The 57,671-nt window shown below is 47.0% G+C and carries 45 protein-coding genes and 1 tRNA gene (2 of these 46 cut by a window edge); 19 read left to right on the forward strand and 27 right to left on the reverse strand.

Features of this window, described 5'->3' with window-relative positions:
* From KOD92_RS00435 to KOD92_RS00445, 3 genes are all read right to left on the reverse strand, one after another.
* Positions 1-605, reverse strand: the start of a protein-coding gene (locus KOD92_RS00435; RefSeq protein WP_215231555.1) for a DUF1553 domain-containing protein. It extends 2,674 nt beyond the left edge of the window; 605 of the gene's 3,279 nt are visible here — the first part of the coding sequence; it begins with the start codon at positions 603-605; its stop codon lies off the left edge, out of view.
* Between the two features lie 130 nt (positions 606-735).
* The gene (locus KOD92_RS00440; protein ID WP_215231556.1) at positions 736-1,419 is read right to left on the reverse strand and encodes a GNAT family N-acetyltransferase; all 684 of its coding nucleotides are present in this window, start codon (positions 1,417-1,419) and stop codon (positions 736-738) included.
* A 108-nt stretch (positions 1,420-1,527) separates the two neighbouring features.
* Positions 1,528-2,385, reverse strand: a complete 858-nt coding sequence (locus tag KOD92_RS00445) for a sugar phosphate isomerase/epimerase family protein (protein WP_215231557.1) — start codon at positions 2,383-2,385, stop codon at positions 1,528-1,530.
* Between the two features lie 129 nt (positions 2,386-2,514).
* Between KOD92_RS00445 and KOD92_RS00450 the strand changes: the two genes are divergently transcribed.
* The 7 genes from KOD92_RS00450 to KOD92_RS00480 all read left to right on the forward strand — a co-directional run bounded on the left by KOD92_RS00450 (position 2,515) and on the right by KOD92_RS00480 (position 11,000).
* The gene (locus KOD92_RS00450; RefSeq protein ID WP_215232597.1) at positions 2,515-3,240 is read left to right on the forward strand and encodes an NUDIX hydrolase; all 726 of its coding nucleotides are present in this window, start codon (positions 2,515-2,517) and stop codon (positions 3,238-3,240) included.
* A 505-nt stretch (positions 3,241-3,745) separates the two neighbouring features.
* Complete coding sequence (locus KOD92_RS00455) at positions 3,746-4,057, forward strand: type II toxin-antitoxin system RelE/ParE family toxin (protein ID WP_255567378.1); 312 nt, start codon at positions 3,746-3,748, stop codon at positions 4,055-4,057.
* On the forward strand, positions 4,054-4,368 hold the full coding sequence (locus KOD92_RS00460; RefSeq protein ID WP_215231558.1) for a helix-turn-helix transcriptional regulator: 315 nt from the start codon (positions 4,054-4,056) through the stop codon (positions 4,366-4,368). The genes KOD92_RS00455 and KOD92_RS00460 overlap by 4 nt, the downstream gene beginning before the upstream one ends.
* A gap of 72 nt (positions 4,369-4,440) precedes the next feature.
* Positions 4,441-5,040: a TetR/AcrR family transcriptional regulator gene (locus tag KOD92_RS00465; RefSeq protein WP_215231559.1), complete on the forward strand. Its 600-nt coding sequence runs from the start codon at positions 4,441-4,443 to the stop codon at positions 5,038-5,040.
* Between the two features lie 91 nt (positions 5,041-5,131).
* A complete protein-coding gene (locus KOD92_RS00470; RefSeq protein ID WP_215231560.1) occupies positions 5,132-6,313 on the forward strand; it encodes an efflux RND transporter periplasmic adaptor subunit in 1,182 nt (393 codons plus the stop codon).
* A gap of 66 nt (positions 6,314-6,379) precedes the next feature.
* Complete coding sequence (locus KOD92_RS00475; protein WP_215231561.1) at positions 6,380-9,535, forward strand: efflux RND transporter permease subunit; 3,156 nt, start codon at positions 6,380-6,382, stop codon at positions 9,533-9,535.
* 43 nt (positions 9,536-9,578) lie between these two features.
* Positions 9,579-11,000 carry an efflux transporter outer membrane subunit gene (locus KOD92_RS00480; RefSeq protein ID WP_215231562.1) on the forward strand — a complete coding sequence of 474 codons (1,422 nt, stop codon included), beginning with the start codon at positions 9,579-9,581 and terminating at the stop codon, positions 10,998-11,000.
* Between the two features lie 77 nt (positions 11,001-11,077).
* Here KOD92_RS00480 and KOD92_RS00485 read toward each other — a convergent pair whose 3' ends face one another.
* From KOD92_RS00485 to KOD92_RS00505, 5 genes are all read right to left on the reverse strand, one after another.
* Positions 11,078-11,770 carry a DUF3823 domain-containing protein gene (locus tag KOD92_RS00485; RefSeq protein ID WP_215231563.1) on the reverse strand — a complete coding sequence of 231 codons (693 nt, stop codon included), beginning with the start codon at positions 11,768-11,770 and terminating at the stop codon, positions 11,078-11,080.
* A gap of 8 nt (positions 11,771-11,778) precedes the next feature.
* A complete protein-coding gene (locus tag KOD92_RS00490) occupies positions 11,779-13,626 on the reverse strand; it encodes a RagB/SusD family nutrient uptake outer membrane protein (RefSeq protein ID WP_215231564.1) in 1,848 nt (615 codons plus the stop codon).
* Positions 13,627-13,638: 12 nt separating this feature from the next.
* On the reverse strand, positions 13,639-16,842 hold the full coding sequence (locus KOD92_RS00495) for a SusC/RagA family TonB-linked outer membrane protein (RefSeq protein ID WP_229254465.1): 3,204 nt from the start codon (positions 16,840-16,842) through the stop codon (positions 13,639-13,641).
* A gap of 500 nt (positions 16,843-17,342) precedes the next feature.
* Positions 17,343-18,026 carry a hypothetical protein gene (locus KOD92_RS00500; protein WP_215231565.1) on the reverse strand — a complete coding sequence of 228 codons (684 nt, stop codon included), beginning with the start codon at positions 18,024-18,026 and terminating at the stop codon, positions 17,343-17,345.
* Positions 18,027-18,178: 152 nt separating this feature from the next.
* Positions 18,179-19,417 (reverse strand): PQQ-dependent sugar dehydrogenase, encoded by a 1,239-nt coding sequence (locus KOD92_RS00505; protein ID WP_229254466.1) that lies wholly within the window; start codon positions 19,415-19,417, stop codon positions 18,179-18,181.
* A gap of 161 nt (positions 19,418-19,578) precedes the next feature.
* On the opposite strand from KOD92_RS00505, the gene KOD92_RS00510 reads away from it, so the two are divergent.
* Positions 19,579-20,856 (forward strand): sensor histidine kinase, encoded by a 1,278-nt coding sequence (locus tag KOD92_RS00510; RefSeq protein WP_215231566.1) that lies wholly within the window; start codon positions 19,579-19,581, stop codon positions 20,854-20,856.
* Positions 20,857-20,876: 20 nt separating this feature from the next.
* Here KOD92_RS00510 and KOD92_RS00515 read toward each other — a convergent pair whose 3' ends face one another.
* The 5 genes from KOD92_RS00515 to budA form a co-directional block, all read right to left on the reverse strand.
* A complete protein-coding gene (locus tag KOD92_RS00515; RefSeq protein ID WP_215231567.1) occupies positions 20,877-21,062 on the reverse strand; it encodes a hypothetical protein in 186 nt (61 codons plus the stop codon).
* A 27-nt stretch (positions 21,063-21,089) separates the two neighbouring features.
* Positions 21,090-22,577 carry an alpha-amylase gene (locus tag KOD92_RS00520; RefSeq protein ID WP_215231568.1) on the reverse strand — a complete coding sequence of 496 codons (1,488 nt, stop codon included), beginning with the start codon at positions 22,575-22,577 and terminating at the stop codon, positions 21,090-21,092.
* Positions 22,578-22,680: 103 nt separating this feature from the next.
* Positions 22,681-23,694, reverse strand: coding sequence for an alpha/beta hydrolase (locus KOD92_RS00525; protein WP_215231569.1), 1,014 nt, complete (start codon positions 23,692-23,694; stop codon positions 22,681-22,683).
* A 41-nt stretch (positions 23,695-23,735) separates the two neighbouring features.
* Positions 23,736-24,692, reverse strand: a complete 957-nt coding sequence (locus tag KOD92_RS00530) for a carboxypeptidase-like regulatory domain-containing protein (RefSeq protein WP_215231570.1) — start codon at positions 24,690-24,692, stop codon at positions 23,736-23,738.
* 245 nt (positions 24,693-24,937) lie between these two features.
* The gene (gene budA / locus KOD92_RS00535) at positions 24,938-25,762 is read right to left on the reverse strand and encodes an acetolactate decarboxylase (RefSeq protein WP_215231571.1); all 825 of its coding nucleotides are present in this window, start codon (positions 25,760-25,762) and stop codon (positions 24,938-24,940) included.
* 164 nt (positions 25,763-25,926) lie between these two features.
* Between budA and KOD92_RS00540 the strand changes: the two genes are divergently transcribed.
* The 5 genes from KOD92_RS00540 to KOD92_RS00560 all read left to right on the forward strand — a co-directional run bounded on the left by KOD92_RS00540 (position 25,927) and on the right by KOD92_RS00560 (position 30,899).
* Positions 25,927-27,135, forward strand: a complete 1,209-nt coding sequence (locus KOD92_RS00540; RefSeq protein ID WP_215231572.1) for a dipeptidase — start codon at positions 25,927-25,929, stop codon at positions 27,133-27,135.
* A 124-nt stretch (positions 27,136-27,259) separates the two neighbouring features.
* Positions 27,260-29,266 carry a 1,4-alpha-glucan branching protein GlgB gene (gene glgB, locus KOD92_RS00545; protein WP_215231573.1) on the forward strand — a complete coding sequence of 669 codons (2,007 nt, stop codon included), beginning with the start codon at positions 27,260-27,262 and terminating at the stop codon, positions 29,264-29,266.
* Positions 29,267-29,377: 111 nt separating this feature from the next.
* The gene (locus tag KOD92_RS00550; RefSeq protein WP_215231574.1) at positions 29,378-30,061 is read left to right on the forward strand and encodes a hypothetical protein; all 684 of its coding nucleotides are present in this window, start codon (positions 29,378-29,380) and stop codon (positions 30,059-30,061) included.
* A 12-nt stretch (positions 30,062-30,073) separates the two neighbouring features.
* Positions 30,074-30,745 (forward strand): NUDIX hydrolase, encoded by a 672-nt coding sequence (locus KOD92_RS00555; protein ID WP_215231575.1) that lies wholly within the window; start codon positions 30,074-30,076, stop codon positions 30,743-30,745.
* Positions 30,746-30,827: 82 nt separating this feature from the next.
* Positions 30,828-30,899 (forward strand) — tRNA-Arg (locus KOD92_RS00560).
* Positions 30,900-31,041: 142 nt separating this feature from the next.
* On the opposite strand, the gene KOD92_RS00565 is transcribed toward KOD92_RS00560, so the two are convergent.
* The 9 genes from KOD92_RS00565 to KOD92_RS00605 form a co-directional block, all read right to left on the reverse strand.
* On the reverse strand, positions 31,042-31,575 hold the full coding sequence (locus KOD92_RS00565) for an adenylate/guanylate cyclase domain-containing protein (protein WP_215231576.1): 534 nt from the start codon (positions 31,573-31,575) through the stop codon (positions 31,042-31,044).
* On the reverse strand, positions 31,572-31,814 hold the full coding sequence (locus tag KOD92_RS00570; protein WP_215231577.1) for a hypothetical protein: 243 nt from the start codon (positions 31,812-31,814) through the stop codon (positions 31,572-31,574). Before KOD92_RS00570 ends, KOD92_RS00565 begins: the two co-directional genes overlap by 4 nt.
* Before the next feature lie 52 nt (positions 31,815-31,866).
* A complete protein-coding gene (locus KOD92_RS00575; RefSeq protein WP_229254467.1) occupies positions 31,867-32,475 on the reverse strand; it encodes an ankyrin repeat domain-containing protein in 609 nt (202 codons plus the stop codon).
* Between the two features lie 157 nt (positions 32,476-32,632).
* Complete coding sequence (locus tag KOD92_RS00580) at positions 32,633-33,583, reverse strand: DUF4249 domain-containing protein (RefSeq protein ID WP_215231579.1); 951 nt, start codon at positions 33,581-33,583, stop codon at positions 32,633-32,635.
* A gap of 24 nt (positions 33,584-33,607) precedes the next feature.
* A complete protein-coding gene (locus tag KOD92_RS00585; protein ID WP_215231580.1) occupies positions 33,608-35,998 on the reverse strand; it encodes a TonB-dependent receptor in 2,391 nt (796 codons plus the stop codon).
* A gap of 142 nt (positions 35,999-36,140) precedes the next feature.
* A complete protein-coding gene (locus tag KOD92_RS00590) occupies positions 36,141-38,567 on the reverse strand; it encodes an outer membrane beta-barrel family protein (protein WP_215231581.1) in 2,427 nt (808 codons plus the stop codon).
* A 146-nt stretch (positions 38,568-38,713) separates the two neighbouring features.
* Positions 38,714-39,844: a M56 family metallopeptidase gene (locus KOD92_RS00595; protein WP_215231582.1), complete on the reverse strand. Its 1,131-nt coding sequence runs from the start codon at positions 39,842-39,844 to the stop codon at positions 38,714-38,716.
* Positions 39,841-40,224 carry a BlaI/MecI/CopY family transcriptional regulator gene (locus KOD92_RS00600; protein WP_215231583.1) on the reverse strand — a complete coding sequence of 128 codons (384 nt, stop codon included), beginning with the start codon at positions 40,222-40,224 and terminating at the stop codon, positions 39,841-39,843. The genes KOD92_RS00595 and KOD92_RS00600 overlap by 4 nt, the downstream gene beginning before the upstream one ends.
* Positions 40,225-40,311: 87 nt before the next feature.
* A complete protein-coding gene (locus KOD92_RS00605; RefSeq protein WP_215231584.1) occupies positions 40,312-40,458 on the reverse strand; it encodes a hypothetical protein in 147 nt (48 codons plus the stop codon).
* Positions 40,459-40,500: 42 nt separating this feature from the next.
* Here KOD92_RS00605 and KOD92_RS00610 point away from each other — a divergent pair, with 42 nt between their 5' ends.
* The 4 genes from KOD92_RS00610 (at position 40,501) to KOD92_RS00625 (ending at position 43,220) form a co-directional block, all read left to right on the forward strand.
* Positions 40,501-41,604, forward strand: coding sequence for a WD40/YVTN/BNR-like repeat-containing protein (locus KOD92_RS00610; protein ID WP_215231585.1), 1,104 nt, complete (start codon positions 40,501-40,503; stop codon positions 41,602-41,604).
* A 14-nt stretch (positions 41,605-41,618) separates the two neighbouring features.
* The gene (locus tag KOD92_RS00615; RefSeq protein WP_215231586.1) at positions 41,619-42,248 is read left to right on the forward strand and encodes an FISUMP domain-containing protein; all 630 of its coding nucleotides are present in this window, start codon (positions 41,619-41,621) and stop codon (positions 42,246-42,248) included.
* 133 nt (positions 42,249-42,381) lie between these two features.
* On the forward strand, positions 42,382-42,813 hold the full coding sequence (locus KOD92_RS00620; RefSeq protein WP_215231587.1) for a helix-turn-helix domain-containing protein: 432 nt from the start codon (positions 42,382-42,384) through the stop codon (positions 42,811-42,813).
* Between the two features lie 110 nt (positions 42,814-42,923).
* On the forward strand, positions 42,924-43,220 hold the full coding sequence (locus KOD92_RS00625; protein WP_215232600.1) for a TIGR03643 family protein: 297 nt from the start codon (positions 42,924-42,926) through the stop codon (positions 43,218-43,220).
* Here the strand turns inward: KOD92_RS00625 and KOD92_RS00630 are convergent.
* From KOD92_RS00630 to KOD92_RS00650, 5 genes are all read right to left on the reverse strand, one after another.
* Positions 43,209-44,126, reverse strand: a complete 918-nt coding sequence (locus KOD92_RS00630) for a helix-turn-helix domain-containing protein (protein ID WP_215231588.1) — start codon at positions 44,124-44,126, stop codon at positions 43,209-43,211. The two genes, KOD92_RS00625 and KOD92_RS00630, sit on opposite strands and share 12 nt — an antisense overlap.
* 12 nt (positions 44,127-44,138) lie before the next feature.
* Positions 44,139-45,038, reverse strand: coding sequence for an NAD(P)H-binding protein (locus KOD92_RS00635; protein ID WP_215231589.1), 900 nt, complete (start codon positions 45,036-45,038; stop codon positions 44,139-44,141).
* A gap of 106 nt (positions 45,039-45,144) precedes the next feature.
* Positions 45,145-45,609, reverse strand: coding sequence for a hypothetical protein (locus KOD92_RS00640; RefSeq protein ID WP_215231590.1), 465 nt, complete (start codon positions 45,607-45,609; stop codon positions 45,145-45,147).
* Positions 45,610-45,692: 83 nt separating this feature from the next.
* Positions 45,693-48,851, reverse strand: a complete 3,159-nt coding sequence (locus tag KOD92_RS00645) for a choice-of-anchor Q domain-containing protein (RefSeq protein ID WP_215231591.1) — start codon at positions 48,849-48,851, stop codon at positions 45,693-45,695.
* Positions 48,852-49,022: 171 nt separating this feature from the next.
* A complete protein-coding gene (locus tag KOD92_RS00650; RefSeq protein ID WP_229254468.1) occupies positions 49,023-52,991 on the reverse strand; it encodes a hybrid sensor histidine kinase/response regulator transcription factor in 3,969 nt (1,322 codons plus the stop codon).
* 249 nt (positions 52,992-53,240) lie between these two features.
* Between KOD92_RS00650 and KOD92_RS00655 the strand changes: the two genes are divergently transcribed.
* On the forward strand, positions 53,241-56,255 hold the full coding sequence (locus KOD92_RS00655; protein ID WP_229254469.1) for a SusC/RagA family TonB-linked outer membrane protein: 3,015 nt from the start codon (positions 53,241-53,243) through the stop codon (positions 56,253-56,255).
* An 18-nt stretch (positions 56,256-56,273) separates the two neighbouring features.
* Positions 56,274-57,671 carry the 5' portion of a RagB/SusD family nutrient uptake outer membrane protein gene (locus tag KOD92_RS00660; protein WP_215231592.1) on the forward strand. It continues 330 nt past the right edge of the window, so only the first 1,398 of its 1,728 coding nucleotides appear in the window; the start codon lies at positions 56,274-56,276; its stop codon lies off the right edge, out of view.

Here is a 57,671-nt window from a genome sequence, read left to right on the forward strand (position 1 = left end):
CGGATCAGATCTTCCTTACTCGCCTCCGCCGAAGGTTCCAGTCCTTCTTTTTCCAGCCTCTCCACCACAAAAAGATCGATCGGAGATTTGGCCCAGGCAGTTAATGCTGGTTTCGGTAATGCTGGTTTTTCAGGTTTGATCAGCGACCAGTGCGGCTTGTACTTTGCGCCCTGCTCGATCCACCGCGTCAAAATGGCGACTTCCTTTACCGAAAGTTTCAGGTTAGATTCCGGTGGGGGCATTCTGAGCTCGGGGTCGGTCGAGATCAGCCTCGCATACACGGAACTTTCGCCCAGGTCGCCCGGCACGATCGCGTGGCGACCTTCGGATTTTTTCAATGCAGCAAGAGCGCCTTCCTCCGTATCGAGCCGCAAACCACCTTTGCGGTTTTTCTGATCGGGCCCGTGGCAGGCGAAGCATTTGTCGGAAAGGATGGGTTTGACGTCATAATTGAAGTCCAGCTCACCGTGCAACTCCTCCATAGCGAGCTCCAATTCGGCAGGTTTTTCAACGCCGCAAGAAGCCAGCATTCCCACGGTAAGCCCCGTGAAAATACTTTGGAAAAGTGTTTTTGAAAGTAGCTTTATTTTAAAAAATGCTATCATTTGATCAGGACCCGAGCGTATTACTTATTAAGGTGCTGATCAATTGTATATAATGGTCACATTGGCGAATTAGCAAGAAAAAGTTTGCAAAAGCCCTAATTTTTTGGATTTAACCGGGAAGCAAAAACTTCTATGCCTTTTTGGTCAGTGCGTAAAAGAAGATATTGGTGCGGGTTTTAAAACCCAGGGATTCGTAAACTTTGATCGCTCTTTGGTTCGTAGCCTTTACGTGCAGAAACGGCGTTTCCGACGCACTCAAAATTCGACGGACCTGACGCAGAACAAGTTGGCGCGCGTAGCCTTTTCCCAAATGTCCGGGGTCGGTACAAACTGCGCTGATCTCCGCAAAACCGGGCACATGCAGCCGTTGCCCCGCCATTGAAATCAGCTCGTTATCGTTGAAAATACCTTCATAATGCCCGAAATCGATGGTTCTCGGCAGGAACGGACCGGGGTTGGTCAGCTTAGTGAGGGCGAGCATTTGCGGAATATGCTGGTCTTCCAAGACAACAGGTTTTTCACTCTCGATCTCAGGTGGCACTTCTCCGTGGTATAGCATCTGGTACCCGGGAATACTGATAATATCAGCCCAGGGCGTCGTAATATCCAGTTTTGTATCGGTAACAAATATCACCGTATCGTCGAAAGGCACCGTGAGGTACAGGTCGAGCAGGTTTTCCTGGGTCGGCTCCACCAATGCGACGAAAGGCGAAACGGCAGGTGAAAAACAGGCTGCCGGGCCTGAAATATGTCCCAGATCTGCATTTTCGGTATTCAGCGCGTGCCAGACCGGATTGTCCAGAATGTGTTTCATGGTGGTGTCAGCTATGTTTCAAATGTCGCTAAAACAAACGAATTCGCATTAAATAACAAAAAAAGGCCCAGCCAAAACTGACCGGGCCTGACTCCATTACTGAGCAAATTAGTATGTCAGACTTTTCAGATACGCGATCGTTTGCGGTACTTGTGTGGCATAGCTCGGACTTTCATCTTCAATATAATAATGCTCGATCGCCGACTTTTTGGCTGCTTTCAATATCTCCGGAATATTGAGTTGTCCGGTACCCAGCGCCACATCGTTCGTCACCGGCGTACCGCCCGACAAATTGCCCTCGACACCTTTGCGCAGGTCTTTCATGTGCATCAGTTTGAAACGGGTGGGATATTTTCGCAGTAATTTGGCCGGATCGCCGCCCGGAAAAAACGCCCACAGCAAGTCGAGCTCGAAGTTGACATATTTAGGATCTGATTTCTTGATAATATAGTCCATTAAAGTACCCCTTTTATATTTTTCGAACTCGTAGCCGTGGTTATGATAACAGAACGAAACTCCAAATTCGTCTTTCAAAGTGGCCCCGATCGTATTGAAATCTGCAATTGTTTTATCGGCTAGTTCGAGTGTAAACGGACCATCGTGAGGAATCCAGGCTACACGTACAAACTTGGCACCCAGCGTTTTGGCATTCTCCCCTACCTGCATAGTTTTGTTAAGTGCTTCGTCATAACTCACTCCAAAAGAGGAACACTGCATATCCCGCTCGTCGAGCAGCTTCCTGAGCTCAGCGGCAGTTTTCCCAAAAAGATTGGAAAATTCCATGTCTTTGATGCCGAGTTTTTGCAGCGTATCCAGCGTTGCAGCAACGTCTTTTGCAAAACTGGCGCGGTAAGTATACGACACCATTCCAGGCATTTCGGGAAACAGCGGCTTTCCGTTTTGCGCGAAGAGCGGGCTGGCGGCGACGACGGTGAGGGCGATTAGTAAAAGGTTTCTGAGCTTCATATTCGGTTCGGTTAAGTTTTCCCTGATCAATTTCTGATACGTAACATCTGCATTTTTACCTACATTATCTAAAATTCAGACATTAAATATTCTCTATATTAGCATCCTACTAAACCTATACCCTGCATGATGGATTTCCCCAGTGAACAGAATTATATTGAGCAGCTTTCCATTGATTGTGTCATTTTTGGATACCATCAAAAACAACTCAAAGTACTTGTCCCCAAGCTGAATTTCAACGGTGACTTTTATGCATTGCCGAGCGGATTTGTGATCCAGGATGAAGATATTGACGCCGCTGCGGACAGGATATTGCGGGGGAGAACCGGAATCCAGGACACTTATATCGATCAATTCCACGTATTTGGAAAAGCCGGAAGAAGCAATGAAACGTTTCTCGACAAGCTTCTCGAACTCAATAAAGATACATTGGGAGAGAAAGGGATGAATAAAAAACAATACGACTGGATCACGAAACGGTTCGTTTCAATCGGCTACTACGCGCTGGTTGACATTAATAAGGTGATCCCAAAAAAGATCGCAATCGATGCGTCGATAGACTGGTACGACGTCCGCGAACTTCCGCCGATGATCATGGACCACAATGAGATAGTCGCCAAGGCCCTTGATCACCTCAGAATAAATATAGACGACAAGTTGATCGCTTTCAAGCTCCTTTCGGAAACTTTCACGATGAAAGAAATCCAGGAATTATACGAAACGGTTTTCAACAAACCCTTCGCCCGCAACAACTTTCAAAAGAAAATCCTGGACCTGAACGTGCTCGACCGGCTGGAAAAGAAATTTACCGGCGCAGCGAATAAAGCGCCGTTTTTGTATCGGTTGAGGGGGTGACCCGGCCCTCAGCCCGACCCCCTAACCCCCTGGGAGGGGGCTTTTGTTGTTGTTGCAAGGTTCTACCCCCAACCCCCTGGGAGGGGGCTTTTCGTTGTTCTTGTTGTTGTTGTTGTTGGAATTATGACCGGCGTAAAAGTCCCTTTAGGGATTTAGGGTATTTGCACGCTTTTACCCCAACCCCCTGGGAGGGGGCTTGTTGTTGTTGTTGTTGGGATTATGAATGATGTAAAAGTCCCTTTAGGGATTTAGGGTATTTGCAAGCCCCGACCCCCAACCCCTGGGAGGGGGCTTTTCGTTGTTGTTGTTGTTGTTGTTGTTGTTGTTGTTGTTGTTGTTGGGATTATCACCGGCGTAAAGTCCCTTCAGGGATTTAGGGTATTTCCCACCTCCCACCGTTACCAAACAAAACTTCCCGCGTCTAAAGGAAAATGTCTAATTACCATTGTTTCCCAATAAGGAAACTAATACCTTTGAGATGGAGAAGAAATTTGATGTATAGTTACTGCCGGAAGCAGTAGAATTTTTAAATGGAATGGACGATAAGGCGCGGGAAAAAGTCTATTACAATATCCGAAAATCGCAATTCGTCGCGGATGCTGCTGTGTTTAAAAAATTGAACAGGCACATTTGGGAATTCAGGACGATTTACCAGGGACTAGCATACAGGCTATTTGCATTCTGGGATCGCACTGCCGCCCGGAATACAATGGTTATTGCCACTCACGGGATTTTGAAGAAATCAAACAAAACTCCCGCAAAAGAAATTGAGAAAGCAGAAAATATCAGGAAACACTATCTAACACAAAGACAATGAAAACATCAGACAAACTGCTTGAAACAGTGCCTTTAGAAATTTTGATCGACAAACATATCGGTAAGGTAGGCACTGAGCGGCGGGATGCATTTGAGAATGAATTGCGGATTGAGCTGCTGGGTAATGCGATCAAAACTGCGCGAATAGATCGTCAGCTTACCCAAGAGCAGCTTGGCGAGTTGGTTGGCGTTCAGAAAGCACAGATTTCTAAACTCGAAAACAGCGTTACCAATGCGCGATTCGAGACGATTTTGAAGGTTTTTGCCGCACTTGGAGCGCGGGTTACGTTTTCGGTGGAAATGATAAAATGATTTTGAAACAAAATTCTTGACATTTAATACAAACGCTCCTACCTTTGCTAACATCGTTAGGTATTTTGATTGATGGGCATCACGGAAAGAAAGATCAGGCAGAAGGAGCATATGCGGACCAATATCCTGGCAGTTGCGTTGCGGCTGGTAAAGGATGAGGGCTGGCAGTCTCTGTCTATCAGGAAGATAGCAGATGCAATTGAATACAGCGTTCCGGTTATTTATGACCATTTTGCCAATAAGGAAGATATCCTCTACGAACTCTCCCTCGACGGTTTCCGTCTCCTAGAACGGACACTTGAAAAGAACAAACGTAATATTCGCGACCCAAGGGAGCTCCTGAAAGCGCACGCAGAATCCTACTGGAACTTCGCTTTTAAAAACCCGGAATATTACCAATTGATGTACGGTCTCGGAATGCCTTGTTCCGGATCCGGGAAGGTAAAACCTGAACTGAATGTGTTCCGAAACCACATTGGAGAAGCGATTGAAAAAATAGTAACTGATAAAAAATCGACAGATGATGAAACTTGCTTCAAAATTCATGCGTTCTGGTCGGTACTACACGGTTTGATCTCTATTATGATGATGCGCTGCTCCGATATTGACGATTCCACGATGAACAAAAAAGTAATGGATGATACCGTGGAAGCATTCATCAAAAATCTCTAAAATTTTTTTTCTCTTTCAGCTAACACTGTTAGTAATAATAACTCCACTACCCGTTTATAGTCAAACTTTTATCACCACAATCTTCATATCCATGAAAAAAAATCAAGCAAACTTCATGCAACAAGCAATAGTCGGCCTCGTGCTCACTTTTGCGACCGGAGCACTTTACAGTTGCGGCTCTACAACCGCCAATGCGCCTGCAACTCAGCCACCTGCGCAATCTCTACCAGTTTTGACAGTAAGCGATCACCAGGTGACGGCTTACCGTGAATTTACCGCCTCGATCGAAGGCAGCCGGGATATTGAGATCAGACCACAGGTGGAAGGGTACCTCGACCGCATTTCAGTTGACGAAGGTGCGTACGTAAGAAAAGGTCAGACTTTGTTCCACATCGACGCCAGGCCTTACCAGGAACAACTGAATACGGCAAACGCGAGCCTGCAATCGGCAAAGGCGGCGTTGGAAAGTGCGGCGATCAATGTTGAAAAACTCACGCCGCTGGTGGCCAATAATGTAGTTTCCGATGTGCAGCTCAAATCGGCAAAAGCCGCTCAGGATGCTGCCAGGGCCAATGTATCGCATGCACAGGCTGCTGTGGATGCGGCGAAGATCAATGTAGGGTATACTTCGGTGAAGGCGCCGGCTGACGGATATATTGGTACAATACCTTTCAAAACGGGTAGTTTGGTGGGGAAAGGTACTATCGAAGCGTTGACCGTTTTGTCTGAAACCAAGGATATTCACGTATACTTTTCAATGAGCGAACTGGATTTTCTTGAATTCAAACAACAATTCCCGGGCAATACAATTGAGCAGAAAATCAAGCATATTCCTGCTGTGGAGCTGCTGCTGGCCGATAATAGTGTGTATCCACAAAAAGGCAAGGTCGAAATCGTGGAAGGACAGTTTGACAAAACAATGGGCGCGATCAATTTCCGTGCGACCTTCCCGAATGTGAACGGACTGTTGCGTTCAGGGAATACCGGTAGGATCAAAATCCCGCGAGAACTGACAAGATCGGTGCTTATCCCGCAGGAAGCAACCTTTGAATTACAGGATAAAGTGTTCGTTTACACGGTACTCGACAGCAATAAAGTAGAAGGCAGACCAGTTACAGTTTCCGACAGAAGCGGCCATTATTATCTGATTTCCAAGGGATTAAAGCCAGGCGAGAAAATCGTTTACAACGGACTGGACAGGCTCCGCGACGGAATGGCCATCGCGCCGCAGAAAATGTCAATGGACAGCCTGCTGCTTGCCAATCCAATCTGATCCGGGAATATTCCTGACAAAAACATTAACACCATACTCCTCTCAACGGAGTAAAACAACACTTTCATGTTTCAGAAATTTATAGAAAGGCCCGTCCTTTCGACAGTGATCTCTGTGCTTATATTACTGCTCGGGATCATTTCACTCACCACATTACCGATTACCAAATTTCCCGATATTGCGCCTCCGACCGTCCAGGTAACCGCCGTATATCCCGGTGCGAACGCTGAGGTAGTGGCGCGCGCCGTGGCTACCCCGATCGAGGAAGCTGTGAATGGGGTTGAAAATATGACCTACATGACGTCGTCTTCCAATAATGACGGAACGATGGCGCTCAATGTGTATTTCAGCCAGGGTACCGACCCGGATATTGCCGCTGTAAACGTGCAGAACCGCGTTTCGAAGGCGATCAGCCAGATTCCGCAGGAAGTTGTGCAGGCTGGTATTTCGACCCAAAAACAACAGAACAGTATCATCATGTTCGTCGCGCTTTCGAGTGAGGACAGTACTTATGATGAGACGTTTCTGCTGAATTATATTAAGATCAACCTGGTCCCTCAGCTGCAACGTATACCCGGGGTCGGTCAGGCGCAGCCGTTTGGTACGCGCGACTATTCCATGCGGATCTGGCTGAAACCGGATCGTCTCGCTGCATACGGTTTGTCGCCTCAGGAAGTAACTGCGGCGATTCGTGAGCAAAGTCTTGAAGCGGCTCCCGGGCGGCTTGGCGAGAGCAGTTCGCAGGTTTTTGAATATGTATTGAAATACAAGGGAAAGCTGACGCAAAATTCAGAATATGAGGATATTATCATCAAAGCGAATAGCGATGGTTCGGTGATACGGCTGAAAGATCTGGCGCGGGTGGAGTTTGGTTCCTATACCTATTCTTCCAATGGAAAACTGAATGGAGATGCGTCTTCGGGTGTGGCTGTTTTCCAGACTGCCGGTACCAATGCGAACGAGATCCTGATCCAGGCGGAGGCGCTGCTGGCCGATTTCGAAAAAACCCTTCCGAAGGGTATGAAAACGACCATTATGTACAATTCCAAAGACTTTCTGGACGAATCCATCGGGCAGGTAACTACTACATTATTCGAAGCATTTATACTCGTTTTTATTGTTGTATTCATCTTTTTGCAGGATTTCCGTTCCACGCTGATCCCCGCGATCGCGGTGCCGGTGGCGATTGTCGGTACGTTTTTCTTCATGCAGCTTTTTGGTTTTACGATCAATTTCCTTACCCTTTTTGCATTGGTACTGGCGATCGGGATTGTGGTCGATGATGCGATTGTGGTCGTCGAGGCGGTGCATTCGAAGATGGAACTGACGGGCTTACCGGCCAAAAAGGCTACTACGGAATCGATGCACGAGATATCGGGCGCGATCATTTCTATCACGCTGGTGATGGCAGCGGTGTTTGTTCCGGTAGGATTTATGCAGGGTCCGGCGGGGGTATTTTACAGGCAGTTTGCATTTACATTAGCCATCGCAATTCTGATTTCAGCGCTCAATGCCTTGACGCTGAGCCCCGCCCTCTGCGCTTTATTCCTGAAAAACCCGCATGCAGATCCGCACGATCCGAACCATAAAAAGGGATTTTCAGCGAGGTTCTTCGCGGCGTTCAATACAGGTTTTCAAACGATGACCGGGCGCTATGTTAAAAGTCTGCAATTTCTGATCCGCCAGAAATGGATAACGATCGCCGGACTGGTAATTATCACAGGCTCAACACTTTGGCTTACCCAAAAAACACCTACCGGATTTATACCAACCGAAGACCAGGGTTTCTTGCTTTATGCATTGAATACCCCTCCGGGCAGCTCCCTCGACCGCACGCACAAGGCAATGGCGCAGGTGGATAGTATCGTAAAACAGTCGCCTATCGCCGATCAGCGGTATATTGTGGAGGGTATGAATATCATTTCAAACTCCAATGCGTCGCCTTACGGGGTAGGTTTTATCCGGATGAAACCAAAATCGGAGCGCGGCGAGGTGCAGGATTTCGACCAGATCGTGGCGATGATGTCGCAGAAAGTGAGGGCTGTAAACGATGCGAATGCGTTCTTTTTCACCTTCCCTACCGTCGATGGTTTTGGTAATGTGAGTGGTTTTGAATTCATGTTACAGGATCGTGGAAACGGTTCTCTGGAAAAATTGGGCGCGACAACTAACCAGTTTCTGGCTGCCTTGATGAAGAAAAAAGAGATCGCTTACGCATTTACCACCTTCGCAACAGCGAATCCCCAATACATGCTGGAAGTGGACAATGCCAAAGCAAAACAACTGAATGTACCTGTGAATGAGCTGCTTCAAACTTTACAGATCTACTACGGCAGCAGTTTCGTCTCCGATTTCAACCGGTTTGGCAAGTATTACAGGGTGATGGCGCAGGCCGACGCTTCCTACCGCGCGGATCCTTCTTCTCTCAATAATATTTACGTAAAAAATACACAGGGCGAAATGGTACCGGCCAACCAGCTGGTGAAGCTGAAACGCGTTTTCGGCCCTGAAACTGTGACGCGGAATAACCTGTACAATGCAGTGGCGATCAACGGAACACCGAAGCCGGGTTACAGTACCGGTGACGCGATCCGGGCGGTGAAAGAAACGGCCGACGAGGTACTTCCCAATAATTACAGAACAGAATGGACGGGTATGACGCGGGAGGAAATCAATGCGGGTTCGCAGATCCTGATCGTTTTCGTACTGAGTCTGGTGTTCGTGTATTTCCTGCTGGCTGCGCAATATGAAAGCTACATTCTTCCTTTCGCTGTGATCCTGACGATCCCGCTGGGGGTATTCGGAGTAATGCTGTTTATCAATCTGTTTGGTATTGAAAACAACATTTACGTACAGGTTGGGCTGATCATGCTGATCGGATTGCTGGCCAAGAACGCGATCCTGATCATGGAATATGCGGTACAACGCCGACGTGCCGGAATGACCATTATCGAGTCTGCACTGGAAGCTTCGAAGCTGCGTTTGAGACCGATTTTGATGACTTCATTTGCATTCATTGTGGGGTTAATCCCATTAATGCGCGCAACCGGCGGCTCGGCTTTGGGTAACCGTTCGATCGGTACCGGCGCAGTGGGCGGGATGTTGACGGGCGTTATTTTCGGGATTTTCGTGATCCCCGTGCTGTACGTGATCTTCCAGTATTTGCAGGAAAAAGTTGTTCCGATGAAGAAAGAAGAGGAAGTGGCAGCATTGCAGGATTAACAGAACGCCACCTTAAAACACCACGATTTCAACACAAAAGAGCATGAAATATATATTGAGTTTTAAAAAATACGCAGTTTTCCTGTTGCTGGCGGCGGTGATCGCTTCCTGCAAAATATCGAAGGATTACCAGCGGCCCGAACTTGCATTGTCTGAACAATACCGGGACGTGACCTTCGCGGACACAGCTACCATCGCCGACCTTAACTGGAAGGAATTTTTTCCCGACACCACATTGCAGCGGCTGATTGAGCAGGGTATTAATTATAATGTAGACTTGCAGCTGGCCGTCAAACGCATTGAAATTGCGCAAAGTCAGATGAAGCAGGCGCGTTTGCTGCAATTGCCCCGCGTCGATCTGCGTGTGACCGGCCAGTACAACCGCCCCTCCGCCAATAGTTTGAACGGGCTCAGTGCGACTAACTTTTTAAAGTCGAATCACATTGAAAACTACATTGCGAGCGTCGACCTGAGCTGGGAAGCGGATATCTGGGGAAGGATCAGAAGACAGCAGGAAGCAACGCTGGGCGCATATTTGCAGACTTATGAAGCCAGAAAAGCGGTACAGACCCGGCTGGTTTCCGACGTTGCAAAAGGCTTTTTGAATTTGTTGATGCTTGATAAACAGCTGGAAATCGCTAAGAACAATCTTGCGCTAAGCGATAATACATTAAAGCTGACCACATTACTTAAGAATGCCGGCGAAGTCACATCACTTTCTGTTCAGCAGGCCGAGGCGCAGCGCGAGTCGATTGCATTGCTGATCCCGCAGCTGGAACAGGATATTACGATCCAGGAAAATTCCCTGCAGGTATTGACCGGACAAATGCCGGCAGCCATCGCGAGGAATGTGAAATTATCGGAAATCAAGATTTACGAAAACCTCGCTACCGGCGTACCCGCAGCATTATTAAGCCGCAGGCCCGATGTAAGGAGCGCAGAAATGTCGGTTTTGATCGCGAATGCGCAGCTGGGTGTGGCGCAGGCCAATATGTACCCCACGCTGGCGATCACGGCGAGCGGCGGGATCGAATCCTTCAAATCGAGCAACTGGTTCAATATTCCCGGGTCGTTATTTGGCATCGCGGCTGGTACGATTGCGCGGCCGATTTTTGCCAGAAGACAATTGAAAACCGCCGTGGAAGTAGCCAAAACGCAGCGGGAACAATCCGTGATCGAGTTCAGACAGTCGATATTGAATGCGGTGGGAGAAGTTTCAAACTCACTCGTGCAAACAGTCAAACTGACCGAGCAGGATTCGATCGCGAACCGACAGGTTGCCATTTTGCAGCAGGCGATCACGAATGCGCAGCTGCTTTATAAAAGTGATATGGCCAATTATCTGGAAGTGATCACGGCGCAGGGCAATGCATTGCAGGCTGAACTGAACCTCGCATTTATCCGCAGCCAGTCGATGGTAGCGCGGGTAGAGTTGTACAGGAGCTTGGGCGGCGGCTGGCAATAATATTTCATCAGCAAATGAAAATCCCGGACGCAGCATTTAGCGTCCGGGATTTTTTTATACAAATACAAAAACCGTGGCTATTTCAGCATGATCTTCTGCGGCTTGCCAAAGAGCATTTCCCCTACCCCGGAAGTTTTCACGCCGATCCGTGCGTACACATAATCGCGGCCGGCCAGAGCAGCAGACAAAGTTGCAGTCAATGTGATCGGTTTCGTCAGGTCGGTAATATTCGCCGCCACTTCCTGCGCATTGCCCGCATTGTTATTCGGATCGACGATCGTGGTGGTACCAATGTACAGGTTCACCCTTTCGAGGTTGCGGGAAGTGTTTATTTGTTTGAGGTTAAAAGTCGCATTCACTTTTCCTTCGCCTTTGGAATAGGTCTCATTTTCAAACACAAAAAAGGGCTGCACCGGTACATCCAGCTCCTGGGTACCGCTAAGCTGCACGTCGATCGTGTCGGTATTATCTACCCACGGACCGTTTCCGCGGAGTCGCACCAGTTTGTAGTTTCCGTCAAAAAGCGAGGCAGAGAATGTACCGTCCTGATTTACATAAACCGGGATTTTGGTAAACAGCTGATACCCCCGCTGCCAGATTTCTAGCTGCACCCCATTCGAGCGCACACCCACCGGCTCGCCATTGAAAACCACGCGGCCCTTCAATACCGACTTCGGTTCAGCACGGTTATCCTTTTCGCAGGCGCTGAGCACAGTCGCCAGTGCGAGGAGGCCAAGTATCTGATTTACAAATCTATTTTTCGTTTTCATAGTGAATATCAGTGAAATGGGTTCCGGACGATTTTGGGATTATTGTCGATGATAGCCTGGTCGATGGACGAATAATAGTTGCCCATCTGGAAAAAGCGCGGCGCACGGAAACGGGGCGCAACCAGCTTGTCGAACACGTATTTGTTGTGGGTCGGGTGGCCGGGCCGAACTACGCGATAGGGATACAGCGCATAGATCACCGCATCGGGATTGGAAGCATTTCCGTTCCAAACCTCGTGCGCAGTCCGCCAGCGGATCAGGTCCCAAACGCGGTGATCTTCAAAAGCCAGCTCTACGCGCCGCTCGTTTTGCAGCCGCTCGATCGTCAGCGTTTTCAGACTGTTAGCTCCGAAGCCCGCCCGCTCACGGACTACGTTTACGTACTTTAATGCATTGGCCGTTTTACCCGTTTCCAATGCGGCTTCGGCTGCATTCAGGTAAATTTCGCCTAACCGGAAACGTACCCACCACATATCACTGCGGATTCCGCGCGTGCTCGACATAGCCGTCTGGTCCACATATTTTCTCAGGTAAAAACCCGAATTGGTAACCTCCGTCTGCGACCGCTGCGGACCTGATGAGCCCGTAAGCAAGCCGCCGTCATCGTAGGTTGCCCCCAGCGTATTCGACTCTACATTCTGAAAACTTCCGGAAGCATTGTTCCATACTTTCACACCTGCCTGGATCTGCACGGGCGTGCCACGGAACGAGGTACCCGGATAGATAACAGTACCATAGAGGCGCGCATCTTTATTGGCAAAAACATCCTCCATTTTATCGTAGTACACATAATCCGTGTTTGCCGCATTCCTGGTTTTGAGCGTGCCGGGCGTGCCGTCGAGGTATTCGTAATCCTCCACCAGGTTCAGCGAAGGCGTGATCGATGAAGATGAAAGGTTGTCTTCCCGCACATTTCTCGCAATGTTATCGTAGGTAAACCCGTGCCTTTTATCCTTACTTACCAGATAATCCTGCGCAAGTATCACCTCTGCATTTGCTGACTTTTTAGTGATCGCATCGTAGAAATTCTCGCCCAGGTTCGGGTTGGTTTTGTAGAGCGAATATTTGCCGCTATTGATGATCTCTTCCGAAGCCGCCAGCGATTTCGCGTAATAATCTGCCGCCCGCGACGCCGGAATACCTACCTCGCCGCCCGGTGTCGAGATCGGCGACGCCATCAGGTTATTGTATTTGGCAATAGAGCCTGCGTATAACATAGCGCGACTTTTCAGCGCCATCGCCGTAAACTTGTTGGCGCGGGTATTGCTCCCGTCGTTGCCCAGCTGCTCTTTGATCGCATCGAGCTCGGAGGCGATGAAATCGTACACTTCTTCCTCCTTGTTCCGCGGCTGCTGTAAATAGGAAGGATCGCCATTGAAGTCGTAGATCAACTGCTTCGTTACCAGCGGCACGCCGCCCATTCTTTTAACCAGCTCAAAATAGACAAATGCCCGCAGGAACCGGAATTCGGCAGAAAATTGGGCTTTTTGTCCTGCCGAAAGCGAGGTACCGAATGTTTCGATATTCTCGATTGCGAGGTTTATGTCCCGGATCAGGCCGTAATCCCAAAGCCGCCAGCGGTCGAAAGGATAGGAAACGATATTGTTTCGCCCATCATCGTTGTTGGACCACATTGCTTCGTCGTAAGCCGCAAATTCCGCCCAACCAGTGGTGAGTGAAGTGTGCGCGGGCAGGCGATCGTAATAGTTGGCGAGCAGGCCGGTGATCATTTTGGTATCGTTCCAAACCTGTTCTTCGAGGATTATATTCTGCGGCTTCCTGTCGAGCCACTGCTCTGCGCAACCCGAAAGGATCAGGATGAGACAGGCCAGGATATATTTGGTAAATCGTTGCATAAGGAAATCAGATTAAAAATTGATGGTGAAACCGGCATTGAACAGGCGCTGCTGCGGGTACACGAGCGCATTCCCCGACGATATTTCAGGATCGATCTCGTATTTCTTCACATTGTCGATCGAGAACAGATTGCTCGCATTGACATAAACCCGGAAACCGTTACTGCCCAGTTTCTTGAATATTTTCTGGTCAAAACTGTAACCCAGCTCGATATTCCGCAAACGGATGTAGCGCACATTCGTGATCCAGAAATCGCTTTTACGGAAATTCACGTGACTCGAATTGTCTTTACGGATTGCTGGATAAGTACCTGGTATCCATTCACTTGTTGCATCAAACGGATCGGCGCGGTGCCAGCGGTCTTCGAGCATGAAGTGCGGCGAGGTACCATTGTTCTGATACGGTATTTTCAATTCCCAGGCGCGCTGAAAGCTTTGCAGCGACGCGCCTGCAAAATCGAAAAACAGTGAAAATCCTTTGTAAGCCACACTTCCGTTCAATGCAAAACTCACATACGGATTCGCTCCCTCGGCATACCCGATCGGACGCTCGTCGAGGGTATTGATAATTCCGTCCCCGTTGATGTCTTTGTAAATAAAATCACCCGGAAGCTGCGTGCGGTTACCTTGTTCGTCATTGTTAATAGGGTGACTTTCAATCTGTTCCTGAGACTGGAACTGACCCTCTACCTGGTAACCCCAGTTGATATTACCCCAGCGGTCTACGTACGAATCGCGGTATTCATTGTAGGAATTACCAAAACGCGGCTTGTAGAAATCGAGGTCGCGGCGGCGTGATAATGTCGCGTTTGCACTCAAAGTATAATCCACTTGCCCTACCGAACTTTTGTAGGTCAATACCCCTTCCATTCCGCGGTGCGTATCGCTGTTCAGGTTTTCGTTGGGCAGGGTGTAACCTACTTCCGAAGGCAGCAAAACGTCGTAGCGCGCGGCTGGCAAACCTTCTCTTTTCCGCTCAAAAATATCAAACTGCCCGCTCAGCTTTCCGCCCAGCAAACCGAAATCAATACCAATATTTGAAGAAATATTCGTGATCCAGGAAAGTGTGGTAATAGGAAGTCCGCGAGGTCTTACACCTATGTTATATTGTCCGTTAAAAATGGCGCTTCCCTGCAAAAAGTTGTAGCCGGGCAAGTAGCTGAAAGGTGCTACAATGAAAGGCTCATTAGCCACAGTCGCATTCCTGTCACTACCGGTGCGGCCATAAGAAGCCCTGATTTTGAGGCTGCTGAATACATTTTCAAGCTTTCCTTTAAAAAACTCCTCTTCCGAAATCCGCCAGCCCGCCGAAACGCCTGGGAAAAAACCGAAACGTTTGCCCGGCGCGTACAGAAACGATCCGTCATAACGCCCGACAGCTTCTACAAGGTATTTTTGTTTATAGTTGTAGTTGATCCGGCCAATGTAACCCGCCCGTGCTTCCGTGCTCCATTCATCGATCAGCAGATCCTGATTCGCAAACGACATGAGCGGAATGTAATTATTTGGAGGCACGGTGTGCACGACCAGGTAAGTATTCACATTATCCGACTGCTCGTAAGCCGCAACCGCCGACAGTTCATGGTCACCGAAAGTTTTGTTATAATTCAGCTGAAACTGTGCAAAACGGTCGATGATATTCCGTTTACGGCGCTCACGCCAGGGATTCTGGTTACCACCGCCGGCTACTACATTGTAGGTATCTGTTGCCGTATCATAGTTGTAGGCGTCATAAGTGTATTCAAAACCGTCAAAATCGAAGTTGTGGTACTGATAGGAATAGGTACCTTTTGCTTTCAGGCCAAATGCAAAATCGTATTCGGCATAAAAGTTACCTTTCACAACCCGCGTCAGCTCGTCGACATAACCTGTTATTTCTTTCTTATAGGTAGCAGGATTTACGTTTACATTGTGCGTCTGATTGATGTATTTCGGGTTATCGTTTGCATAGGGGCGCTCGGTCGGCCACATCGTGAAAATGCTGAGGAACGGGTTGAAATAATCGTCCAGTCCAGGGACTCCCGCCTGAGAACGGTTCTCAATGCGGCCACTGATCTGCGCGCCTACTTTCAGTTTTTTGGTCACATAAGATTCTACGTTGGCCTGCACATTGGTACGCTTGAAATTGAAGTCGCGGATCAATGCATCCTGGTTCAGGTGACCTACGGAAAGGAAATAGCTGACCTTTTCAGTGCCGCCGGAAACGTTCGCATTCAGCGAGTACTGGGGCACGTTCGGCCGCATTACCATTTTATAATAATCGAAACTCTGGAATCCCTTTTCGGTCCCTACGCGCCATTTTTCCAGTTCCTCACGGGTAATGGAAGGCGTACGCCCCTGATTTACATCGGATTCTACGAGTCCGCGCATGTGCTGGTAGGCGCTCGCGGGTTTTGGGTAGCGGGTAAAATTCTGCAAACCATAATAGGCATTGATGTTGATCTTTGCCGGTCCGTCGCCCGCCTTGCCCCTCTTGGTGGTGACCAGCACAACGCCATTTGCAGCTCTTAAACCATAAATAGCAGCGGAGGCATCTTTCAGAATGGAGACACTTTCAATGTCATTCTGGCCGAGGTTATTGAAGTTGGCAGCGTCGGAAGGTACGCCATCGATCACATACAATGGAGCGCCCAGGTTACGGATCTGGATCGTAGTGGCCGCACCGGGACGCGCGTCGGCTTTCCGTGCGGTGATCCCCTGCACCCGGCCCACGAGCGCATCGGAAGTACCGATCGAAGGCGTGCGTATCAGATCGCGTGCCTGGATATTGCTTACCGCACCCGTTACCGCAGCCGAAGACTGCGTACCATAACCCACCACAACCACTTCTGTAAGCTCCTCACTACTAGGCAGCAATGTGATCGTAAATGCAGATTGGTTACCAATTGCCACGTCCTGGGAAGTGTAGCCAATGAAGGAGAAGGTGAGCGTTTGCGCCGCGTCCTCCACCGATAAACTAAACTGGCCGTCGGTACCTGTGGTGGTTCCTTTACTAGTTCCTTTTACGACCACGCTCACGCCGGGCAGCGGGCCGTTCTTTTCGTCTACTACCTTGCCCGTGAGGGTTTTGTCAAAACGCTGGTGCACATGCGCAGCTCGTGCGGCGGACGCCGGAACTGTCCCTGCAAAACCCTGAAATTGCAGCATTCCGGTCACCGACAAGGCACAAAGGATTCTGCAAAATCCCGGGCGGGAATTTCGTCTGATTAGGTTCATAAATTTTAGTTTTTGATTACAGGTGAGAAATAAAGATTTGCATACTGAATTGTTTATTTATATAATTTATTGATAAAATACCAATGAAAATCAGACATAAGTGTATCGTTCGGCAGATTACGGTCACCTGCCGACCCTATTGAAAAAGCACCTGATTCTGCTGCCGGATCGCGGAATTCATTCAGCACACATCCTAACCCACAGCACTAAACGCAAGATCAAATCCGTCGCAACCGTATTTAATGTACAGCTGCGACTCAAACTTATTCGATTTTCACAATACAATTTTAAAGCAAAATAATGCTAAAAACATTTCTTGTTTTGATTAGTACTGACTGTATTTTGATCCATTTTTACATACAATGCATAAAATTGCTGAAAAATACGGCTAGAACCCTTCATTGACGCTTGATATGAAAATCAACACCATACACAAAAAAACGGGCACGAAGCTAAGCTTCACACCCGTTTCAGACTATTGCAATAGAGGCTGGCTACATTTAATCTTTATACCGCGAAATGATCAGGTATTTAACTTTTCCTTTTTCCAGATTGATCTGAACATCTTCCGAAATGCCGGATTCGGGCTGGTAGCGGAAATACCACTGAGGCGAAGCGGCCATTATCGGATCAAAACCTGTCGCGAGGTCTTTTGTCAATAGGCTGATCCGCTCAAATTTGTTGGCGTAAGACTTATCGCCGCTGATCTTTATGAGCTTCTGGTAAACCACGTCGGCATTGTCGCCCAGCCGGACTGACGAAGATGCGTTCTTTTTCAATGGCCACTGGTCAAGATACCTTCCGCTATTCAGGTAAATGCTGCTTACTGATCCTGATTTTAACGTGATTTGCACACCCGTTTCGGTGCCGATCTGCTCGTCAAGCAATAAGTACGTGTACAGTTTTAGCCGGCCGTTAAGTTGACTCAGGTTTGAGGATATATTTCCTACAATGTTGGCGTATTCGATTCCTTTTGGCCTCAGCTGCTGCAACTTGGTGTAGGCGCTTGCCGCTTCCTCATTGATCGATAGGCCAAGATGTCCGCCCGAGGAAATACTGTCGCGGCTGATCAGGACAGGCCATTTCGGCTCGACAATCGGCTTAGGCTCAACATTTTCGGTATTCATACAACCACCTAGCAGCAACGCAAAGGCGAAAAACGAGGGTAGCAGGAATTTTTTCATCAGTAAGAGTTTCGGTAAATCAATACTCAACAGACGCACCGCCCTCCTTTTTGGTTGTAACCGTAAAGCGACTTTTATTAAACCGCCTGCATTGCCGATGAACCGAAATTATTTCAGTCGGCCAATCTTTACTGACTGGCCGGCTGCCTTATTTATTGACGCGAAACCCTGTAAATAACACCGTTGGTATCGTCGGAAAAGAGTAGCGACCCGTCTGTGTGCACTGTCACGCCCACCAGCCTGCCGAAATGCGCGCGGTTGTTGCCGACAATGAATCCGGTTACGAAATCCTCAAACCGAACCGGCTTTCCATTCTCGAAATGCATGCGCACGATCTTGTAACCCACGGGGGTACTTCTGTTCCAGGAGCCGCGCATAGCTACGAAAGCATCATTTTTATACTCAGCCGGGAACATTGCGCCATTATAAAACGCCATTCCCATCGGGGCTGAGTGTGCCTGGTAAGTGAGCGTCGGCAGCGTGGTTTTTTGGAGATACTGACTGTAAGTAGTGTCGCCCTTCGGCCTGTCACCGGGGTTATATTTCCCCTCTCCGTAAATGTACGGCCAGCCGTAATCTGCGCCTTGCTTGATCATATTTACCTCTTCCTTTTGCTCATCGTCTCCAAGCCAGTCTATCCCGTGGTCCATTCCCCAGAGTTCATTCGTTTCAGGATGCCAGCCGAAGCCGATCGTATTCCGCAAACCTTTTGCAAAGATCTTTCTGTTCGACCCGTCTTCTTCTGCACGCAGGATCGTCGCATTTTCGGGATTTGGCTCGGGGCAGGAGTTACAGGTACTGCCCACCGTGAGGTACATTTTACCATCGGGACCGAATGCAATTGTCCGGTTGGGGTGCTGGCCGCCGTCGGGCAGGTCATTGATCAGCATGCGCGGCTGCCCGAGCGTGCCGTCGGCATTCATGTCGGCTACGTACACTTCATTCACAGCAACCATGTACATTTTGTTGTTATGAATGGTCAGGCCGTGTACCTGCTTGATATTTGCGACGGTTTTGATCACCTCGCCCACGCCATCGTTATTCATATCCTGGACCATTAACACAATACCGGCTTCCCGGTCGGAAGCGTAGATCTGCCCGCCCGGGCCGGTTACCAGGATCCTGGGCTTACCAAGCTTATCGGCAAATTTAGTTACCCTAAAACCAGCCGGCACGCGCAGCTGAGCGATATTTTCATCTGTTGCAGGTTGTACTGCGGGATAAAATACATACCCTTTTATCTCGCTTGAAGTAGGTTCCTTATCAGTTTCGGGAATGATCGATTCCCACAGATCGCTGGCTTCTTTACAGCCGGTAAGGCCGGCGGACATTAACACTGCTGCCACGAATGTAAGCCGCAGGCATGATTTCAAAGGATAGTTCAGTTTCATTTTGGTTTTGTTTTGTTGATGAGCGTTTGTCAAATACAGGTCATTTTCTTTGGAAAACTTAGCGCCTTTTAAAAAAGGTATACCAACCTATTTTTGGCCAAACTCATTTATGCAATGCATTGGAATGATTTTTTGCCGGACAATGCAATCCCCTTTAAAAAATGGCAGCAAAAAAAACAGCAGATAAAATGCAGGTTGCAGTATGTAGCAAGTTTCTGCTCATCCGCAGAGAAGCTATGCTTAACAGATGGCGCGAGCGATGTGCCCAGGATCAGCATCTAACCAGTAAGAGTACATTTTCGAGAGAAGAATTCAACGACCAGATGCCGGTGCTGCTCGACATTCTTCACCAGAGACTGAATGACGAAACGCCCACATACGATCCGCTGCTGGCCGCCAATGAGCATGGCCTGCACCGGTGGCAGTCGGGTTATGAACTGCCTGATCTGATCCTTGAGCTGGAACATTTGTTCGCTATCCTGCATGAAGAAGTCCTTACTTTTCAACAATCGCAGGAAAATATCAGCCCACAGGCGCTCACCAAAATATATCGCGAAATCTATCAGATCTATTCTGAGTCCTGCCGGGGAAGCATTGTTTACTACCACGAGCTCAGGCAGACTACTGCTGCTGAACAGGCAGCCCGCTTACAGCAGGCTTTGGACCAACTTCAGGAACTCGCAAAAATGCGGAGTGAGCATTTGCGCCACAGCTCGCACGACTTGCGGTCAAGTTTCAGCGTGCTGATGATGTCCTCCCACCTGTGGCAACTGGACGCGGCGGATCTCGACAAGACGGAGATTATGGGTATGCTGAACAGAAACCTGAATTCCATACGGGATATGTTGCTGCAATTGACGGATTTCGCCCGGATCGAGGCTGGTCAGGAGACACTTGTGATTAAAAAATTTGATGTTGCTGCGATGATCCGGGATACGACCGATCTGATCAGGCCGGCGGCAGAAGCCAAAAACTTGATATTTATAGCAGAAGGACCGGAAAAGCTGATGATCGAGAGCGACCGCGTACAGATTCAGCGTGTACTCCAGAACCTGCTTTACAATGCGATTAAATACACACAAACCGGAAGCATTAATGTTACCTGGTCACCGGAGAGTGAAGCGAGGTGGATTATGAGTGTTCAGGACTCGGGTCCCGGATTTGCAGAAAATTCTCCCGTAAGCTTACTCGCCGATCAACTGAGACCGCCGGTGCATTCACCAGCTATTTATCAGGAAATGCTGCAAAAGCCCGCTCCAACATTGGCCAGAATGAAAGAAAAGATTGATTTGAAAGAGAGTGAAGGTCTTGGACTCTTTATCGTCAAGAAAATCTGCGAATTGATGAAGGCGAGTATGGATATTGAAAGCAAGCCCGGAGCAGGTACGCTGGTCAGGATTAAGTTTCAATGTAATCAGGAGCAAAACAAACAGGCGTAGCATTGCTACGCCTGCGTTTTCTAATTTTCGATATTCAACTGCTCACGAATACCCGCCCGGGTACCCTGAATGAAAAGTTTTTCCTCGTTTTTAAGTATTACCAGGCAGAATCGCATATCAGCGTCAGGAATAATTTCCACTACTTCCGAGGGAGAAATCAATACTTCGCTGCCGTCTTCCTTGGCTTTGAATTTCACAGGTTCCATATATTGAGGTTAGTCTGATTTGATCCGTTACTGCTGCACCGCCCACACACTGACCGAGCGACCGTTCACGCTGAACTCTGCATTTCCATCTTCCCCGATCACCACGGCCTCACCGATATTTCCCATATAATCCACAAAAGTTTTACCCGCATGCTGCTGGCCTACGTACATCTTTTTCGATGCATTTTCATGGTTCGATATCATCACCGCACAGCCTGAAATGTCGCGGCTTTCGTCGCCTTCGCGCGTCCATCCGATACAATTGATCTCGTCAAAATATTCATGTTGTGGCCCGTAGGCAATGTTTTTCCTTACGTATAGCAGGGTTTCGAGCCGATCTAGCTTTTCGAGCGTGATATCGTGCTCCTGCTCATCATTTCCAACATCCGTATATTTAGATCCGTAAAGATCCGTGTAGAAAATGCAGGGATATCCCGCTTCTCGCAGCAAAATGATAGCGTAAGCGATCGGTCTGAACCAGCCTTCCACGGTTTGTTCGAGCGATTGCAGCGGCTGCGTATCGTGATTTTCAACCAATGTAACCGCCAGCTCAGGCATAGTCTGCACGAGCGTATCGTCCAGAATGGTCCGGAGATCATAGTGTTCATTTTCCTTCGAAGCCCGGAAAAAATTAGCCTGTAAAGGCGCGTCGAAAAGCGAAACGCGTTTTTCGGTCGCTTCAATATAAGCCAACATAGAACCGAGATCGTACGGCGCCCAGTACTCTCCTACTGTGTAAAATTCTTTTTGAAACTTGCCACGCAAATGGTCCAGCCACTCGTTGAAGAACGCGGGGTCCATGTGCTTGATCGCGTCCAGCCTGAAACCGTCGCAATTCACGGTTTCTACAAACCATTCTCCCCAGTTTCTCAGCTCCTGGCGCACGTGCGGGTTACGGAACTCAATATCCGACAACATCAGATAGTCATAGTTGCCATTTTCCAGATCGAGCACATCCTGCCAGCCGTCGCCGTACTGATTTTGAATACTGTAAATTGCATTTTGCTCACTTGAAGCATTATAATCCACACCCGAAAAGCACTGAAAATCCCATACAAACTGGGAATATTTGCCGCCTCTGCCGGGGAAAGTGAACTTAGTATACGCTTCAATTTCAAAGGTATCACTCACGAATTCGTTCCGGTTTTCCGGCGTAACTTCTTTCACCGGCACCATTTCGGTTTCATCTGCGCCGCCCATGTGGTTGAGTACTACGTCGCAGTAAACCTGCAAACCGGCCTCTTTCGCGGTTGCAATTGCGTCGATCAGCTCTTGTTTGGTACCGTATTTGGTTCTGACCGAGCCTTTCTGATCGAATTCGCCCAGATCGTAAAGATCGTAGGAATCATAGCCGGAAGAATCGGCGCCTTCCATGCCTTTGTGTGCGGGCGGTATCCAAACCGAGTCGATACCGATACTTTTAAGTCGCTGAGATTCGTTTTTGAAGTGTTGCCAAAGACTGCCATCGGCCGGATAGTACCATTCGAAGAATTGCAGCATTGTAAAATTTTCCATAAAAATGATAAAGGGCTGCGGGGTTGAATGCAGCAGAATAACTACATTAAATAACCATACCGACCGAAAATCCGGGCTGCAAGTCAGTTGTGTATCCGACCTTTTATTTAATCGCGCGTTTTGCCCAGTTGAAGATCGTGGAATACACTTCTTCCCGCACCGGCTTTCTGGATAGTACCAGATCGTGCATCCCGCCGGGAACCGACTGAATGCTGTATTGACCCACGATATTCTGTGCCTGCCGCGCTACTTCACTCACATTCAGGATTGCATCGCCACTAAACATCGCATCGCTCCATTTCTTTTCGTCAATAGATTTGGCCGCGTGCAGGACCAGAACAGGTTTATTGATCTGCAAACCCTGGGCGAGCTTTTCCTGCCCGATATTCACAGCACGGAGCCAGCCGAAGTTGACAGGAGGCGCGATAAGTGGCTTGAAACCAAGACTGTAAGACCACTCCCCATGAAAATCTTTATGCAAACTTTCGCCGTAAAGCGGGTTCAAACCAAGATCAATAAGCGTTTCCGGGTGTTTTTCCGCGCGTTTGATCATCAAAGGCAATGCCGTTTTTTTGAGGCCGGACTTGAATTCGAGCGCGAACATCGGACTGTTCAGCAACACTGCGTCAAAACGCTCCTTTCCACTATTTGCATCCGCATACATGGAAACGACCAGCCCACCGAGCGAGTGCCCCATCAGCAGCACCTTCGTATTTCCCTCGTTGTGAATGATACTTAATGTGGTATCGATGTCAGCGAAATATTCGGAAAGGTCGCGTACGTTGTTGAATTTCTGATGAGCCAGCCACGAGCGTCCATATTTGCGCAGGTCGACGGCGTAGAAGTTATACCCTTCCTTCAAAAACCGCTCGGCCATTTCTTCCTGAAAAAAGTAATCGTTGAAGCCGTGCACATACAGTACCGCTTTCGTGCTTTTTTCGGGTGTTGTTTTCCTGATAATCGTACAGGTAACACTACCCTCATAATCCCCGGGCTGCACAATAGTAGCTTGTTTGAACTCCTTACCAAGAATATCGGTGAAGTAAGTGGCCTGGGCAAAGGCGGAATGCGTTAGTGCAACTATCGTCAGGAAAAATAAAGAATAAAAAAATTTCATGTTCATGGTTCTGCTGCCTTAAAGATAGCAGTTGTGCAAGATTAGTAGTAATCCTGATCTTCCAAAATTTCAATACCGAACGAGAAGGTGCTAAAATCGTTGAACCCTTGGTGAAGACGCCATCTTCCATTCCATCCCGAGGTTGCACTCTGAGTATCTTTTAATTTCGTCATTGGGATCATCGGGGTAATCGGTGAAAAGTTTTGCAACACCATTTTTCGCTGGTTTTTTAAAGAAAATTTACCGAATTCCCCGGTTCTGATTTCGTGGTAAATCGAGTCCTGGGTAGTATAGCCGACGGTTTCTAATCCAACCCAAACGCCCGACTTGGGAAATGGAATCTCAATCTCGTCCAGTGTATAAAAAATCTGCTTTTGATCGTCAGAGACATCTACGATCGCCGGTTTCAAAAGAAGATCTTGACCGGGGAGCCCTGAAACTGTATTGGAAAACAGCCACATCCTTACCCGATAAGAGCGCGGCAGGATTGCCTTTTTATTGCTATGCTCAGCGAGGACGTAAGTCAACGACCTTATTATGCCTTTTGAACCTTTTGAATTTTCGATATAACTGGCCATGATTACGCCTGCATTCATGCTGATGCTACTTCCTGCAAGCCGCTTCTTTACAGCGTGGTCGGCAAAGCCTAAGGCTCTTATTTTCGGCTTGCGCGAAGACTTTATTGTGACCTCTTCTAAAAGATGTACCGAAGGATGTAGGCGGATTGAATCAAGCTGCATAAACTCATGTGCGGCCAGTGTTAAGGACTTATACCCTACACAAGAAACAGTGATGGTATCTATTTCCGATAAAGTTGATATGCAAAACTTTCCGTCCTCGGCGCTGTAAGAACCTGCACCAGATTTATTAAAATACAGAGTTCCGTAGCTGATACCGTTTCCTGTATCCGCATCAACTAAAATGCCACATTTTTCCTGCGCCAATGTCAGCGCAGGAAAAATTAAAGCAATCAGCATTGTAAAAATTCTCAGATTCATTTCAATTTGATGGACAAACGTCCTCACATGAGCCAGTCTCGAAAACCGCTTCATTCCAAACTGAGAAGCCAAAGGATTGCTAACCAAAGCGATGTCAAACTATGTTTAATGCAGAATTATTTTGGGTTAAAATGTGTAACCGGATTGCCTAGAATTATTCATCGGCGAACTTCTTTTTCTGCACGGAAGAAAAGAAGTAATACACTTGTAAATACTACAAAGCGATTTTTAAGCTGTTCGAACTACTACTCTATCTTCTTCAACTCCTCGCCTCTGTCGGGTTTGAGGTTGACAGCTTTGAATTCTGGATTTGTGTTGTTTTCGATGATAAAGCCTTTTGCCAGATCAATTTCGACACGGATAGAATTGGTTTTGAATTTGAAAATATGTCCGCCGGATTTGAGATCGTCGGCCACGTAATGCAAATGGAAGCCGGGCACGTTGGTCCGTGCGAGGTACGGGGGAAGCAGGAATCCGTTGCAGATACCCTGCGTATTTTTCAGCTCAAAAACGGCCTGGTTTGTTTTCAAATGCTCACTCAATGTTTTGTAGGGAGGCTTTGCAGGACTGGCTGCGCGGGTGGTCATTTCTGAAAATTTCCCGGTAATCCGCAATGCATAAATGCCATTTGGGTTCAGAATACTTACTAAATGCTCCTGGACTTTTTCATAGCTCAGGTTTTCGCCAGCGATCGTAATGACCGTGTCAGCTTTAAAAAATTTCACAAACGCGGCGGAGGTACTGTCCATGTCGTGCGCCTCTTTAACCGAACCATCGTGTGACACTTTATATACTTTCCCATTATTGATCATGAGTTCGCCGTCGACCTTATTGAATGTCCCGACACCAAAATCGCCTTTGGTTTTCAGGCTGGCTATGGTTAGGTCACCGTCAAATACGCCCGCCATCAATGCGTCGATAATAGAATACTGATACATGAAATCCTGGTCTGCAAGGGAAGTACCGATATATTTTTGTGGGTTCTGGCTGGATTTACAGTTGGTTAGAAGGCCGGTTACTATAATGACAAGTAGAAGGTTTTTTACATAATGCGAAAATACACTGGACATAATTGGAGGTTGAGGTGATAATTACTAATGCAGTTTTTAGATTTCTCTACTCTTCCACGATTTCCATATTTCACTTGCAACACTTCAAAAATTGGTTTTTAAGTAAAAAGAAGACATCTTAAAGAAACATTGACCATCCCGAAGTCACCCAATACCGATCTTCAATGAGAAAATTTTTACTTCTGGCCACTTTTCCTGTACTCACATTCGCACAGGCACAACAAGTTACACTTTCGCCCAAAGCTGCAAAGATTCATGCGAATGCACTGACCATCGATACCCACGCCGATGTGCCTATTAATATGATGAAGGAGGGTTTTGATATTTCGAAAGAATACGATTACGATAAAGACGGATCGCAGATCGATTTTCCAAGGATGATCAGAGGCGGCATGGACGGGATGTTTTTTGCGGTATACCTCGGTCAGGGAAAGCGGACGGAGGAAGCCAATGCAGAGGCCAAGAAGAAAGCACTCGCGATATTCGACAAAATCCACGAAGCCGCCCGCCTGCATCCAGATATTGCGGCGATCGCGACCACCTCGAAAGACGCTTACAGATTACAGAAAGAGGGAAAACGCGCGATGTTCATCGGCATGGAAAACGGCTGGCCGATCGGGAAAGACATTGCCAATCTGAAAATGTTCTATGACCTGGGGTTGCGCTATATTACGCTCTCGCACTCGCTGAACAACGATATCTGCGACTCTTCCACCGACGGCGACGGGCCAGAACACAACGGTTTGAGCAAATTTGGTGAAGATGTGGTGAAAGAAATGAACCGCCTCGGCATGATGGTCGACGTTTCCCACGTGTCGGATTCGACTTTTTATGATGTGATCCGATTGACCAAAGCGCCAGTAATCGCATCGCATTCATCGTGCCGCGCATTGTGCGACGTGCCCCGGAATATGACCGACGATATGATCAGGGCGCTGGCCAAAAACGGCGGGGTTATACAGATCAATTTTGTACCAAATTTTGTAAAAAAACCTTCCGAGCCGCATGAAATGTCGCTGAAAGCATTGCGCTTGAAAATCCGCCAGACCGACCTTTCCGACGCTGACAAGAAAGCGTTGAGGGACGAAATGAAAGCGGTGGATGAAAAATACAAAGCGGATAAACCGACCGTGCAAGACGCTGTGAATCACATTGAGCACGTGATCAAGCTCACCAGCGCCGACCATGTAGGAATAGGAATGGACCTCGACGGCGGCGGCGAGGTGATCGGGGTGAGAGATGTAAGCCAGATCGGCGCGATCACGGAGGAACTAGTGAAAAGGGGCTATTCAGCGGAGGATATTGAGAAGATATGGGGAGGAAATATCATGCGGGTTTTGGATCAGGCCGAGAGAGCAGCGGGCAAATTGTAAACCAAACAGAATGAGGTTATTTGCAGGAAAACCAGCAAAAAAATATATACATTTTAAGAAATAGTTTAATAAAATTGCAAATCTTACATCCACATAAGGATTATCATTAATTGCGTTCAAACAAATGGCTAAGTCAGCGGATAAGAAAAAAACAGAATCAGCGAGCGATCTCCCCGACAACGGAATTCAGAAGGGCGAAGTGCAGGAGCTGAATGCGGTCGAAACCATTAGCCGTTTTACAGATTTTGATATTCATCTTTTTCGGCAGGGAAAACACTTTAAACTGTACGATAAGCTGGGTTCTCACGTGATGGAGTTCAAAGGCGTTACTGGTACGTACTTCGCCGTTTGGGCCCCCAATGCAACCGCGGTTTCCGTTACAGGGAATTTCAATGGCTGGAACCACTCGTCGCATCCGCTTGCCGCCCGCTGGGACAGCTCGGGCATCTGGGAAGGCTGGATCCCCAATATTGGTGTCGGAGAAGTTTACAAATACTTTATTATTTCCCAAAACGGTGATCACCTGGAAAAGTCGGATCCGTTTGCATTGTGGTGCGAGCTGGCGCCTAAAACGGCTTCTATTGTCTGGGATACCTGGTACGAATGGGAAGATTCGGAATGGATGAAAGTCCGCAAGGACAAAAACAAGCTGAATGCGCCTATTTCTGTGTACGAAGTTCACCTGGGCTCGTGGCAGCGCGATCCTTCCGACCCGGAACGCTACATGACCTACAAGGAAATAGCTGCGGGACTGGTACCTTATGTAAAGGAAATGGGCTTTACGCACGTGGAGCTGATGCCGGTTATGGAGCATCCCTATGCGCCTTCGTGGGGTTATCAGATCACGGGCTACTTTTCGTGCGCGTCGCGAATGGGTACCCCGCAGGAGCTGATGTACCTGATCGACCAGCTGCACCAGGCGGGTATCGGCGTTTACATAGACTGGGTCCCCTCCCACTTTCCAGGCGACCAGCACGGACTTTTCCGTTTTGACGGTACTGCGCTTTACGAGCACGAGGATCCGAGAAAAGGCTACCACCCCGATTGGAAAAGCTATATATTCAATTACGGAAGAAATGAAGTACGCTCGTTCCTGATCAGCAATGCGCTGTTCTGGCTTGACAGATATCATACCGACGGGTTACGGGTGGATGCAGTTGCTTCGATGCTTTATCTTGATTATTCCAGAAAGCACGGGGAATGGATCCCGAATGAATTTGGCGGAAGGGAAAACCTGGAAGCAATTTCGCTGCTGCGCGATATGAACGTCGCCGCATATACTGCATTCCCTGATATTCAGACGATTGCAGAAGAATCCACGGCATTTCCAGGCGTTTCGCGTCCGGTATTTGTAGGCGGGTTGGGTTTTGGAATGAAATGGATGATGGGCTGGATGAACGATACTTTGAAGTATTTCCAGAAAGACCCGAATTTCAGAAAGTGGCATCAGGACCAGCTTACATTCAGTCTGGTATATTCATTTTCTGAAAACTTCATGCTGCCGCTTTCCCACGATGAAGTGGTTTATGGTAAAAAGTCGCTGATCAATAAAATGCCCGGCGACGAGTGGCAGAAATTTGCAAATCTGAGGCTGATGTTCAGCTACATGTTCACGCACCCGGGCACCAAGCTGGTATTTATGGGTGGTGAATTTGGCCAGACTTCCGAATGGAATTTTCAGCAGAGCCTGGACTGGCATTTACTGGAACTCGCGCCACACCAGGGAGCGAAGGAATGCTTCAAAAGTCTGAACGCGCTTTATAAAGAAGAATCTGCATTATTTGACTTCTCATTCTCGGCCGAAGGTTTTGAGTGGATTGATACGCAAGACCGCGAGAATTCGGTACTGATATATGCCCGGAAAGCATTTGACCCGTCGCAAAACCTGATCATCATATTGAATCTCACGCCGGTTCCCCGGAAAGGATACCGGGTAGGTGTGCTGACGGAGGGCGACTGGCAGGAGATATTCAATTCCGATGCGGAGGCATTCGGGGGCAGCGGAATTATTAATTATCATCCAGTTCCGTCTGAGGAGCACCGGTGGCATGGCCGGGCACAATCGCTTATTCTTGACCTGCCGCCGATGGGCGCAATTGTTTTGAAAAAGGTTTCCAAAGCCTTAAAGTAATTGTATTGCCTGTAACCGACCGCGTTATTTTTCTCAGGGCAGAGATTCTGATCTCTGCCTTATTTTTTTGCACATTTTTTTACCTTTGCCCATCACATCATTAAGAAACAGATGAAGCGTTTTCGGTTAATAGTACTTTTTGTGTTTTTGGGAACAGTGTCCGGGTATGGTCAAAGTCTGTCGCGCGTTACTTCTGGTATTGATATGGGGCTCGGCTACAAGGACGAAGCCTGGGTACCTGCAATCACCTACCATCAGGAATTAAGTCTCAGTAATTTCTCGTGGTTCAGGATCGGCTGGGGCGTGCGGACGTGGGGTTACTATGCCGGAAAAACCAATCTTGTACCAAAAAGCAATGCATTTTCCGACGACACGCTCAAATTTGGTCGGGTTACTGCCAACGGAGCAAGCGTTTTGTTTGGTCTTAATGTGCGGGTATGGAAACTGGATATCGGCGCGAATACGGATGTTATCGGTATCGCATTCGGAACACGGAGAAGCGGACTTTACAGCAAATCTACATTCTATGAAGGCGAAGGCCGGGACTATTACAATGCTTATATCGACAGCAACCCGGCTACACTGAACGCATTCCCGCTCCTTTTGGACAAGCAAAATGGCCAGTCGGAAGTTTACCTCCGTTACTGGATCACTGACAGGATCGGTGTGAAATTATCATATGTACACGGCAGGCTCACCTACGCGACGGCCGAGAAGCTTGACAATGGACAGAAACGGTTCTCTACATCTTACGGCGTTCCTTCCGTAGCAATTTCTTTCCCATTATATAATTGATTTTGAACTGGAATGGCTGAGCTGCTGGTAGAATCGCACAAATACAATCTCTGGAAAAACAAGCTCGAAAAGAACGGACTGGACATTCACCGGGTAGATGAACTTTACACCCGCAGAAACGGGCACGGTGACGTACTTTTTTCGCTACTATATACCGATGCAACGACGCCGGAAGGAAACAAGATACCGCCGCTCTGCTTTCTGAAAGGTGAAGTGGTAAGTGTGCTGATTTGTTTTATTGATTCGGTTTCCCGCGAAAAATACCTCCTGCTGGTCCAGCAAAGAAGGATCTGCGACGGTTCCATGACTTTTGAGCATCCGGCAGGAATGCTGGATAGTGAAAGCGACGCGGCGGCTGTGGCAGCCAGGGAAGTATTTGAAGAAACGGGCATACTTGTGATCGCAGACAAGCTGATTAGTGTCAATAAAGACCCGTTTTACCCCTCTACCGGCACGAGCGACGAAGCGATGTACATGTTCTATTGCGAGCTGGAACTGAGCTCCGACGAAATACAATCGTACCATAATAAAACGCAGGGAATTATCTCGGAACATGAGTTCATCAGTACCTACGTAGTACCGTTTGCCGAAGGTCACAAGCTGATTACCAACGTAAACGGCGTATTGCTGGACTATTTGTACCTGAAAGATGTGGGTGATTGGGAATTGCTGAAACAACTATAAATACTGCCGGCCAGAAAATTTCTCGTTCAAAATGGCCAAAAATCAAAATAGGGGCTATATTTGCACCCCATTACCGAGAGAAGCACCCGTAGTTCAATGGATAGAATTGTGGTTTCCGGTACCACCGATAGGGGTTCGAATCCCTTCGGGTGCACATTGTAAACTATTGAAATCGAGCAAGTCCTGCAAATCAAGTGTTTGCAGGACTTCTTTTTTGAACGTATACCATTCAAACACTCTAAAAATCGCAATGCTCTGATGCGTGATTCGGTGAGTCAATTTCGCTGGGATTTGCGCTATATCTGAGAGGCTGAAATGGAAAATATCTCCATGGGTTTACTTCGGCCTTTCAGCAGGTTCTCTCCAACCGATCTCATCTCGTATATGGCCGGAAGATGAAGTATTTTAGCCAGGTCCTCAGATACCAGCAGGTCGGCATCGAAATGGTTACAAAGTCCCTGGATCCTTGCCGAAGTGTTAAGCACGTCACCTGTAAAAATGATTTCCTTTTTCAGCGATCCGATTTCCCCGGCAGTCACCATCCCAAAATGCAACCCGGCTTTAAACGCCGGTAAAATTCCGAACTTGCGGTTGTATTTTTCCGCCTGTTGCTCCAAAGCGCTTTTCATAGCGAAGAAGCACTCAATACAATTATTATTTTTTAATCCGTCTTTCCGTTTCCAGCTTACAATCATCTCATCACCAGCGTATTGGTAGATTGTGCCCGCATAATCTATTACGGCAACTGAAAGGTCAAAGAAGTATTCTTTTAGCATTTCGAAGTATCTGACATGCCCAAGATTTTCTGCGATTGTGGTCGAAGACTTCATATCCAGGAACATAAATATCCGATCTCCAGAACCCCGGTAATCATACCCATCATGAGGCCGGCAGCAGGGATGGCAAAAATGTTTGCTGCAAATTTGTAGTGGTTGCCTGTCGATGGATAGTGGTCCAGATCTCCAAGAATCCCTCTTTCCAGCATGCAATAAATCAGGCTGAAAATAAACCACAATACTCCAAAAGGAATGACCCGGGCAACATCTCTTTTGGTTTTCGGTGACAGCATAAATTAATGTGTAGTTTATTTTAATTTAAGCCATAAATATCTTTGGCGGCAGCTAGCTCGACGCCTTTTCCAGTAATTTCACAATACCCATAAAGTTCCTTGACCTGGCATGCTGCAATGCAGTAACCCCGTCTTTGTCCGGAATATTGATATTGCACCCCGCGCCAATCAGGAGCTCAACGATTTCAATATGTTTTTTGCCACCATTTCCGAGAACAACCGCCTCCATCAACGCTGTCCAGCCCAGCCTGTTCACATGATCGATGGGAAAACCTTTGGTTGCAGTCAAGATCCTGACCACTTCCACGTGACCTCTTTCGCAGGCGGGAATCAGCGCAGTTCCGTTGTACCGGTTGAAAACATCAAAACGGGCTCCTTTACTTAAAAACAACTTCACAAATTCCGTTTGACCTGACGCGCCAGCCAGTAAAAAAGGACTGTCAAGCCGGTTGTCCTGCCGGTTCACATCGGCTCCGTGTGTGGTAAGCAGCCTGGCCATTTCCAGATCATTGGCTTCGGTGGCGATCAGCAGCAAAGACTTGCCATTTCCATCCTTCGTCTCTACATCCTTTCCCTTTTTCAATGCTGCCTCGACAATAGCGTATTGTTTATTTTTTACAGCTTCAATAATAGAGCTTGGTTGTTCAGGCTTATGGTCCATGTCAGTGGCTGATGAGCAGGAAGTCAAGAAAAGGAATGAAAATAAGAAGAGCAATTTTTCCATGGTTTCAGTATACGATTTTCCCGTGATGTATCAATGATTTAACTGATAGTTTCAGGAGTAAATTCCCCGGCATACCGACTAAGCATACTCAATATCAAGGCTTTATTTTAACTATTGTAGCATTGTACGCACCGAAGCAGCCTAACCCTCCTTCAATATTTGTGTAAACCAAGGCAGGCTCCACAAATGGATTGTCATTGTTGCCGCCGTCTTTCATGGACTTGCTGAACTTGTGATAATTTTCATCCAGGTTCAGTACTTCAAACTGGATTTTGTTCAGCTTTGGGTTGGACCAGATATACTGCCTCTGACCATTTTGTTCAATATCCCCAAGCATGAAGGATCGTAGTGAAACGTCGTACACCGGTGAATCGAAGGTGATACCATCGAGATTGGTGTCTGTCAACAGATAATTTTCGTTGTTGTATACTCTTTTGTTTAAACGTCGGTTGAGGACAACCTGCCCGGTGGACGAATTGTATGAATAGCCGTTTGTTTCAAGTATTTCGAAATATCCCCGTAACGAATAGACGTTTTTTTCTCCCTTGATATCGTTCCAGGATGCTTTGAAGGTAACACTGGTGTCGCCTTTCCAGGGGTAGTCATAGACGGTATCAGCCGTATAGCTTTTGAAAGTCACCTGATTTTCAGGAACTGTACATGCTGCCTTCACAGTCCGTGAGGAATCGCTTACTACCAGATCGTACTTTTTGCCTGCCTCAATTTTGAACGAGCCGGCAGGTATCCGATAGCTAAATGAAGAATCGTTGTATGGGAGTTGGATCTGACCGGCGGCCCCGGAGAGTGTTACGGAAGCGTTTTTTATGTAAGTCGGCTCATAGGATGCAGGTCCGAACAACTTTTGCGATTCGGTAACCTTCACAATGATTTCTTCCGATTGCGGTGACAGATAACATTCGACGACCAGTTTGGATTCGGTCTTGGGCAATTTGCTTAGGTCCAGATCGCCCACCATCGTTTCGCAGCCGAATAAAACTGCGGCGCACGTTAATGCCAGGAGGTATTTTATGATGCGATTGCTCATTGTATTTGGTCTCAATTACTTTGTTCAGAACTTGAAATTGTAGTTAAATGACGGCAGTACCGGAAACAGTGAATAGCGTGTGAGCACATTCGTAGCGGTTCCGGTTTTCTCGTCGTGCTTTTTGCCGATATTATAGAAAAAAGGATTTTTCCGGTTGTAGGCATTATATAGCCCAAACTCCCAGGTACGTTCGTATCGTTTTTTCTTTTTATGAAATTGAATTGCGATGTCCATCCGGTGATAGGGCTCCGCCCGGAACGAATTCTTTTTGTCGTACTCGGATGTATTATTTCCGTAATTCCAGGGGTTGTTGAAGGCGGTATGGTAAGGGTTGCGGAATACCGTGAATTTGGAAACAGGCAGGGTAAGGGCATTTCCGGTACCGTACACCCAGGTCGCAGAAAGTGTGATCCGCTTGTTGATTTCGTAAATTCCTACGACAGAGAGATCGTGCCGACGATCATAACGTGGGTAAAAGGTTTCTCCGAAATTAAGCTCAGGGAATTTCCATTGTGTCCAGGAAAGCGTGTAGCCAATCCAGCCCGACAGCTTTCCGGTCTTCTTCTGGACCATAAATTCCGCACCATACGACCAGCCTTTTCCTGCTGTCACATTATCTTCCCAGTTCAGTTCATTGGCATTTTCGCCTTCCAGGCTAATAAATGAGGAGCCTTCTTTATAGCTGATAATGTTGTTCATGTTTTTATAATAGCCTTCCAGCGTAAGCGAAATGCCGGGTGTGGCAAGATCTTTGGCCAGACCCACTGCAACCTGGCTCGACTGCTGTGGGGCAATCTTATCCGTGGTGGGAACCCATAAATCGGTAGGAAGTCCGAGTCCGGTATTGCTCAGCAGATGCACATACTGGTTCATGGTGGCATAGGACGCCTTTACAGAAAAATCGCGGGCAAGTTTCAGTGCTGCCGAAAATCTGGGTTCGGGGCGGATGTAAGTTTTCGAGCTGGTCTGAAAAGTACTTAATCGCAAACCGCCATTTAGTTTAAGCGCAGGAAAAGGCTGCCAGGTATCTTCGGCATAAATACCTGCTTCAATGGTATTGATCGGCCTGGCCTGCAAGTCGATGTCTTCGTCGGAAAAGTCTCCTTCAACCGCTAATGCGGACGGGACAAAGCGATGTGCTGTGGCCTGAGCGCCGAATTTTATGGAATGTTTGGCATTAGGATAATAATCGAAATCCGTTTTTAGTCCGAAGTCACGGATCAGACTATTGTATTTCAGACTGAAGATATCGGGATCTTTTCCTTCATTTTTTTCCTCCTGGTAAGCTGAAACCGCAAATTTGAAATGGCTGAAAATCAGGGATGTATTGACAAATAACTTTTGGTTGATCAAATGGTTCCAGCGTAATGTAGCTGTGGCATTACCCCAGTTGAGTCCCGATTTGTTTTCAGTACTGGCGCTTTTTTCTTTGACATGAAACCTATCCTGTCCAAAATAGCTGCTAATGTAAAGCTTGTCTTTTGCGCCAAAATCGTAATTCACCTTTGCATTGAGGTCGTAGAAGTAATAGCCGGGTTTTACCTTTCTGCTGCTACCCGCCTGTTGCTGGGCAATCAGTGGAGCAGCCAGAACGTCAATATATGTACGTCTAGCTGAAATCAGGAAGGAAGATTTCTTCTTTGCCAATGGGCCTTCCAGCGTAAGCCTGGACGATATCAGCCCAATGCCCCCTTCTCCATGAAGCTTATCTTTGGCCCCTTCTTTCATATTCATTTCCACCACGGAAGATAAACGTCCGCCATAGCGGGCTGGAAACCCACCTTTGGTAAGTTCCACACTTTTCAAAGCATCCCCGTTGAATACAGAAAAGAACCCGAAAAGATGGCTGGCATTGTATACCACTGCATCGTCCAGGATGATCAGGTTTTGGTCGGGTCCGCCGCCCCTGACGTAAAGGCCGGTTTGTCCTTCGGTACCCTTCTGAACGCCCGGCATGAGTTGCAGGACCCGGATTACGTCTTTTTCACCCAAAAAAGCCGGGATTTTTTTGATCTGCGAAATTGGGACATCTATTTTACTCATTTGCACCGATTCGCTGACCTTCTCATCCAATCGGTTGCCGGAGATAAGCACTTCATCAAGCTGGTTGACAGCCGGAAGTTCAACACTTAGCTCTACATTTTTTTGCGACGCAATCCGGAGGGTCTGTTTGTCAAAGCCAACAAAGGAGTAGGAAATGGTTACGGAATCGGATTTAGGAATTGTAAGAGAGTAAAACCCGTAGGTGTTGGTGACAGCACCGTAAGCAGAGTTCTCTACAAAAACATTTACGCCGGGCAATAATTCGCGGCTGCCTTTTTCGCGCACAAACCCGCTAATCGTAATTCGGTCCTGGGCAAAGCTTGAAATTGGGATAAACAATAAAAGCACTACTGAATAGAGGGCATTGCGCATAGGTAAAATGGCTAGTTCAAAATTGCTAACGAGTAAGGATCATATCAGCTAGAGTTACGGGGGTGCTCTCCTGTAGACGTATACTACGCATATCCCGGAACTGTTGCAATACTTTGCACTTCTGGGCCATAAACTTCGGACATCAGTTCTCCCTGGTATCACTTCTACGTCTTTCATCCGCAGCGGAATCGCTCTTTTTGATTTTGTTGATTTGCCCGCCGAAGTTATAGGTGAAGTTTAATCGTACGGTCGTCGTTTCGTACCTGTTTTCCCAAACCTGCCGGAGTGCCAGCGATTGCTGTAAATACCTGTTTTTAAAAGTATTGAAGATGTCTGTCACATTCAGCGAGACGGTTGCGCGTTTTTTTAATAAGGATTGCCGAAGCCCGGATGTTAATGTAAAATAAGCATCGGTTTTAATGTTGCGCTCCTGCGACTTTCCTCGGTAACGAAAGAGAATCAGCCAGGATAACTGTTTAGTTAGTGAAAAACTGTTGTAAGTGTCAAAATTGAAGGTTGTAATGCCCGTTATATTTACATGATCATCCGCTAATTGATAGGATAACTTTCGCAAATTGATATTCGTGCTCGTATACCACCAAGGCATGACCTGACGATTATAAGCTGTAATCAGGCTCAGAGTTTGTGTGTAGCGGTTATTGACCGGTCTGGTTACCGTGCTATCTCTGCGCTGATTTTGAAAAGCAAAATAAGTAAAGTCACGAAAATCGATTCCGTAGTTGGCAGTTACAAAAAGTGCGTTGCGGTAAGCCAGCGTAGCCGAACCGTTATAGGATGAAACAGGCCGCAGGTTAGGATTTCCTTGTACAAAATTGTTTGCATTGATAATCCGGAGCAGCGGGTTCATATTCTCGTAGGCCGGCCGGTTTGTTTTTTTGTCAAAACTGAAAATAAAACTATGCTTGTCAGTGAATTTGTAATCAAAAAATACCGTAGGAAACAGTTGAATATAATTCTGACGGAACCGCTGGTTTGACTGCAATTGCCGACCGCTGTTCCACGTACCTTCCGCCCGTAAACCAATCTGGTAGGATAACTTTTTCAGCTCCTGGTGAAATGTGGTATACAATGCATGAATGCTTTCCGAATAACGATAAAGATCACTTTGCGAGTCATTGGGTATCAATTTGCTTCCATTCATGTCATAGAGCACGTTTTGGTTGTCTGTCTCCACGTAGCTCGACTTGAACCCGGTTTCCATTTGCGCTTTGTGTTTGAGCGGAAGCGTCAGGTCGGCTTTGGCTGAATAAACGTTAAATGCATTATTCTGATCAAATAAAGTGCGTTTCAACTTATCACCTGCCTGCTTGAATATCCGCTCGGTATTCTGCTGGTCGGAATAGTTGACATTCCGGTAATAATCCAGATCGATTGTCAGCTCTTTGCCCAGCGTATCCATTTGATGGAGCAAATGCAGGCCGGAAGAAAAATTATTCATTTTTGTTTTGACCCGGTTATCAAAAGTGCCGGCCAGGTTTTTTTCAGCAAGATCCCTTGTTTCAGAAAAAGCATTCTTTTTAAACAATTGCAGTGCATTCATAACTGCGAATGACAGCGTCGTTTTCTTTGTTAAATAAAGGTCCAGGCTAATATTGGGTGTAATATTGTTCATTTGCCGGACACTTTTGATCAGCGATTCGGTGCCACCGAAAACTAAGCCAGGCTCCCCGGCCGGGGTTGCCAAAATGTAATTATCGACAAAATATTTATTGAAATTGTAGTCCGTATTTAGTAGCAGATTGTACTTTCCCGTTTTAAAATTGAGATTAAATCCGCCGGTGTATTTGGCATATCGCCCAAATCCCCCACCCCCGTACACATTGCCTCTAAGCCCTTCCCTGCTGCCTCTTTTCCTGACAATATTGATGATGCCGCCACTCGCAGAAGCGTCATATTTGGAGGACGGACGAGCAATCAGCTCTACCCTCTCAATGGATGTGGCCGACATACCCCGAAGTAAGCCTGCCAGCGCATCGGCGGAGAGTGGAGTTGGTTTACCGTCAATGTATATACGTACGTTTCGGCCATTCAAATAGACCATATTGTCCGGATTAACCTGTATGCCCGGCAGCCGGTCCATTACTTCCATCAGAGAAGAACCACCAGTAAGCTGATCGTTCAGGTTAATTACAATTTTGTCCGCACGCTGCTCGATAAATGGCTTTTGTCCTGTAATAGTAACAGTTGACAGATTGTTAGTCGCGGGTTTCAGCTGGATATTCCCCAGCTCATTAGCACCGGTAACAGATTCGATTTCCTTTCTGTATGTTTCGTAGCCTAGCATTGTTATTTCAAGTTTAAAAACGCCCGTTGGAACATTCAGGAGTATAAACTTTCCGTCAATTTCACTCAATGCCGTTTTGATTACTGTGGAATCATTTTTGGCTTTCAAAACGATCGCCGCAAATGGAAGCGGCTGTTGTTTTTCGTCCAGAACAACACCGGAAACATGGGTATCAACCTTTTGCTGGGCAACCGTAAATCTTGGTAAAAAACCGAAAAATAATAGCAGCACTAAAAAGCTGTAATAACGTGTAAATTTTCTCATGGCAAAGCTGTTTGAACTGATAATTTCTAATCAGAACAAATGTATAACTTATATTTTAGTTGATAAACTATTTTATAAGTTACAATAGCTTATTATTTAGTTGTTTCAGATCTACCCTAATCAAATCGGACATGAACTGCTGTTAATCAATTAGTTGCCGACAATTGATAGCCTAGTTTTATTTCATGCTTCACACGTACAGGCCGTCCGTTCTGAACACCGGGCGACCATCTGGGTGAGTTGCCGATAATCCTGACAGCCTCGCTGTTTAAATTTTCGTTCGGGCTGTCCATTACCTGGGGCGATACTACATTGCCATCCGTATCGACAACGAAGCTTACTGACACCTTTCCCTGGCCGTGGTGCGCTTTGAATATATTTGACTGGCTTACCTCTTTGCTCAGATAACCCAAAAAAGCATCCAGGCCGCCGGGGAAAGCCGGAGCAACAGAGCCTTTTCTGCCCATTTCGACAGTTGCAGCAGAATTTTTGTACAAAGCAGAAAAGGATGTAAGACAAAGCAGAACAGGGATTAGCAAGACATATTTCACAAGATTTCCCTTGGAAGCGTTGTTCCTTCCCAACATTGCGATCCGTTGTTTAAGTAAATGTTTATCAGTAAAAGCATTGGTCATCTCAGGGGCGTATTGCAACGACCTGTTCAGGATCAGCGATGCATATTGGTAGTAATTGCCGAAATGCCTTGCTGTTTCGCGATCTGCCAGAAACTCGTGCGTCCTTTTGATGCTTCGCTGGTAGAAATAAACAACCGGATTAAACCATGCGACGATGGCCACTATTTCAAAAAACAAAATATCCAGGCTATGCCACTGCCTGATATGCACATCTTCGTGGTAATTGATCATCTCAAAATTTGCTGCGTTGCGATCAACTACTTTGTATTTAAAAAACGAGAATGCAGCATGATGCGCAGGTTTCCTGATTTTGCTTCTGATGTACAGCAATCTGATTATCAGCCAGCCAAGTTTGAAAAAAACGCCCGCGAAATAGGCCCATTTTAGCCAGTCAGGGATTTGATCATTCCACATTTGCGGAGCCACTTCCGATAGCGTCTCACCATGAATCACCAGATCAAGGGGAATAGAGACAGATAAATGCGGGTTAACGGGAATCGCTGGAATGCAGAATGAAAGTACAGCAAGCCCAATCAAAGAGATTCTGTTAAGCGTGAAATATGTCTGCTTTTCCAGAAAGACATTGTAAAATCCGTAGCCTGCAATAAGACAAATATGCACTAAGATGAAGTAAACTATCATTTTCCGGATTGTTGATCTTTCAATGTGAGAAGCATTTTGTTTATTTCCCTGACATCTTCTTCCGGTATTTTTTGCTCATCTATAAAAAAGGAAAACAGTTTTTGTGCCGAGTTATCAAAGTAGTTACCCATTAATTTCATCAGCTGAAACCGCTTATATTCTTCCCTTGAGATCAAAGGATAATAACGGTGACTTTTACCAAATGCATCATAGCCTACAAGCCCCTTCGTTTCCAGGACACGCATAATCGTTGATACGGAGCTATGCACAGGCTTAGGTTCCGGCATCTGATCAATAATTTCCCTAATGAAGGCTCTTTGCATCTTCCATAACATCTGCATCAGTTGCTCTTCTGCTTTGGTAAGATCCTTTGCTTCCATACCGTTAAAATAATTTGAGCACAAACTAGGAAATTAGTTAACTAACATGCAACCCTGAATTAAAATAAAGACGAATATATAATTCCATCAAGTCCAGCAAAACTCTCCTCCCACATCGATCGCAATCCCTAACCCGGCATTTACATTTCTGTAACCTTCTTTTACATTTCGGTAACCTTCTTTTACCGATCGCTGGCAAACGACAGGATCATAACTTTTAGCTTTGCCGGCCACCGCAGTGGATGAGATCCTGACTTCACATTAAATTACGATGAAATGAAAAAACTATTTGTGTTTATCCCGGCTATCCTTCTGGCATTATTTCTACTCAATTCTTTTGTGCCGAGAGAAAAGGAAGCGAAAAAGAAACCGATAAATGAGGGTAAATCAGCAGGAATTGTCAACATCATTTTCAAATCTATTGATGGCGGACAAACCTGGCAGGACATTAGCCAGGGGCTGCCTGAAAAATTGCAGAAAGAAGGTATACCGGGAAATGGTTTCATTGCAAATGACCATGGAATTTATTTACGTGCCGGAAACGGAGTTTATCACAGTGAACTAAATGCAACAACTGCCTTTTGGACAAAAGAAATTTTCCCCGGTAAACAACGTAACATCGCCCCGGGTAAAAACGGGATACTTGCATACAATATCAGGGGCCAATTTTTAAAAAGAATAAACGGAACTAGTGACTGGTCGCCCGCGTACACGAATTTTCAAGAGCAAGCTGTACGCTTAGACAGCACGAAAGATTGGATGTACAAGACATATAAAGAGAGAGAAGTACGCACCATTTTTGAAACTGCCCGAGGCACAGTTCTCATTGGTTCCAGCAACAGCCTTTTTAGATCTACCAATAATGGAAAAACCTGGAAACAAGTCCATGTTGGAAATGGTAGAATGAAATTGATAGAGTCAAACGGTGTACTGCTTACTACCAGCAAGGATGGAATATTGAGATCAATCGATGATGGTCAAAGCTGGAATCGTGTGATTAGCGAAGGGGGGCTTGGCATCGCTGTGGAACATATTGACGGAGGATTTGCTGCCATTGTAAACAACCCGGTAACCCAGAGAAACAGCATACACATTTCAATGGATAGCGGAAAAACATGGAATGCAGTTGGCCAAGAACTTCAACCTTCCAGCGGTAGTTTATTTATGAAACAAATAGGCGTACTTAAATCTCTATCGGAAATTGTATCAATCAAACAAATGGGTAAATATCTAATATGTGGCCGCACAGATGGTATATTCCGGTCAGCTGATATGGGCAAAACCTGGGAAAAACTGTTGCTTCCTCCTGTGGAGAATTTTGGCTTCAATTTATCTGTCTCGGGCAATGTGATGTATGTTATGCCGAATAAAGGATGTTGAAAAACTGCAAACTGATGAAACAATATATTGTTACTGTGCTTGCTTTCTTGTTCTTTACACAAGCTGGCATTGCCCAATCGACCGGCACCTTCACTGACTCGCGAGATGGACAAACGTATAAAACGATCAGCTTTAAAGAAGCTTCGACGACCAAAACCGTTACCTGGATGGCACAAAACCTGAACTACAAAGTGGAAGGCAGCTATGCTTATGATGACAATGAGATTAATCGAAAAGAGCTTGGCTTGCTTTATACCTGGGAGGCCGCGAAAAAGGCCTGTCCAAATGGTTGGCACTTAGCTACGGATAGCGAATGGGCTATGCTTGTGGATCATTTTGGTGGAACCGACATGGCAGGTGAAGCTCTGAAAAGCGACAAAGGCTGGAATGAAGACGGTAACGGTACTAACAGCAGTGGGTTCGATGCTCCGGCAGGAGGCCACCGAAAGCCTGATGGTAGCTATTTTGCCCAAGGTGTTCTCGGTATCTTTTGGACGTCCTTACCTATTACAGTTGGTAGCGCCTGGGCATGGAACTTTCACTATGGCGGGCCGCCCAGTAGCAACAAGAAAAATTTAAAAGAAGCATTCCGTTGGGATTCCCAAGTTTCTGGCGCATTCTCAGCTCGTCTGGTCCGGGATTAAGATATTTGCAAGTGCCCGACACAATCGCCCTACGCGGGCCGCCCGGTATCATACATTGCAATGCATGTAACATATCCAGGCACTTCCCGGCAGATTTATATAAATTGCTTTTTTTAACCAAACACCTTTCCAAATGGCACATACTACCACCAATCCAAAGATCCACGAAGGCCGTAACTTGAAGCGTTTCAGGGAAATGCTCGCGATCAAACAAGATTATCTCGCATTCGAGCTCGGCGAAGATTGGAACCAGCAAAAGATTTCGCTACTAGAACAGAAGGAAAAGATCGATTCGGATATTTTGGAGCAAGTTGCGGCTATTTTGAAGATACCTGCGGAGGCGATAAGGAATTTTGATGAACAACAGGCTATCAACATCATATCGAATAATACTTTCGATAATTGTGCTCAGCCTGCTTCGGTTTTTAATAATTCGACAATCCATCCAATAGACAAGATGATGCAGCTTCATGAGGATAAGATTGCTTTGTATGAGCGTATGTTGAAAGAGAAGGACGAGATGATGGGACGGTTGGAACGGTTGATTGGGGAGGTGAAGCGGTAAACTTCAAAGCTCCAGAGGAGCTTCCGGTTTCTAGAAAAAATCAATAATAAAAAATGTAGAAAGTGCAGATTGCTACCAGCGAAAATATTCAGCAAACGAGAAGAATTGATATGCCGGAAAAAGATAAGGTGCCAAGCCCCGAAGAGGTTGACAGAATAGTTGAAATGGCCTGGGAAGACAGGACGCCCTTTGAAGCAATTAAAGCGCAGTTTTCGCTAAGCGAACAGCAGGTGATCCTGATTATGCGGACTGAAATGAAACCTACCAGTTTCAGAATGTGGCGCAAGCGCGTTCAGGGACGGGCCACCAAGCATGTTAAATTAACAGAGAGCCAGGATACTCGCTTCAAATCAAACATGCAAAGACAGATTAGCATGAACAAGGTCAGCAAAAGGTCAATTAAATGAAGCCCGGAATTCCAGTGGTGAGAAGTTGGTTTTCGTCTTGAACAACTTACTGAATGACTGCGGGTGCTCAAAGCCAAGTTCATAGGCGATCTCGCTGACAGACAGGCTGGTTACAGATAGTCTTTCTTTTGCCCTTTCGATAAGTTGATTATGAATATGCTGCTGGGTGGTTTGTCCGGTAAGCGTTTTGAGCATGCCGCTGAGGTAATTCGGGGTAATGTTCAAACTGTCGGCCACATACTGCACGGTAGGTAAGCCGCTTTGCATTAAATCTTTGTTTTTAAAATAATCCCGGATCACTTCTTCCAACCGGTCCAGCATTTTGTGGTTGGTGATCTTGCGGGTAAGGAACTGCCGATGGTAAAAGCGCTCGGAATATCTCAGCAGCAGTTCGAGCTGGGCAATGATCAGGTCCTGGCTGAACTGATCCATGTTTGCGCGGTATTCATGCCGGATATGCTGAATAATCCCATTGAGGGTCGCCTCTTCTTTTTCGGAGACAAATAATGCTTCGTTGACTGAATACCCGAAATATTCGTATTGTTTGATGGTTCCAGCGAGCGGCGTATTCCAGAGAAAGTCGGGATGGACAAGCAGCATCCACCCCGTCTGACGTATCTCCGTATCCACATCAACTTCCAGCCGGAGTACTTGTCCGGGCGCCATAAAAAACATAACGCCTTCGTTAAAGTCAAAATCCTGCTGGCCGTATTTCACCTTCACATTAAAATTCCGCTTCAAAGCGATCGCATAGAAATCTTTCACTATGCCGGCTTCATTTGCGGGCAGGTACGTCATATTGGACATATCCATCACACTGATGAGCGGATTTTCCGGCGCGGGCTGTCCCCGGAATCTATGAAATTCGCTAATTGTTTTGAACCGGAGCGGCTGCGCGTTTGTCATATCCCAAGTTAATTATTTCTGGTCGAAAGCAGCTGCAAATTCTTTCGCGAAATCTGCCAGTTTGACTTTCCCCATAACCCTCGGCCTGTTTTGAATATAATCTTCACTCAGCAAGCCGGTATAAAGTGCACCATACATTTCCACGAGCCCGGCAGCGATCTCTTTATTCATTCCCGCCGCCAGGAGATCGCTGAGCGATTCTTCCGGCGAAACAAGCACCCATTCCAGTTCAGGTTTTCGAATCGCCTGTCCCAAAATCCGGGCCGTTTCGTGGCCCGTAAGCTCCTCGCTGGCCACATAACGCACATTTCTGCCGACAAAAGCTGCCTCGATCTCGTCGGCGACGGCTTCTGCAATGTCGAGCGGGGAAACCCACGGAATCATTTTTTCTGCACCATAATTAACGGAAATAGTCCCGGTCGACTTGATCATAGGCACATATCCATACAAATTGTAAAAGAAGGAAACCGGCCGTATGTGGGTGATTGAAATGTCGCCGGCCAATGCATTTAATAGCTGCTCTACCCGGTATGCGCCTGAAAGAATGCCATTTCCAACGGCTAGATGCGCACCGATCGAGCTCAGGTTAACTACCCGTTTCACACCCGATTGCCGCACCGCCTCCGAGTAGTTCCGGCCTAGCTGCTCGTAATATGCAAGCAAATCGAAGTCATGATCAAAGTAGCTTTTAGCCGAAACCATTGTGTACACGACATCCGCGCCGGTGAAGGTTTCGATCAAAAAACCGGTATCTTCAAACGTGCCGACCGCAGCCTCGGCTCCAAGTGCTTCAATGTCCTTTTTTCTTTCGGGGTTGCTGCTGATCACGGTCACTTCGTGTCCGTTTTGTATGAGATTTGCAGCAAGCGGCTTGCTGATGTGGCCGAGCGATCCTGTTAATACAATTTTCATTTTTGCTTGCTTTTTGGTTTATGCAAAGTTGCAAAGCACCCAAAATGCAAGCGTAGCCGAATCTCTGGTTGTTGTAGCCGAATGAAGGTTAAGGTTCTGACTCTGGCTAGTTCTCTTTAACAATAAGTACCGACGAAGTCACCGGCGATGTTTGCAAGTCTTTCCCATTATACTGAAAACGGGTGTACTCGTAAATAACAAAGCATTTGTTGTCGGTTTGTCTGTACCAAACATCCAGTGTATCAGAATAAAGGTTGTTCAATTGAAGTTTTAGCGATGATTTCCCGCGGAAATTTCGTTGAAAATCTGCTGAGAAAACGTAACCACCGGCTGCTTCCACGTAATACTTATCCAAAACAATCGACTCCTTGGCTTCAAGATCAAAAAGCCTGATGGAGTCGACTGAATAGTAGGATTGCGCGGTATCCACGAGGTTATTGCCTTTGGTATCAACAATTGAAAACCTGACCGGCGGCGTTACATCGGCGTCGCCGGTATCCGAGCAGTCATCACAGCCCATAAAGGCAAAGCTGAGCGCCAGAAGAATTAACAATAAGCAGTTTTCTTTCATTTGTGTTCGATTTCCAATTCCGACACAGCCAAATGATTTTTAGTTGTCAACGGTCAAAGTTTCAGCGGATAAAAGGCTTAGGATTACTGCTTAACAAATGTCTCTGCAGTTCCGTCGGCGAATTTCAATACGTAAATGCCACTCGCCAGCGAGCTGATATTAAGCTGTTGTTTGCTGTTGCTGATCAGGATAGTCTGCAATTTCCTTCCTGAAATATCGTGCAGCGTTGCATTGGTTTTGAGCAGTGCGTTACCCGCGCGGAAAGTAATCTCGACTCCTGCCGGATTTGGGTATACAGCCGCAAAATCCGCATCGCCATTTACCGAGATAATCTTGCTGTAACTGTAAGCTCCGTCCATGCGGTTCGCCGCGCGATCGTTCATTTTCAGTCTGTAATAACTCGTGCGTTCGCCGCTGGCCTGATCGATGTAGCTGTACTGGTGATCTCCGCTGCCTTTTGCATTTACAGTCGCTATCGTCAGAAAGCTTTTGGCATTACTGCTGCGTTGAATTTCAAAATTGTCGGTATTAACCTCACTCGTGGTATTCCATTTTAGCAGATTGCTTCCGCTTTCCTTAGTTGCCGTAAAACTGATCAGGTTGAGCGGCAGGGCAGTTTCTTTTGTTTTTACAAAAAACCCGCTGAAACCGGTTACGTCAAAAGTTACTTCCCAGTACTGACCAACCGGATTCCATTCCACGCTTCCATTGGCCTGTGAAGGCTTGAACGTTGAAATGCTGCCTGTGTAAGAGCTCGGTAGCCCCGAACCGTCCATGCTGATACCCGATCGTTTTTCAATGCGCAGGTTTGCTTTGAAATTCTCCGCATCTGCGGCATTCAGGGGTAGTTTGATCTCATTGACTTCATTATAATCCGTAAACTCTTGCTGGGTAAAATACAGCTTCACTCGTGCCGTGGCATTCAATGCGTTATTTTCAGGCATGATCTGATAGCGTCTCTTCAAGAACTCTGCCGGCTGATTGTCAGCTACCCAAACCCTGGCATTAACTGGTCCGGATACCGGTGCGGCCCCGTTTGGCAATAGATAAGCGACTAACCGGCACGCATCATTGTTGGCAGTCACCACCATTTCCCTGGTAATGTTTACAGAAACGTCGGTAAGGTTGCTGGCAAGCCCGCGAAATGCCTCACTGAATTCGTAAGCGCCCATATCGACAATATGCTCGCGCACCCTTGTCTCGCCAGCCAGATCAGTAGTGAAGCCGGTTAGGTTAGGAGTCTGACCGTTTTGGAAATAATTGAAACCCGTATTAACACCTGGGCTACATGCTTGCAGCCGGTAATCCCCCGCACCCGCATCTCTGAAAAGCGGATTGACGGACCCCGTGGGTGTTTCCCCAGGCTGGGTTGGATTTAGCTGAACAATGCTGTATTCGACAGTTGAGGTGGAGGTACCATCACTGAAAATACCGTAATCATTTCCATAAATGATGGTATTGCGGATTTTGGGAGAAGAACTGTTATTGTTTAGAATACCACCGCCCAGATCAAGGCCGCCCGTTGTAGCCGTTCTATTGTCGGCAATCGTGCAGTTGATAAGCACTGGGGAAGATGATGAATTGGAGACACCCGCAACTATCGTATTACTACCTGTGTTTTTTGCGATGACGCAGTTAATCATGGTTGGTGACGAGTTCAAATTCCCTACCCCGACTGCGCCGTTACCCGTAACCACCAGGTTAACCAGCATCGGAGAGGATTCGGAATTGGCGATACCAATTCTACTGCCAGAAATGGTGAAGCCGTCAAGTACCGCCGCCGAAGTAAGCTTTGAATTGCTTACTACAAAGTCACCCGTACTATTTAATGTACTTTTGTTGGCAGTAAGGGACAGGTTCCGGTCAGCTAACCTTACTTCTGCTCCGGCAAAGCCGCCATAAATTTTCACTCCCTCTTTCATGATGAAAGGCATGTTCGGTTGTGGGAGGTACGTGCCACCGGCCACCCATACCTGCTCACCACTTGCAGCAGAATTGATTGCATTTTGCAAATTCCCTGACGCACAGGCCCAGCTCGACCCAGTGCCGGTCGCACCTGCACGTACAAACCAAACCCCGGGCACACGCTCCTCGACACTATCCTGGTATTCGTATGCTCCCTTATCTACCGTTCCGTTGTCAAAAAAACGGGACTGGCCAGTGATATCCTCTGTAATAGCCGATATATCGGGCGTTTGGCCACCAGCATAATAGGTGTTGCTGCCAGTATTGATCGCCGGGCTGCAAGGCTGCAACCTGTAATCCCCATTTGCAGGATCGACAAAAAGAGGATCAATGTTAAGCTGTGTTGGCATCTCCAGAAATACAGGCGGCGGAAGATCAACGATGCTATTTCGAATATCAAAAGTCGCGGACGGGCCGTTTGTACCCCCTTGTGTTCCTTTAACGATGCAATTATAGATTTTTGCTGAAGATTCAAAATCATTCGCTATCCCGCCCCCTTGATTGGCGCCTGCCACTGTGCAATTGATCAATACCGTGGAAGATTTCGAACTAAAAATCCCACCAAACTGCGAAGTATTATTGATAATCGCACAATTGATAAAGCGCGTTGAAGACTCTAGATTTCCAATACCAGCGCCTGTATTAGAAGCGACAGTCACGTTCACGAATATTGAAGCGCTTTTATTATTTAGGACACCTCCGCCCTGCTGACTTCCGTTTCCAACAACGTTCAGATTTGAAAAGGTTGCGGAAGAATTGTAATTAATAATGCCGGCATTTGTGCCACCTGTAATGGTAAACCCATCCAGGACAGTTGCTGTTGTCAGGCCACCAGTTGTATTGGGATTGACATTAGCAATCGTATATTGATGCGTACCCTCACCGGTTATGACGCTTTGATTTTCACCCGATCTGAGATCTCGCTGCTGAAGTGTTTCCTCATTTCCTGCAAAACCGCCATAGATTTTCACACCTTCTTTTAATTCCAGGCCCGGCGCAAACTGCGAGATCCGGTACGTTCCACCTGCAACCCATATCTGGTCGCCGGGTGCACTTTTATAAATAATGGCCTGCAGATCGCTGCTGGCTTCTGCCCAAGAGAAACCATCGTCTTGCGGGAACCCTCCCGATTCGGTAACATACCATGTATTTCCCTGGGCAAATGCTGTGGCGGAAAAAATGAAGAAAAAGAACAAAATCGACAATCTTGTAAATGTAATTAAGCGGGCAGGAAGCAAGGAGTTCGCACTGGTCGCATAAAGTAGATTTGAATGCATAATAGAAAGATAATGAGGCTTTTATGAGTACAGACAAAGGTCATTTTTTGACTCAATAAACCCTAAGAATATTTCGCGAAACCGCTAAATACCAACCTGAACTTGCAAGATCTCACCCTCATATAAAGCTGCTGAACCTACCGGGCAGCAAACCGAAATAAACAGGGCTCCTCACCCTTCTTCCCTGAGCTTTGAGATATAACTGGAAGGACTCATTCCAAACTGCTTCTGGAAATCCCGCGAAAAGTTGGTAGGCACGCTGTACCCTACCATATCGGCCACTTCATTGATCTTGTACTTGTTCTCGGCCAGCAGCTCGGCCGCACGTTTCAGGCGTGACAGGTTGATCAGTTCGTTGGGCGTCATATCTGAGATTCCTTTGATCTTCCGGTACAAAGTGGGCCGGCTCATATTCATCATGGAAGAAAGCAGGTCCACATCCAGGTTACTGTCCGAAATGCGCCGGGAAATGATCGCATTCAGTTTTTCCAGAAAGTTTTTATCTGCTGTGGAAAAAGCGATTCCTTTGATGTGGGTCAACGGGGAGCGGGCGAAATATTCTTTAATGATATTCCGGTTGTTGATCAGATTGGTGATCTGGGCGGCGAGGTGATCGAAAGAAAACGGCTTTTCAATATAAGCATCCGCGCCTACTTCCAGCCCTTCAATTTTCGAATTGATGGAGTTTTTCGCCGTCAGCAATATCACCGGAATGTGGCTGAACTGCACGTCGTGCTTGACCCGGCGGCAGAGCTCGATCCCGTCCATAACCGGCATCATAATATCGCTGATCACCAGTTGCACATTGTCCCGCTGCATTACCTCTATCGCCTGCTGACCATCCAGTGCGCGCATCACATGGTACGTCGAACTGAGCTCCCGGCTCAAATAATTGAGGATTTCAACATTATCCTCCACCAAAAGTATCACCGGCCTGTCGGGATCCGCAGCTTCATTAACCTCCTCGTCATTGACATAATCCGCCTGTTCCGTCACCTGCTCGCCTTTGAGGTCCATTTCATAATCCTGGTGAATAGGCAGCGAAAGCAGGAATGTATTCAACTGCGCATCCTGGCGCTTCATTTCGAGTTTTCCTTTATGCAGCTCCGCCAGCGAGCGTGCGAGCGGCAGCCCAATGCCGGTTCCCTGTTGCTTTTGCGTGGATTCCATGCGGAAGAATGGTTCAAAAATTTTCTCCCGGTCTTCCTCGTTTACCAAAAATCCGTCGTTGCTGAATTCAATATGAAACAGCAGGTCATCACTGTTAAACGGCAGGAGCTTCACCCGGATCAGGCTGTCCGCATATTTGATCGCATTACTGATCAGGTTACTGACAATTTTCTTGCAAGCCTCCTGGTCGACATAGGCCTGCAAGGCAATGCGCGGCAGCTCGATTTTATAGGCAATATTCTTTTGATCCGCTGCTGGTCTGAAAGTGGAGAAAACATCGCTTAGTAGCTCGTTAATATCTGTTTTGGTAAAATTCAGACTAAAATTATTTGCCTCAGCCTTCCGGAAATCGAGCAGCTGGTTGGTTAAATCTATAAGGCGATTGGCATTTTTATCGATCATAGTCAGGTTTTCAAATGTCTCCGTATTGGCCTGCTCACCAGACAGCAGTTTATCCAGCGGCATTTTGATCAGGGTTAGCGGGGTCCTTATTTCATGGGCAACGTTTGTAAAAAAATCGATCTTGGCATTATAGATCTCCCGTTCCTTGGCAATCTCCATCGCTCCGATTTCACGCTTGCTTTTCTCGCCCATCGCCAGGTGATAGTACCGGAAAACCACAACGGCAATCCCCGTCACAATGCATCCGTAAAGCAGGTAAGCCCACACAGTAGCCCACCAGGGAGGCAGAATGTCAATGTTCAGCCGCGTCTCCCGCCCATTCCAGACCTGGTCGTTGTTCGCTCCCTTCACCCTCAACACATAATGCCCGGGCGGTAGTTTTGAAAACGAGATTTTTCTGCTCCCGCTTAATGTAAACCACTGCTGATCAAGCCCCTCCATTTTGTATTTATAGCTATTCATCTCGGGAATGACATAACTGAGCGCGGCCACATCGAAACTGAGGCTCGACCGGTCATAAGGCAGCCGGATATAACCTGTGTAAACGGGCGATTCGGTCAGCGGCGAATCCTTGCCGCCAATGCGCAGCTCCTGGTTGTTGGCTTGAATGCCGGTGACGTATACAGGTGGTACGTAAGTATTTTTGTTAAAAGACCCTGGTTTGAAGCTGACCAGCCCCGCCACTGTCCCGAAGAACAAGGTACCGTCGTCATTTTTGAATGCAGAATTATAGTTGAACTGCTCGCTCGGCAGCCCGTTTGCTTCATTGTAATTCCTGAATGTACCGGCTTTCGAATCCAGCATCGCCAGGCCGCGTGAAGTGGAAATCCAGAAGTTACCCATATCATCTTCCAGAACACGAAACACCTGGTTATCAGGCAGTCCGTCCTGAATGCGGTAGTTTTTGAACTTTCGGGTAACCGGACTATATCTGGAAAGTCCGTGCTCGGTACAAAACCACATATCGCCGCTTTTGCTCTGGTAAAGGCTGTTAATATAGTTATCCGGCAGCCCGTTTTTCTTGCTGGCGTCGTATTGGATCCTGCCTTTTTTCCCGGTTTTTGGGTTAAAATAAAAAATCCCGCCGCCATAGCTCGCTACCCAGAGCGTACCTTCCCTATCCTCGTGAATGCTCTGCACCTGCGTATTCACAAAGGTGAGCGGTGTAAAATCGTCGGTCTTCCGGTTGTACTTAAATAATCCGGACCAGGTTCCGACCAGAATTTCGTTTGCTCTTGTTTTATAAAGCGTCACTACAAAATTACTGCCGAATGTATTGGGCATGCTGGTGCTGTAATGCCTGATTACCTTGTTAGTTCTCAGGTCCATTACATCCAGTCCGTGCTCGTAAGTACCGATCCAGAGTTCGTTACCGTCGGCTACCAGCCCGTGCAGGTTGCGGTAGGAAATGCTGCCTTTTTTACCATCGGGCAGAAACGATCTGAATGTGCCCGTTTGCGGATCCAGCTGGTTCAGGCCCGCATCTTCGGTCCCGATCCAGATCTTGCCGTACTGGTCTTTTGTGATTTCATGGATCAGGCTGCCGCTGATGCTGTTGCCCGGCTGCGGGAAGTATTTCTGAAACCGGTTGAACTCCGACGAATAGTAATTGACCCCGCCAAACTGTGTAGTGATCCAGATCCCACCCTCGCGATCCTTGAAAATCGCATTGATGATATTGTCCGTGATCGAATAGGCATTATACCTTTCTTTCACGATCTGCTTCATTTTTTTCTTTTTCAGGTCGAGAATAAAAAGTCCGGATTCAGAGCCGAGCCAGTATTCATTTTTACCATTTTCAAAGAAAGTATGAATATAAATATCCTGTTTCTGTCCCGCCTGCTCCGAAATATCAGTGATCTGGTTTGTTTGGTAATTAAAAAGCAGGATCCGTTTCATATTCCCGATCAGCAGCGTAGAATCAGAAGCCGAATGCAGCCGCATATTTGAAAAGATCTCATTGACCCGGCCCGAAAGATCGAATTTGGCTACTCTACCCGTTTCAGGATGGTACCGCCTTATCACGCCGTTACTGAAAGAGGCCCAAACTTTCCCGCCGGAAGAAACATGGACAGAAACCGTGTTCGCCGCATCGGGAAGTGCGGTCACCGTATTTGTTTTCGGGTCGAAACGGTACAGCTGATTATCCGAAATGATCCATACCCCGCCTTCCCCGTCGCCGCGTACCAGGCGTACTTCTCCTGCCGGGATCATTTTGAAAGCAGAAAATTGATCAGAAATAGGATTATACAGGTAAACGCCTTTGTGCGTCCCAATCCAGAGCTTTTCATTTCCATCCTCATAAAGTGAGAACACCGAGTTACTTCCCAGGCTGGTAGAATCCTCTTCTTTACTCCTGAAAATTTTGAAAGAATTACCATCAAAACGGTTGAGACCATTGCGGCTGGCGACCCAGATGAAACCCTTTTTATCCTGAATAATATCGGTGGTCGCATTACCCGAGAGCCCGTCGGAAACTGTGTAGTTTTTGAAATAGTACGGCGCATCCTGACCCAGGGAAGTCAGACCGTAAAACAGGCAGCAGAAGATTACAAGCAACTTTTTCACTCGGGCAATAGAACGGATCCGGACACTTCGCCGGCGTTTTTCAGTTGAACATTTTTATAAATATATCCCTGTTAAATCATCGGTAATTCCTAAATCTCATAGTTGAGACATTTTGATCTGAAATTGAGACTCAGCGATCATTTAATTAATCTGTAAAGCAGGAAATTCGCACCACTTAAAATAAGTCCAATAAATTAATCAGATAGTAACAAGCCCGGACCTCAACAATCCGCTTAAACAACAATTTTGATGAACAATAATTTGTACAAAATGGCGCAAGCTGCTAAATGGCGAATGCGGAAGAGCTGGTCTGCAAGGACAGCGATCGCAATGCTTTTTGGCGTACTTGTGGCCATGTCCGGGGTAGCTCAGGCGCAGACCGGCACCTCAATTTCTGGTAAAATTTCCGATAAACAAGGCGCTTTGCCGGGTGTTTCGGTTGTCGAGAAAGGCACAAGCAATGGAACTACCACTGATGCGGAAGGTAAATTCACATTGCAGCTGCCCGCGGGAGCCAAAACAATTACGGTTTCGAGCGTGGGCTATGTAGCTCAGGATGTAGATGTTAGTAACAAGTCAAATGTGGAGATCACATTGGCGGAAGATCAAAAAACCCTTAATGAAGTGGTCGTGATCGGATACGGATCTTTGAATAAAAGAGAAGTTTCGAGCGCGATCACGCACCTTTCTTCCAAAGACCTGCTGCGAGTGGGTGGTAACAACCCGATGATGGCGATTCAGGGCAAGGTAGCGGGACTTACCGTGACCAATACCTCCACGGCAGATCCCAACTCCTCGCCCAATATTCAGCTTCGGGGTGCATCCTCACGCAGTGCAGGTCTCGGACCATTGTTTGTCGTAAACGGAATCCCAGGTGGTAACATTGACAACATCAACCAGAACGAGATCGAATCCATCGACGTGCTGAAAGGTGGTGCGGCTTCGGCTATTTATGGTACCCGCGGAAGTAATGGTGTAATTGTAATTACCACTAAAAAAGGCTCTGCCGAGCCACGTTTATTCTACGACGGTTACACCACATTTGACTATCTGGCAAACGAACTTTCAGTGCTTTCCAAAGACGAATTCCTGGCAAACAAGCGCGGTTTTGATTTTGGAGGAAACACCAACTGGCTGAAAGAAGTGAGCCGCCAGCCTTCGTTTTCCCACAAGCATACGCTGCAATTTTCAGGCGGAAGCGGGCAGACAAACTATTTCACATCGGTGGATTTCCGTGATGCAAATGGTATTGACCTGCGTTCGGGAAAAAGAGAATACGGCGGTCGGGTGAATATCAATCATACAACGGCTAATAATCTTCTGGCACTTACATTCAGTGTAGCGCCTCGTTATGCAAAGATTAGTGAGGCTGATTACAGCGCATTCAACTACGCATTGACGCTCAACCCGACCATATCGGTGTTTGATTCTACGGGCAAATACAGCTACATTAATTCAGGCTTTTTTGCGAATAACCCGGTCGAAAATGCGAAAATGGTTGTTCGCGACCGCGAGCGCAAGTCACTGGACTTGAATGGATCAGTAAAGCTGAACATTCTTGAAAACCTGAACACGACACTGACTTTCGGAGAGGTAAGCTCCTCGTATCGTCTGATGGATTTTACGCCTTCCAACATTACGCCGGTAATCAACGGTACCGGCCGGAATTCGGCAGGGCAACGCCTGGAAGAGAACGACCAGAAGAGCCTTGAATGGTTAGGAAACTACTTTTTGGACAGGGGCAAACATTCTGTGAAACTGCTCGCCGGTTATTCTTATCAGTATTTCACTGCGTCGGGATTCAATGCATCAAATGAAAACTTCCCTTCTAATGTACTTACATACAACGGACTTGGAACCGGATTGTGGAACCTGGAAAAAGGGATCAACAATGTGGGTTCTTATAAAAACAGCTCGAAGCTGATCGCATTTTTTGGACGTGTTAACTACGATTTTGACCAAAAATATTTCCTGTCTGCAAGTCTTCGCAGGGAAGGTTCTTCCAAATTTGGTTATGATAACAAATGGGGATATTTCCCGGCAGCATCGTTTGCATGGCGTTTGACTCAGGAAGGGTTTTTGAAAGATATCCCCTGGCTGAACGAGCTGAAACTGCGTGCGGATTATGGTGAAACAGGTAACCAGGATTTTGGCAATTACCTCTCCCTGGATACCTACGGAGGTTACGGTTACTATCCTTACAACGGAAGCTCCTACCAGGTGTGGGGACCAAGCCAGAACACCAACTACAATCTGCGCTGGGAAAAGTCGGCCAACTTCAACGTAGGCGTTGACTTTGAGCTATTTAGCAGCAAAATCACAGGTAGCGCCAATTACTATGTGCGTACCAACAAGGATCTTTTGGGTAACTATAATGTAGCCAACCCACCAAATATCCAGGGTCAGACGTTTGCGAACGTAGGTACCATGCGCAATACGGGCGTGGAATTGCAATTGAGTGCAGCTGTGGTCAACAAAGGTGCATTCAGCTATAATGTTTCGCTGACGGGCGCATTCAATGACAACAAATTTGTCTCGTTTTCTAATAACCTCTTCAAAGGTCAGAGCTACATTGATGTCGTAGGAATGCCTGCGCCGGGAAGTCCGGGAACATTGCAGCGCTTGCAGGAAGACAGACGGATCGGTAGCTTCTACGCATTGAAATCGGCTGGCGTAAATGATGATGGGGCATTGCTGGTGTATAATAAAAATGGCGAAATCGTGCCTGCGAATGAGGCGAACAACGACGACAAGCAATTTATCGGTAACGGACTTCCTAAGTTCACGACTGGTTTAACCAACAATTTCACTTACAAAAACTGGGATCTGAGCGTGTTCCTACGTGGTGCATTTGGGTATAAATTGTTCAATACCTATGCATTCTATCTGGGTACACCTGCTGCGCAGCAAAATGCAAACCTGCTGACCTCAGCTATTGACGGTGGCAAATATTCGAAACTGACGAATACCGCAACGTATTCTTCCTTGTCGGATTACTTTTTGGAGCCAGGCGGGTTCTTGAAAATAGATAACATCACGCTGAGCTATACGCAGCCGATCAAATCGAAATTCATGCAATCGGCGCGCATTTACGCTACAACCCGCAACCTGGCGACATTCACCAAGTTCACCGGCGGCGATCCCGACCTGGTCCAGATCAACGGACTGTATCCGGGTGTAAATACCAATGGGGACAACAACGGTACGCTGAACTACTACCCATCGACCACACAGCTGTTGCTGGGATTACAACTTACATTCTAATATTCTGATTTAGAAAAAATGAAAAGGAATCGAATTTCAAAATATATACTCAGGTTTGCTGCCTGCGCGCTGCTTTCGGTGACGGCTGGCTGTACTAACCTGGACGAAGAACTATACGACCGGATCACTTCGGAAAACTTCCTGCAAACGCGCCAGGATGTGATCCGCGACTTTCTGAGGGCATTCGAACACAGCTACTGGAGTATCCAGGGTGGCAGTACATTTATGCTGCAGGAAAATAGCTCCGATGAAATGATGACCATCAACCGTCAGGGCGACTGGTTTGACGGCGGGCAGTTCCAGCGCGTGCATTACCACACCTGGACGCCGCAGGACGGCTTCACAAGCGATGCGTGGAATGCGCTTTACGGCGGCGTGACGCTGGCTACCAACTCACTGGAAGATCTGGAAGGCATTACCGACCCTACCAAGTTTGAAATGACCCGCGAAGAGCTTGACGGTATGATCGCCGAGCTGAAAGTACTTCGGGCCTGGCTGAACATTCGTTTGCTGGATTTTTACCGCAACATTGTGATTGTTACCAAAGTAAAAGGCCAGACTACCGGCGGTCCTCAGGTGCCACCACAGGAAGCATTTGCATTCATCGAGCAGGAATTGAAAGATGCACTTCCGAAGCTGTCTACCAATACTACGCTAGGTGATAATGTAACGGGACGCTGGACACAAGGCGGTGCAGCATCTCTTTTGGTACGCCTTTACCTGAATTCAAAAGTGTACACCGGTACCGACCGTTTTGCTGATTGCGCGAAAATGGCGCAGGAGATTATCGATGGAAAATATGGCAGCTACGCCCTGGAAAGCCGCTGGGACGCGCCATTTGATTATACCAATCCGACTTCGAAAGAAACGATTTTCGGTTTCCCAGGCAGTTTTGCACAAACCCACTGGCAATATGATGGTGGTATGTATTTCTGGATGCTGCCCAACCTGGCGCCAAGCTATTTTGGCTTCACCGATTTTGGCAATGCCAATCCGAAATACGCAATGCAACCTGGCCGCGATGTGGATAGTGTAGAGTACAACTTTACATTGGGAAAACCTTTCATCAAATTCCAGAAGTACAAGGATGATGTTCGTTTGAAAAAATACAAAAACCTGGGTAACAGCACCCGCGAAGGAATGTTCTTGTACGGGTATCTGCCCTACACGAATCCACAGGGAAAAGCGGATACGGTTAGAGGTTTCAAAGGTCCGTACGCACTCTTTTTGCGTGACCAGGTTGGTAAGTTTTTGGATGCAAAACCAGGTACCAAGATTGCTGACAAAGTATCGAACATGAACAATGGGGACAATAACTCAGGTCTGTACCCGGTGAAATATCCTTATTACCCAAGCAGCGATCCGAACAAGATTTCGTCTGCTTATGCGGAGGTACGTTACGCGGAGATCTATTAT

The organism is Dyadobacter linearis, assembly GCF_907165045.1.
In the GTDB taxonomy this organism is placed as follows: Bacteria; Bacteroidota; Bacteroidia; order Cytophagales; family Spirosomataceae; genus Dyadobacter; species Dyadobacter linearis.

What these genes read in the sequence shown, in the direction of transcription:
- KOD92_RS00440 (WP_215231556.1), bottom strand. Translation starts at nt 1,419, where the DNA reads ATGAAACACATTCTGGACAATCCGGTCTGGCACGCGCTGAATACCGAA.
- KOD92_RS00445 (WP_215231557.1), bottom strand. Translation starts at nt 2,385, where the DNA reads ATGAAGCTCAGAAACCTTTTACTAATCGCCCTCACCGTCGTCGCCGCC.
- KOD92_RS00450 (WP_215232597.1), top strand. Translation starts at nt 2,515, where the DNA reads ATGGATTTCCCCAGTGAACAGAATTATATTGAGCAGCTTTCCATTGAT.
- KOD92_RS00460 (WP_215231558.1), top strand. Translation starts at nt 4,054, where the DNA reads ATGAAAACATCAGACAAACTGCTTGAAACAGTGCCTTTAGAAATTTTG.
- KOD92_RS00465 (WP_215231559.1), top strand. Translation starts at nt 4,441, where the DNA reads ATGGGCATCACGGAAAGAAAGATCAGGCAGAAGGAGCATATGCGGACC.
- KOD92_RS00470 (WP_215231560.1), top strand. Translation starts at nt 5,132, where the DNA reads ATGAAAAAAAATCAAGCAAACTTCATGCAACAAGCAATAGTCGGCCTC.
- KOD92_RS00475 (WP_215231561.1), top strand. Translation starts at nt 6,380, where the DNA reads ATGTTTCAGAAATTTATAGAAAGGCCCGTCCTTTCGACAGTGATCTCT.
- KOD92_RS00480 (WP_215231562.1), top strand. Translation starts at nt 9,579, where the DNA reads ATGAAATATATATTGAGTTTTAAAAAATACGCAGTTTTCCTGTTGCTG.
- KOD92_RS00485 (WP_215231563.1), bottom strand. Translation starts at nt 11,770, where the DNA reads ATGAAAACGAAAAATAGATTTGTAAATCAGATACTTGGCCTCCTCGCA.
- KOD92_RS00490 (WP_215231564.1), bottom strand. Translation starts at nt 13,626, where the DNA reads ATGCAACGATTTACCAAATATATCCTGGCCTGTCTCATCCTGATCCTT.
- KOD92_RS00495 (WP_229254465.1), bottom strand. Translation starts at nt 16,842, where the DNA reads ATGAACCTAATCAGACGAAATTCCCGCCCGGGATTTTGCAGAATCCTT.
- KOD92_RS00500 (WP_215231565.1), bottom strand. Translation starts at nt 18,026, where the DNA reads ATGAAAAAATTCCTGCTACCCTCGTTTTTCGCCTTTGCGTTGCTGCTA.
- KOD92_RS00505 (WP_229254466.1), bottom strand. Translation starts at nt 19,417, where the DNA reads ATGAAACTGAACTATCCTTTGAAATCATGCCTGCGGCTTACATTCGTG.
- KOD92_RS00510 (WP_215231566.1), top strand. Translation starts at nt 19,579, where the DNA reads ATGGCAGCAAAAAAAACAGCAGATAAAATGCAGGTTGCAGTATGTAGC.
- KOD92_RS00515 (WP_215231567.1), bottom strand. Translation starts at nt 21,062, where the DNA reads ATGGAACCTGTGAAATTCAAAGCCAAGGAAGACGGCAGCGAAGTATTG.
- KOD92_RS00520 (WP_215231568.1), bottom strand. Translation starts at nt 22,577, where the DNA reads ATGGAAAATTTTACAATGCTGCAATTCTTCGAATGGTACTATCCGGCC.
- KOD92_RS00525 (WP_215231569.1), bottom strand. Translation starts at nt 23,694, where the DNA reads ATGAAATTTTTTTATTCTTTATTTTTCCTGACGATAGTTGCACTAACG.
- KOD92_RS00530 (WP_215231570.1), bottom strand. Translation starts at nt 24,692, where the DNA reads ATGAATCTGAGAATTTTTACAATGCTGATTGCTTTAATTTTTCCTGCG.
- budA (WP_215231571.1), bottom strand. Translation starts at nt 25,762, where the DNA reads ATGTCCAGTGTATTTTCGCATTATGTAAAAAACCTTCTACTTGTCATT.
- KOD92_RS00540 (WP_215231572.1), top strand. Translation starts at nt 25,927, where the DNA reads ATGAGAAAATTTTTACTTCTGGCCACTTTTCCTGTACTCACATTCGCA.
- glgB (WP_215231573.1), top strand. Translation starts at nt 27,260, where the DNA reads ATGGCTAAGTCAGCGGATAAGAAAAAAACAGAATCAGCGAGCGATCTC.
- KOD92_RS00550 (WP_215231574.1), top strand. Translation starts at nt 29,378, where the DNA reads ATGAAGCGTTTTCGGTTAATAGTACTTTTTGTGTTTTTGGGAACAGTG.
- KOD92_RS00555 (WP_215231575.1), top strand. Translation starts at nt 30,074, where the DNA reads ATGGCTGAGCTGCTGGTAGAATCGCACAAATACAATCTCTGGAAAAAC.
- KOD92_RS00565 (WP_215231576.1), bottom strand. Translation starts at nt 31,575, where the DNA reads ATGAAGTCTTCGACCACAATCGCAGAAAATCTTGGGCATGTCAGATAC.
- KOD92_RS00570 (WP_215231577.1), bottom strand. Translation starts at nt 31,814, where the DNA reads ATGCTGTCACCGAAAACCAAAAGAGATGTTGCCCGGGTCATTCCTTTT.
- KOD92_RS00575 (WP_229254467.1), bottom strand. Translation starts at nt 32,475, where the DNA reads ATGGACCATAAGCCTGAACAACCAAGCTCTATTATTGAAGCTGTAAAA.
- KOD92_RS00580 (WP_215231579.1), bottom strand. Translation starts at nt 33,583, where the DNA reads ATGAGCAATCGCATCATAAAATACCTCCTGGCATTAACGTGCGCCGCA.
- KOD92_RS00585 (WP_215231580.1), bottom strand. Translation starts at nt 35,998, where the DNA reads ATGCGCAATGCCCTCTATTCAGTAGTGCTTTTATTGTTTATCCCAATT.
- KOD92_RS00590 (WP_215231581.1), bottom strand. Translation starts at nt 38,567, where the DNA reads ATGAGAAAATTTACACGTTATTACAGCTTTTTAGTGCTGCTATTATTT.
- KOD92_RS00595 (WP_215231582.1), bottom strand. Translation starts at nt 39,844, where the DNA reads ATGATAGTTTACTTCATCTTAGTGCATATTTGTCTTATTGCAGGCTAC.
- KOD92_RS00600 (WP_215231583.1), bottom strand. Translation starts at nt 40,224, where the DNA reads ATGGAAGCAAAGGATCTTACCAAAGCAGAAGAGCAACTGATGCAGATG.
- KOD92_RS00610 (WP_215231585.1), top strand. Translation starts at nt 40,501, where the DNA reads ATGAAAAAACTATTTGTGTTTATCCCGGCTATCCTTCTGGCATTATTT.
- KOD92_RS00615 (WP_215231586.1), top strand. Translation starts at nt 41,619, where the DNA reads ATGAAACAATATATTGTTACTGTGCTTGCTTTCTTGTTCTTTACACAA.
- KOD92_RS00620 (WP_215231587.1), top strand. Translation starts at nt 42,382, where the DNA reads ATGGCACATACTACCACCAATCCAAAGATCCACGAAGGCCGTAACTTG.
- KOD92_RS00625 (WP_215232600.1), top strand. Translation starts at nt 42,924, where the DNA reads ATGCCGGAAAAAGATAAGGTGCCAAGCCCCGAAGAGGTTGACAGAATA.
- KOD92_RS00630 (WP_215231588.1), bottom strand. Translation starts at nt 44,126, where the DNA reads ATGACAAACGCGCAGCCGCTCCGGTTCAAAACAATTAGCGAATTTCAT.
- KOD92_RS00635 (WP_215231589.1), bottom strand. Translation starts at nt 45,038, where the DNA reads ATGAAAATTGTATTAACAGGATCGCTCGGCCACATCAGCAAGCCGCTT.
- KOD92_RS00640 (WP_215231590.1), bottom strand. Translation starts at nt 45,609, where the DNA reads ATGAAAGAAAACTGCTTATTGTTAATTCTTCTGGCGCTCAGCTTTGCC.
- KOD92_RS00645 (WP_215231591.1), bottom strand. Translation starts at nt 48,851, where the DNA reads ATGCATTCAAATCTACTTTATGCGACCAGTGCGAACTCCTTGCTTCCT.
- KOD92_RS00655 (WP_229254469.1), top strand. Translation starts at nt 53,241, where the DNA reads ATGAACAATAATTTGTACAAAATGGCGCAAGCTGCTAAATGGCGAATG.